Annotated in this window: 36 protein-coding genes and 3 pseudogenes (1 of these 39 running past the window's edge); 7 read left to right on the forward strand and 32 right to left on the reverse strand. The window is 37.7% G+C overall.

What is annotated here, in order from left to right; genetic code table 11:
• From AC3ISE_RS22750 to AC3ISE_RS22770, 5 genes and pseudogenes are all read right to left on the reverse strand, one after another.
• Positions 1-1,091, reverse strand: partial view of an ABC transporter substrate-binding protein gene (locus tag AC3ISE_RS22750; RefSeq protein WP_489224447.1) — the 5' portion only. The gene continues 703 nt to the left of window position 1, outside the view; 1,091 of the gene's 1,794 nt are visible here — the first part of the coding sequence; its start codon is at positions 1,089-1,091; its stop codon lies off the left edge, out of view.
• A gap of 24 nt (positions 1,092-1,115) precedes the next feature.
• Positions 1,116-1,865 (reverse strand): PIG-L deacetylase family protein, encoded by a 750-nt coding sequence (locus AC3ISE_RS22755; RefSeq protein ID WP_489224448.1) that lies wholly within the window; start codon positions 1,863-1,865, stop codon positions 1,116-1,118.
• Positions 1,866-2,263: 398 nt separating this feature from the next.
• Positions 2,264-2,662 (reverse strand): annotated as a pseudogene (locus AC3ISE_RS22760) (RidA family protein).
• Between the two features lie 30 nt (positions 2,663-2,692).
• Positions 2,693-3,985 (reverse strand): dicarboxylate/amino acid:cation symporter, encoded by a 1,293-nt coding sequence (locus AC3ISE_RS22765; protein ID WP_489224449.1) that lies wholly within the window; start codon positions 3,983-3,985, stop codon positions 2,693-2,695.
• A gap of 63 nt (positions 3,986-4,048) precedes the next feature.
• Entirely contained in the window at positions 4,049-5,197 is a 1,149-nt protein-coding gene (locus AC3ISE_RS22770; protein WP_489224450.1) for a threonine synthase, read from the reverse strand.
• Between the two features lie 143 nt (positions 5,198-5,340).
• On the opposite strand from AC3ISE_RS22770, the gene AC3ISE_RS22775 reads away from it, so the two are divergent.
• On the forward strand, positions 5,341-6,210 hold the full coding sequence (locus tag AC3ISE_RS22775; protein WP_489224451.1) for a LysR family transcriptional regulator: 870 nt from the start codon (positions 5,341-5,343) through the stop codon (positions 6,208-6,210).
• 351 nt (positions 6,211-6,561) lie between these two features.
• Here the strand turns inward: AC3ISE_RS22775 and AC3ISE_RS22780 are convergent, their stop codons facing one another.
• The 4 genes from AC3ISE_RS22780 to AC3ISE_RS22795 all read right to left on the reverse strand — a co-directional run bounded on the left by AC3ISE_RS22780 (position 6,562) and on the right by AC3ISE_RS22795 (position 10,607).
• Complete coding sequence (locus tag AC3ISE_RS22780; RefSeq protein ID WP_489224452.1) at positions 6,562-7,188, reverse strand: nitrite reductase; 627 nt, start codon at positions 7,186-7,188, stop codon at positions 6,562-6,564.
• 405 nt (positions 7,189-7,593) lie between these two features.
• Positions 7,594-8,580, reverse strand: coding sequence for a 2,3-diaminopropionate biosynthesis protein SbnA (gene sbnA, locus AC3ISE_RS22785; protein WP_489224453.1), 987 nt, complete (start codon positions 8,578-8,580; stop codon positions 7,594-7,596).
• Between the two features lie 30 nt (positions 8,581-8,610).
• Positions 8,611-9,381 carry a ParB N-terminal domain-containing protein gene (locus AC3ISE_RS22790; RefSeq protein WP_489224454.1) on the reverse strand — a complete coding sequence of 257 codons (771 nt, stop codon included), beginning with the start codon at positions 9,379-9,381 and terminating at the stop codon, positions 8,611-8,613.
• Positions 9,382-9,407: 26 nt separating this feature from the next.
• Positions 9,408-10,607: an MFS transporter gene (locus tag AC3ISE_RS22795; RefSeq protein ID WP_489224455.1), complete on the reverse strand. Its 1,200-nt coding sequence runs from the start codon at positions 10,605-10,607 to the stop codon at positions 9,408-9,410.
• Between the two features lie 673 nt (positions 10,608-11,280).
• Between AC3ISE_RS22795 and AC3ISE_RS22800 the strand changes: the two genes are divergently transcribed.
• Positions 11,281-12,443 (forward strand): IS3 family transposase gene (locus AC3ISE_RS22800; RefSeq protein WP_489224456.1). Its coding sequence is split into 2 segments (ribosomal slippage): positions 11,281-11,557 and positions 11,557-12,443, totalling 1,164 coding nucleotides; the frame shifts between segments, so codons are not numbered across the junction.
• A gap of 721 nt (positions 12,444-13,164) precedes the next feature.
• Here the strand turns inward: AC3ISE_RS22800 and AC3ISE_RS22805 are convergent.
• The gene (locus tag AC3ISE_RS22805; RefSeq protein ID WP_489224457.1) at positions 13,165-13,668 is read right to left on the reverse strand and encodes a hypothetical protein; all 504 of its coding nucleotides are present in this window, start codon (positions 13,666-13,668) and stop codon (positions 13,165-13,167) included.
• Positions 13,669-13,882: 214 nt separating this feature from the next.
• Positions 13,883-14,326, reverse strand: a complete 444-nt coding sequence (locus tag AC3ISE_RS22810; protein WP_489224458.1) for a JAB domain-containing protein — start codon at positions 14,324-14,326, stop codon at positions 13,883-13,885.
• Positions 14,327-15,292: 966 nt separating this feature from the next.
• Here AC3ISE_RS22810 and AC3ISE_RS22815 point away from each other — a divergent pair.
• Positions 15,293-15,625, forward strand: coding sequence for a YolD-like family protein (locus AC3ISE_RS22815; protein WP_489224459.1), 333 nt, complete (start codon positions 15,293-15,295; stop codon positions 15,623-15,625).
• A gap of 223 nt (positions 15,626-15,848) precedes the next feature.
• Here AC3ISE_RS22815 and AC3ISE_RS22820 read toward each other — a convergent pair whose 3' ends face one another.
• Positions 15,849-16,058, reverse strand: a complete 210-nt coding sequence (locus tag AC3ISE_RS22820; protein WP_489224460.1) for a hypothetical protein — start codon at positions 16,056-16,058, stop codon at positions 15,849-15,851.
• Positions 16,059-16,779: 721 nt separating this feature from the next.
• Between AC3ISE_RS22820 and AC3ISE_RS22825 the strand changes: the two genes are divergently transcribed.
• Together AC3ISE_RS22825 and AC3ISE_RS22830 are read left to right on the forward strand one after the other, a co-directional pair.
• On the forward strand, positions 16,780-17,292 hold the full coding sequence (locus AC3ISE_RS22825) for a hypothetical protein (RefSeq protein WP_489224461.1): 513 nt from the start codon (positions 16,780-16,782) through the stop codon (positions 17,290-17,292).
• A 22-nt stretch (positions 17,293-17,314) separates the two neighbouring features.
• Positions 17,315-18,919: an AlwI family type II restriction endonuclease gene (locus AC3ISE_RS22830; protein WP_489224462.1), complete on the forward strand. Its 1,605-nt coding sequence runs from the start codon at positions 17,315-17,317 to the stop codon at positions 18,917-18,919.
• 47 nt (positions 18,920-18,966) lie between these two features.
• On the opposite strand, the gene AC3ISE_RS22835 is transcribed toward AC3ISE_RS22830, so the two are convergent.
• Positions 18,967-19,389: a very short patch repair endonuclease gene (locus AC3ISE_RS22835; protein ID WP_489224463.1), complete on the reverse strand. Its 423-nt coding sequence runs from the start codon at positions 19,387-19,389 to the stop codon at positions 18,967-18,969.
• A gap of 219 nt (positions 19,390-19,608) precedes the next feature.
• Here AC3ISE_RS22835 and AC3ISE_RS22840 point away from each other — a divergent pair, with 219 nt between their 5' ends.
• Complete coding sequence (locus AC3ISE_RS22840; protein WP_489224464.1) at positions 19,609-20,778, forward strand: DNA cytosine methyltransferase; 1,170 nt, start codon at positions 19,609-19,611, stop codon at positions 20,776-20,778.
• 122 nt (positions 20,779-20,900) lie between these two features.
• On the opposite strand, the gene AC3ISE_RS22845 is transcribed toward AC3ISE_RS22840, so the two are convergent.
• The 6 genes from AC3ISE_RS22845 to AC3ISE_RS22870 all read right to left on the reverse strand — a co-directional run bounded on the left by AC3ISE_RS22845 (position 20,901) and on the right by AC3ISE_RS22870 (position 25,137).
• Positions 20,901-21,524, reverse strand: a complete 624-nt coding sequence (locus AC3ISE_RS22845; RefSeq protein WP_489224551.1) for a hypothetical protein — start codon at positions 21,522-21,524, stop codon at positions 20,901-20,903.
• Entirely contained in the window at positions 21,451-22,506 is a 1,056-nt protein-coding gene (locus AC3ISE_RS22850; RefSeq protein ID WP_489224465.1) for a hypothetical protein, read from the reverse strand. The genes AC3ISE_RS22845 and AC3ISE_RS22850 overlap by 74 nt, the downstream gene beginning before the upstream one ends.
• Positions 22,507-22,772: 266 nt before the next feature.
• A complete protein-coding gene (locus AC3ISE_RS22855; protein ID WP_489224466.1) occupies positions 22,773-23,336 on the reverse strand; it encodes a recombinase family protein in 564 nt (187 codons plus the stop codon).
• Between the two features lie 505 nt (positions 23,337-23,841).
• A complete protein-coding gene (locus AC3ISE_RS22860) occupies positions 23,842-24,450 on the reverse strand; it encodes a type II toxin-antitoxin system PemK/MazF family toxin (RefSeq protein ID WP_489224467.1) in 609 nt (202 codons plus the stop codon).
• A gap of 77 nt (positions 24,451-24,527) precedes the next feature.
• Positions 24,528-24,761, reverse strand: coding sequence for a YjcQ family protein (locus tag AC3ISE_RS22865; RefSeq protein WP_489224468.1), 234 nt, complete (start codon positions 24,759-24,761; stop codon positions 24,528-24,530).
• Between the two features lie 16 nt (positions 24,762-24,777).
• On the reverse strand, positions 24,778-25,137 hold the full coding sequence (locus AC3ISE_RS22870; RefSeq protein WP_489224469.1) for a DUF2513 domain-containing protein: 360 nt from the start codon (positions 25,135-25,137) through the stop codon (positions 24,778-24,780).
• 469 nt (positions 25,138-25,606) lie between these two features.
• On the opposite strand from AC3ISE_RS22870, the gene AC3ISE_RS22875 reads away from it, so the two are divergent.
• On the forward strand, positions 25,607-26,383 hold the full coding sequence (locus AC3ISE_RS22875; protein WP_489224470.1) for a hypothetical protein: 777 nt from the start codon (positions 25,607-25,609) through the stop codon (positions 26,381-26,383).
• Between the two features lie 259 nt (positions 26,384-26,642).
• Here AC3ISE_RS22875 and AC3ISE_RS22880 read toward each other — a convergent pair whose 3' ends face one another.
• The 13 genes and pseudogenes from AC3ISE_RS22880 to AC3ISE_RS22940 all read right to left on the reverse strand — a co-directional run bounded on the left by AC3ISE_RS22880 (position 26,643) and on the right by AC3ISE_RS22940 (position 39,344).
• The gene (locus AC3ISE_RS22880; protein ID WP_489224471.1) at positions 26,643-27,095 is read right to left on the reverse strand and encodes a Rok-like winged helix domain-containing protein; all 453 of its coding nucleotides are present in this window, start codon (positions 27,093-27,095) and stop codon (positions 26,643-26,645) included.
• A gap of 99 nt (positions 27,096-27,194) precedes the next feature.
• Positions 27,195-27,489: pseudogene (locus AC3ISE_RS22885) on the reverse strand (GIY-YIG nuclease family protein).
• Positions 27,490-27,571: 82 nt separating this feature from the next.
• Positions 27,572-28,246 (reverse strand): hypothetical protein, encoded by a 675-nt coding sequence (locus tag AC3ISE_RS22890; protein ID WP_489224472.1) that lies wholly within the window; start codon positions 28,244-28,246, stop codon positions 27,572-27,574.
• 55 nt (positions 28,247-28,301) lie between these two features.
• On the reverse strand, positions 28,302-28,838 hold the full coding sequence (locus tag AC3ISE_RS22895; protein WP_489224473.1) for a hypothetical protein: 537 nt from the start codon (positions 28,836-28,838) through the stop codon (positions 28,302-28,304).
• 13 nt (positions 28,839-28,851) lie between these two features.
• The gene (locus AC3ISE_RS22900) at positions 28,852-29,889 is read right to left on the reverse strand and encodes a bifunctional lytic transglycosylase/C40 family peptidase (RefSeq protein WP_489224474.1); all 1,038 of its coding nucleotides are present in this window, start codon (positions 29,887-29,889) and stop codon (positions 28,852-28,854) included.
• Positions 29,890-29,982: 93 nt separating this feature from the next.
• Complete coding sequence (locus AC3ISE_RS22905) at positions 29,983-32,013, reverse strand: CD3337/EF1877 family mobilome membrane protein (protein WP_489224475.1); 2,031 nt, start codon at positions 32,011-32,013, stop codon at positions 29,983-29,985.
• An 11-nt stretch (positions 32,014-32,024) separates the two neighbouring features.
• Complete coding sequence (locus AC3ISE_RS22910; RefSeq protein ID WP_489224476.1) at positions 32,025-32,456, reverse strand: hypothetical protein; 432 nt, start codon at positions 32,454-32,456, stop codon at positions 32,025-32,027.
• Positions 32,456-34,906 (reverse strand): annotated as a pseudogene (locus AC3ISE_RS22915) (ATP-binding protein). The gene AC3ISE_RS22910 and the pseudogene AC3ISE_RS22915 overlap by 1 nt, the downstream one beginning before the upstream one ends.
• Before the next feature lie 12 nt (positions 34,907-34,918).
• Positions 34,919-35,308, reverse strand: a complete 390-nt coding sequence (locus AC3ISE_RS22920; RefSeq protein WP_489224477.1) for a TcpE family conjugal transfer membrane protein — start codon at positions 35,306-35,308, stop codon at positions 34,919-34,921.
• On the reverse strand, positions 35,305-35,535 hold the full coding sequence (locus AC3ISE_RS22925) for a TcpD family membrane protein (protein ID WP_489224478.1): 231 nt from the start codon (positions 35,533-35,535) through the stop codon (positions 35,305-35,307). Before AC3ISE_RS22925 ends, AC3ISE_RS22920 begins: the two co-directional genes overlap by 4 nt.
• A 5-nt stretch (positions 35,536-35,540) precedes the next feature.
• Positions 35,541-36,620 (reverse strand): conjugal transfer protein, encoded by a 1,080-nt coding sequence (locus AC3ISE_RS22930; protein ID WP_489224479.1) that lies wholly within the window; start codon positions 36,618-36,620, stop codon positions 35,541-35,543.
• Positions 36,617-38,587 (reverse strand): type IV secretion system DNA-binding domain-containing protein, encoded by a 1,971-nt coding sequence (locus AC3ISE_RS22935; RefSeq protein ID WP_489224550.1) that lies wholly within the window; start codon positions 38,585-38,587, stop codon positions 36,617-36,619. The genes AC3ISE_RS22930 and AC3ISE_RS22935 overlap by 4 nt, the downstream gene beginning before the upstream one ends.
• Complete coding sequence (locus AC3ISE_RS22940; RefSeq protein ID WP_489224480.1) at positions 38,553-39,344, reverse strand: hypothetical protein; 792 nt, start codon at positions 39,342-39,344, stop codon at positions 38,553-38,555. Before AC3ISE_RS22940 ends, AC3ISE_RS22935 begins: the two co-directional genes overlap by 35 nt.
• Positions 39,345-40,764 lie beyond the last annotated feature (1,420 nt).

The raw sequence follows: 40,764 nt of genomic DNA on the forward strand, positions 1-40,764 counted from the left end.
AAATCTATCTTTTTCCCTTGCTGATCTTCTCTAAATCCATCTCCATCCAAATCGATAAAACCTGCTTCTTCTAAAAGCTGATTTGATTTTTCTTGATCATAAACCGGTTTAAGATCAGCGTTATAAAAAGAAGAAGAAGGATGAATAAACCCAGGGCTGCCAACTTTGGCAAATCCAAGTAACACTGTCTTCACGATGTTTTCTTTATCAATTGCATAATCAATGGCCTGGCGGAAAGATGTTTCTGTCATAGGGTATTTCTCTGAATTTAATTGGAAAAGGCTGGTACTATATCCTGGGCCCCTAGCTACCTTTAATGCTGAATTACTTTCAAATTGTTTAACAAGTTCAGGGGAGATGCTCGATGAAATTACATCTAGTTCTCCTGACTGAAGGGCATTATACATAGCAGTTGTATCTTCAATAATTGGAAAAATCAATTCATTAATCGGCGGAGCACCTTTAAAGTAATCATCGTTGGATTTCATTTTGTAGTATTGTCCTGATTTATGTTCTTCTAGAATATAAGGTCCGCTCCCAAGAGCATTGGTTTCTTCGTCTGGGTTCGCTACGTCAGACCATATATGTTGAGGTAGGATTGGCAAATCTGCGAGAGGCTGGATCATGAAGTTTGGATCTGCTTGAGATAAAACTATCTTTATGCTTGTTGCACTTAGAACTTCAATCGAGCTGATAATTTTTAACGGGCTGGTAAATCTTGATTTTTCATATTTAATAAAATAGTCCATTGTAAATTTTACATCCTCTGCAGTTAGAGGCTTTCCGTCATGCCAATTAACATTTTCATGCAAGTTTAGTTCATAAGTGAGCCCATCTTCACTTACTTTATAATCTTTTACAAGCCAAGGCTGAGGCTCGTTATTTTCATCCAAGTTAAAGAGAGTATCATAGAGTAAGTTAACTAAATCTAATCCGGGATAACCGGTTATATACGTATAAGGGTTTAATCCATTTTCATCTTGTGTTATGCCTACTTTTAACGATTGGACCGCCTCTTTGGCATGCACTGTTTGATAGTTCGAGATTATTAGTAAAAGTATTAATCCGAGGCTAAGAAACGACTTTTTCATCCTGATTCCCCCTTTGCTTGGGCTTTATTTTATTAACTCCTGCAAATGAAAGTTGCCTTCTCTTCTATAAGCTTCTGCAAGAGCAAAATGTCCGTGAGTTGCAAGGCCGTGGTATACATGGACCGCTTTGTCCAGAACGTTGTGGATTGCTCTTCCTTTTTCATGATAGTTTGAGAGTTTTGAATATCCAGGAGATAAAATTTCAACGGCTTCTGAACTAAGGATTTCATCAAAATGCATACCACTAAATTCCATTTGGCTCTCAAGCATATCCATAGCCTTTTCTTTTTTAACCCAAACATCCGTTATATCTACAACAGTGTTTGGATGATGAGGGGTCATATAGTAGATAGTCGGAATTGGATGAGGCGCTAGTTCTGGCAGCGCTTCTAAGCCAAAATCGCGGCTTGCCAGAGCAATAGATTCCAGCAGAAGTGTCATCGCCGGACGGCGGTCTGGGTCTAAATCATGAAAAGAATGCTCTGGATCCTGTGTAATGATGATATCTGGCTTCACTTCTCTAATGACTTTAATCAGCTTCAGTTTGGATTCGACGCTTAAATCTACAGTACCGTATTGAAAGTTAAGGAAGGATACCTCTACCCCTAATACCTCCGCAGCTTTCTTTACCTGTGGCTGACTGGTCTCACGGCACAGCATAATCGTCGCAAACGATTCTCCGCCACTTTTCACATTTTTAGCCAGTGCACCTCCGCATTCAACCACTTCCATACCATAAACTCCTAAAAATAAAACTCTTTGTCCTTTTGCCATCTTGTTAACCTCCTTTAGTAAAGTACAGTACCCCTCTATCGTATATAGGGGGATAATTAAGACTAATACTATTACGTTTTTAATTGTTTGTAAATATATAATCTTTAGAATATTTTGATCTTTAAGTCTCTTTTAATATTAATAATCAGTAGAATATGACATAGGTTCAGGGAACTTCTTTATTTCTTCAACCAAGGTTTTGGCTAACCAGAGTCGCCCCTGCAGATGCAAAAAACCATAACCAAAAGAGCAGCAAAAGTGTTTGTACTAAATTGGTATATAAAAATCCTTTAAATAAACCTTTCATAACCGTTTAGATGCCCTCTTATTTCACTAAAAAACAAAAAAGCTCCGTCATGAATTTCCTTCAAGACAGAGCTTTTTTCTTCTGGGACTGTTTAAATTGAAAAAACTTTTATTTCTTCTATAAAGGCAATGGCTTCAATTTCCACTTCAACATCTTTAGGCAGCCGAGAAACTTCTACACAAGAACGTGCAGGACGATGATTGCCAAAATAAGAAGCATACACTTCATTTATGTTTGCAAAGTCATTTAGATTGGTAATAAAAATAGTTACTTTTACGACATCGTTTAAACTTGCTCCTCCAGCTTCTAACACTGCCTGAAGATTGTTGAAAACCTGGTGTGATTGCTTTATTACATCATCTGCTATTATTTCCCCTTCTGATGTTAACGGAATTTGTCCGGATGTAAATTATAAGGGACCAATTTTGTAGGCCTGAGAATAGGGTCCAATAGCTTTGGGAGCTTGATCTGTATGAATTTCTTTCCTCATATTTGATCACCTTCTTATCTTTTATAGAACTTATGAGACTATATTCTCATTCTCTTTTTTTACTACTTGATGCATCCGATTTAAGCGTTTATCAATAACACTAGCACAAACAGCATCACCTAATACATTTACTGAGGTTAATGGCATATCGACCAATCTCCATAATCCTAAAATAATTGCAATTCCTACGCCATCAATCGGTAGTCCTACAGCCAGAAATATCATAGAAAGTGACACGATCCCGCCACCGGGGATTGCCGGAGCTCCAACCGAAGCTAATAGAGAAATCAAGATAATCGTAATGTATTGCATGAAACCAAGATCAATTCCGTTTAGCTGAGCTACGAACACAGCAGCAATACCATGACTGAGAGATGCTCCATTCATATTCATTGTCATCCCGAGAGGAAGAACGAAGGAGCTTACATCCTTAGATAATTTTAATCCTTCTTCGCAGCAGCTTTTAGTGATTGGAAGTGAAGCTGCGCTGCTGCAAGTAGCAAATGCTGTACCCATCGCTGGAATCATTTGACGGAAAAAGTGGATAGGTCGTAAACTGGACATGAAAGATACCATAGAACCGTAGGTGATAACTATATAAACTGTTAAACCAATCACGATTGCCGCAACATATTTAACCATAGAACCAACCAAATCCAATCCGGCAGTGCCCATCGCTGTGGCAACAAGGGCAAAGGCAGCGTATGGAATGACTTTCATAAATATGAGAACAAGTTTCATCATCACTTCATTTAACTGTGTGATCAATAGTCTCATGGTTTGGCCTTTTTCCCCAATAAGGGCCAAAGCGATACCAAAAAACAAGGAAAATGTAAGGACTTGTAGCATATTTCCTGATGCCATAGCTTCAATCGGATTACTTGGAATAATATCTAATAAGGTTTCTTTTATTGTTGGCAAATCGTCGGATCCGGATGTTGAACCTCCGTGATCGCCGGTTTCTTCTTGTCCTAGAGAAGCACTTTCCGGTATGTTTACGTTTTTCCCGGGACCTACTGCAATAGCGGTTAAAATACCAATTGTGCAGGCAATAACGGTGGTAACAACAAATAAAGTAATCGTTGTTAAGCCCATTTGTCCGAGTCTCTTCGGACTCCCCGCTGAGGCAAAACTGGCAACTATCGCAGAAAAGACTAATGGGACAACTACCATTTTTATCGCCTTAATGAACAATTCACCGACGGGTGCGAAAATGTAGTTATTTAAAATTTCATAAATCCCCGGAGTAAAAATACTCAATCCCAATCCAGTAATAATACCCAGTAAAATAGCAATAAGTGTTCTTGTGGCTAATTTCATCATTTATCCCCCTTTCATAATAAGCCCAATCTATATTAATTAATTTGGTTTTAGCCCGGTGTTATGTTAAATCCCTTTATAACCGTGTGAAGTAAGCATGAGAAGAACCCGGTCGCTCTCATCAATCTCACCAGATTTAATCAGCTTTGACACTGCCGGCCATGTAACGGCTGCAGAACCTTCAACAAAGAATCCTTTTTTCGCCAAGTGACCTTGAGCTTTTTCTACTTCAATATTGTCGACAATGACAGCCCGCCCTCCCGAAGATTTAAGGGCATGAATTGCTTGATAGGTAACCGTTTCGCCTCCAATTGAAGGCATAAGCCTCGAATCTCCTTCAAATTTTTCTCTATAATCTCTTCCTTCCAGAACATGTGAGATTCGAGCAAATGGTTCTACAGCATATAAACGGGGAATCGAGTGAATCCACCCCATACGCCTTGCTTCTACAAACCCTTCCCAAACTCCCCAGAGTAAATCACCTCTTGTACAGGGTATGATAACGGCAGTCGGAAGCTTATCGCTCATTTGCTCAATAATTTCAAATGCGATCGTAACGTATCCTTGAACGCCAAACAGGTTGCTACCTACTGGAGGGGAGCTGTAGTTAGTGGCAGGATAAGCCCCTTCTTCCTCTACCATCTGTCTTACAATCTCCCATCTTTCCAGGGAATTTGAAACCTTGATAATCTCTGCTCCCGAAAGGCGAATTGCTTTTTCCCATGTTCCACTAAGTTGTGGAGTGGTAACAATTTTACAATTCAGCCCGCCTGCCGCAGCGTAAGCAGCCAAAGATGCCCCCGCGTTTCCACTTGAAGCAGCGATCACTGTGTAACGATTTAGAGAAGCCGCCCTTGCCACGATAAGTGCACTCATCCTATCTTTGTGCGATCCAGTTGGATTTTGTCCTTCATTTTTTATCCAAAGCTCAGGAATTCCAAGTTCGTTTTCAAGACCCTTAATGTTATTAACCGATGTTCCACCTTCACCAAGAGTAGGAAATAAGCGGTAAGGTAAACGATCGGCATAACGAAACATTCCCCTTGCTGATTGATCTATTTTCCATGAATTGTTTTGGTCAAACAATATCCTAAGGCTTGCAGGGAAACTTTCTTGTAGACAACGGGAACAACCTGTTGGGTAATCATCCGGTTCAAACTGCTGCTTACATCGTATACATTCGAAAAGTTTTACTAAATCATTCCAAACGTTCACTTTCTTCCTCCTTTGAAAGTACTATTTTAAATATTTAGAATTTTTAAAATTAATGTTAATCTTAAGGAAGAAGTCCTAATTTGTAAAACGAATATTTTGAATAACTATTATTCGAGTTTTCGATAAGAGGAGGAGGGTTTCATTTGGATATCGATCAGCTGAGAGCTTTTGTTCTCGTTGCCAATACGAAAAGTTTTACTCGAACAGCAGAACAATTAAACATTGTTCAGTCCACTGTAACTACTAGAATACAAATGCTTGAGAGGCAAATAGGAAAGGAGTTATTTAAAAGAGATAAACGAAACATTGCGCTAACCGATGCAGGTATCGTTTTTCTGCCTTATGCAGAAAGAATATTAGAGCTTTCTGATGAAGGGGTAAAGTCGGTACAATTAGATAAAGGGTATAGGGATCATATTGTTATTGGCACAACGCACGCTTTATGGGATTATGTTTTATTCGAGGCAATCGATACTTTCCAAACATTACAGCCGGAAACTTCACTCGTAATGATTACAGAGCATTCAGATATAATAATTAGGAAAATGATGGATGGAATAATTGATATTGGAATAGTTTTCTATCCTGTAAAGCATGCAAAAATAACTATGGAGCTGATGATTGAGGATTCTTATGTTTTGGTGGCAGATCCGCAATTTAACATTGGGGAAACCTTTTTAATTCCAAGAGATTTACGCAATCTATATATACATTTAAATTGGGGAGGGTCTTTTTCAGAGTGGTATCGGCAGATCACATCTAATCAGTTTTTTTATCATCTAGAAGTAGATCATGTTTCACTTCTACTAAAATTTTTAAAAACCAGAAAAGGTGTGGGGTTTCTTCCAAACTCGGTCGCAAAGAGCTTAATTTTACAAGGCCAAGTAATCAATGTACCGTTTGTGACTGACATCCCTGTTCCAAACAGATCAATCTATATGTTAAAAAGGAATCAAACCAATCAAATAAATAACTTAGAATTACTAATGGGATATATAAAGCAAATATTTTAACATCGTTTTCTTCATGTATAATTAGAAGAAGAGCAGACTGATAGTTGCCCTTCAAAAAAATTATTTACCAATATTAATTCTGTATTAAGGTACAGAGTCAATAAAAGTTTCGAAAATGTCTTTCCTATAAAAAAATCCTTGGTCGAAGTTTATAATTCCCTATGGACTTTAACTGCATTCTTTTATTCTTTTCAGAAAAACGCCCCTAAGGGGTTCAGCCGAAGCATGACCCCTAAGAGTTTCTTTTAAATGAAAAACAAACACATTGTTTATTTCTAAGATATCAATAAAGAAAACATATAATCTTAAAGCCAGATAAATATTCAACCCCATCTCTGGAAATCTAAAATATCAGCTGATACTTTCAACAAGTTCATCTTTTCCATATCTTTTTACAAACTTATGAAAAGATTCACGTTTTTTCCCTTGCTCACTGTATAAGTTTATAATTCGGTCAACCTTTAAATACAATTCATCCGGAGACAAGTTTTCCAGAATCAATATTCCCGCCTCTGCGTCCTTTCCTTTTGATTTACCCCCTACATAAAGGCAGTAGGAATCTCTTATTTTCATAACCCCAATATCGTTCACCATCGGCTCACCGCACCCTACCGGACAGCCCGTGTAAGCAGGCTTTACCGTAAAGGGGACAGGCTTACCTGCGATTCTTTTATTAAGTTCAATCGCTACCGGCATCCCTTCTTCTTCTGAACCTTTACAAAAATTGCATGTTCGTAAACTTTTTACATAATTACCTACCGGATAGCAGCTCAGGCCAGCTTGTTCAAACTCAGCAATCATCTCTCCTTTTCTTTCTTCCGGAATGTCAATGTATAGCTGTTGAAAAGTGGTTAACTCAAGTTCCTCTCCTTCTTCAAGATATTTGGCGATTACCAAAAGCTGCTTGGCAGTCAGCTTTGCACCAAAATTAATTCCTCCATTAACCGCAATTTTAATTTTCTTTTCAGCATTTTCCATGCTTTGTTCCCCTTTCATAATATACTCTCGGCATATCCCTTGAACGCTGATTCTTTAAACGACATACTTAAGTTTAAATATGTCAACAATTTTTATTTCTTTTCAGTTTTACGGTACCCCTCTATAGTATACTTTTTTGTTTGATATTCTGTAAATAGTTGATGTATGCAAATCAAATTCCTCATGTTCATTGTCCTTCAAGAACTAGTCGCTGGAAAGATTAAAATCCCTGATATCTTTATATCGGGGATTTTAATCTTAGATTGTCCTATTAATGCTCTGCAGAGTACTTTCTGATTCCTGCAATAAAGGAATATCGTGACGTTTATGAAATCTCTAAATGGGGTCAAATTTAAGTTCAGAAGAAAGGAAAATACATCTCCCTAATAAAAAGTGAACATTTATTCACTGCATTTTTTTGACTTTATTAAACCATTGATCATCATAAACTAAGTCTAAATAACGCTCTCCACGGTCTGGAAAGATTGTAACTATATTAGTTTTGTTTGTCAGTCTGGGAACTAATTTCTTAATAGCTCCGACAACAGACCCTGAAGATCCGCCTGCAAATATCCCTTCTTTATCTAAAATTTCTCGACAAGCTATTGCCGACTCATAATCGTTTACATGGATAACTTGATCAATTTCATCCCTATTTAATAATTCAGGGACACGGCTAGCGCCAATCCCAGGTAACTCTCTTGGTGCTGAAGGAGAATTGAAAATTATTGACCCTACTGCATCTACCGCAATTACAGTCAGGTTTGGGTAGGTTTCTCTTAATCGCCTGCTTATCCCCATAATACTTCCTGAAGTACTAACTGGTGCAATTAAGATATCTAAAGGTTCTCCATTCAACTGCTCAGCCATCTCTCTGCCTGTTCCATAATAATGCGCTCTCCAATTATTTTCATTTGCATATTGATTAATCCAGTATGCATTAGGAGTAGTAGATAATAACTCATTTACTTTTTTTATTCTTGTTTGCAAATAACCTCCATGCTCATCAGGTTCATTCACCATACTAATATTTGCACCAAGGGCCTTAATCATTTTTAGATTTGTTTGTGAGATTTTTGGATCGACAACACAAGTAAAAGATAAATTATGGAATTTTGCTAGTAGAGCTAATGCTATTCCTAAATTACCTGAAGAACTCTCTAAAAGATGGGTCTTACTATGTATCTTTCCTTCTTCCATCCCTTTTCTTATTAAAAACTCTGCTGGTCTATCTTTCATACTTCCACCGATATTAAGCATTTCTAATTTAGCATAAACATTAATATTGGAGTCTGGAAACAAGTTATTTAATTGGAATAAAGGTGTATTCCCAATACAATCCTTAATAGAGTTTATAGTGTTAGATTTAAGTGATTTAACTAGACTTGTCATAATGGATTTTCTCTCCTTTATTAATTGAAATTATGCTTCACAAAGATAAATACTCTCAGAATACAAACGAATCTTATTTTGTAATCGTTCTAGAAGTTGATGCCATTCTGTCTCATTTAGCTTTTCCGAGATAAGAAGATCCAGAGGAATGGATAGATTTAATAAGCGGCCATTTATTAGAAAACGTGTAACACCAGCAGGAAATGTCTTTCCATTCAGTACCCTCCTCTTAAGTTCATTTAAAGTTAAAGCAGGGTATCGGAGTAAAACAAAGCCTTCTTCTGGATATAAACATTCTCCATTCGGAAGTCTATTTACCGAATACCGTTGGCTGTAAGATTCAACCATCTTGCACCAAGTATCTATTTTCTCTTCTTCACTATTAATTAAATCTATAGAAGCGTAACTAACAGTTCCTGTGTAATTAACAATGGCTGCAATCAAAGAGTTATCTAGAGGCTCTTGTGAAGACCACTTTAAAGCCGGCATCTTATATAGATGTTGGAGCCAATCACCTAATGGAACAATATGTTCCCATGCAAAAAGTTGAAACTGCTTCGGTTTTACTATTTGAACAGGTACTCGTTTGCAGCCAAGTTGTTTTAAAGCTGATGTCCTGTGAGCTCCATCAAGAATTAAATATTTATTATCCTCCATTGGAGTGCCCATCAATGGATTTCGTATAACGCCTTCTTTGTCTAGAAGTGTAGCGACTTTGTTTAAGCGTATTTGTTCTGTGGGCTCATGGAGATATAAAGATTCAATGTTTATTAATTTTAAATTAGTAAGTACACTATTCATATAAACACTCCTCTATCTTCATATATTTAAGAAATACGCTCCTTTTTGGATATACTTTTGGAACTTATATGTTTTAGTCTATTAATACCTATTATAGGTAGAATACAAATTATGCTTAAGAGAACCCAAAACCATTGAGGCTTTGATATCTCTATAAATAAATCATATAAAACACCTCCTAACAGGTTACCTAATGATCCCCCTACAGCCATAGCCATATTAGAAAAACCAAAATATGCAGCTAAGGACTCCTTAGGAGCTATGTTGGCCACATAATCTTGAAAAAAAGGGAGTAGCACCATAGAACCGAATGCAATACTAAAGAGAACTATTATTAGAGGCAATATTTGTTCTGAATATCCTAAAATCATAAAAGACAACCCGATAAATATGTAAGGTAAAACAAATATAGCTTTCATACTGCGATCTCTAAACCATTGTAAAACAGGCAATTGAAGTAAAATGATGTTGACTGTAACAAATGAGAAAATCCAGCTTGAAGACCCCGTCAATTTTTCGGAAATAATAGGAAACGTTAGATACAATTGTTGATAAACAAAGTGAAATGGCATTAAGGTGAAAACCAAAAGTATAAAGTTCCTGTGACGAATAATTTTCAGGCTTTCCTCAATCCAAGAAGAATGCCGTTTTAATAGAGGTGGTTTTGGAAGAAATAAAACGATAAATCCAATAACCAAAAATAGAGAACCAGAAATAAGACATAATAAGAAGAAATCTTCAACTTTAAAGAATAAACCTGCTAAAGGCCCCATAACAGTACCTGCATTTTCAACGACATTCATCATAGAAAAGGCTTCTTTGCTTTTTTCTGGAGGTGTGAACATAGTCAATGTAGCCTTTAGGGCTGGGATAAACATGGCACCCCCAAGTCCACTTAAGATAATCGCAATAATAATGAGGAGAGGTTGGTCTGTTAAACCTAACCCTATAAACCCTACTCCACGACAAATTAATCCTGCTATCGCTAATTGCTTATAACCAAATCGATCAGCTAAAAAGCCTCCAAACACCATTAAGCCCTGTTGGCTAAGGATTCTAAGTGAGAGCACAGTTCCTACAAAAGCCAATGAAAAGTCTAGTTGATTTACAAAATATGTAGAGATGAAAGGTACAAACATAAAAAAGGTAAAGAAGGCAATAAACTGAATAAATATAATCAGCCACGTTCCTATCCCAAAGTTAGAAATTAATCTTTTATAAAACAACACGTCCCTCCTTTACTAATTTGTCTTTCCAACCAAATACTACTGATTACTTATGGAGTTTCTACGGAGATTTGATTAACAGTATGTATCATTATTTCTCAATAATATTAAGATTGTTTCGATAGTATTAAGACAAGAGCAAATTTACTCTTTGACTGTATTTATACATTAAATTTCTTAAGTAATGGTCATTTTGACATTTATCTAAACTATGAAAATCAGAAATATTTTAAAGTATTCTATTTGATATCTTAACTAGGTAAACAATGTATTTAACGTATACAAAGTAGCGATGTCTTGACTATGAGAAGACATCGAATAGTGTAGGAGATGCTTTTTGGATTATCTCCAAAAGGCACAAGCAGTGATAAAATGATTTAATGGTTAAATAATCGTCTTTTCCAAACGGATAAAACTGTATGATGAAATTGCTTTACAAAAAACCTATGTTTTAGGTGATTTTCATCTTTAGAGTACAAAATCTTTGCTGTACTACTACGTAGGTCTTCTCACCTTAACCAATATGGGGTATTCATAGCTTTTCTCCTTACTTTCAAGTTGAAAACCGAAAAAAAAAGACATCTTGGATAGACTAACCTAAATTAATGAGACACAATAAAACACCTTCGAAATGGTACACTTAAACAAAGTACTAATTCGGAGGTGTTTTTGCATGGGCAAAAACGTATATTCAAAAGAAGTTAAATGGGCAGTAGTTAAAGATAAAATGAGTGGTCAGTTGACAAACCAAGAAATCATGGAGAAGTATGGGATTAAAAATGTTTCTCAAATCAAAACGTGGATGAAATGGTATCGTGAAAATCAAGTCCATCGATTTGACCAACCGATTGGAAAACAATATTCGTATGGACATGGGCCTGATAGTTCAAGTGAAGAAGAGAAAAAAGAACATCAAATGAATCACTTAAGACAGGAGAATGAAATCTTAAAAAAGTATTTGGAGATCGAAAAGGAGCTGAAAAAGAAATCGTCCTCCAACTAGTACAGACATTACGAAAAAAATATACAGTATCAGCTATTTTAGCTGCTTTAAATGTACCCAGATCTACTTATTATCGCTGGGCATCTTTACAACCAATAGAGTTGTCTAGGGAAGAACAATCCATTATCCTCCTCTGTAAAAAAACAAAGTACCGATATGGCCACCGTAAAATCAAAGAGCTGTTAAAGCGTAAATATCATATCAAATTAAACCGTAATACTGTTCAACGGATTATGCAGAAATATCATCTTCAATGTAGAGTAAAGGCAAAGAGAAAGTGGAAGTCTCAAGGGGAATCCGTTATTGTCGCTCCTAACTTATTAATGAGGGATTTTACTGCGAGCCAACCTAACCAAAAATGGGTGACGGATATTACCTACATCCAATATGGTCCAGACACCTTATATTTATCAACTATCATGGATTTATTTAATAATGAAATCGTTGCTTACAAGCTTTATACTCACCAACAAGTCCCTTTAGTCATTGATACCTTGAGTGAAGGGCTCGAAAAACGAGGAAACCCTAAAGGAGTGATCATCCACTCGGATCAAGGCAGCGTGTATTCTTCTTATGCATATCAAAATCGGATAAAAGAAAAGAATCTAGTCAGTAGTATGTCACGCAGGGGTAATTGTTGGGATAACGCGGTCATTGAATCTTTTCATTCTAACCTGAAATCAGAGGAGTTTCAGTATGTTAAATTCAATTCTCTATCCCAAGAAGAAGTAAGGGAACGTGTAGATCAATTCATGAAGTATTATAATGAAGAGCGTATACAAGAAAAATTAGGCTACCACACACCAATAGAGTTTGGTGGCATGGCAGCCTAAGAAGGTGTTTTATTACTGTCTCATACGACTAGGGCAGTCTAGGAAGAAGTCTTTTTTCTCTTGATTTTTGTCTATTTTAGTATCAAATTAAAAAGCCCTGTTATGTACCCGCAGGATAAATCGCTCCAACAGGCTGCTGAAAGGTTAGCTCGGATTTCGTACTTGTACGATTCAGAGCGCAAAAGGGTGGAAAAACACAAAATAAAAAGCAGCCGATTGGCTGCTCTCATGTTTGGCTTTATTCTTTTGTTTTTCTGATTGTGATCTTCAGAGTCGTTCACTCGTGAAGAAAGGCAATGGAACAAACAGCCTGTTGAATGATGGCCATCATTCTTACAGACTGTTGTTCGCTTGGATTTTAGAGGGAAGCGAGATGCCATAGAGGGTTAGGATGCGTTTTTTGCAGCCTTACCCTCTATGAGCAGACCCTTTAGGGCTCCCCAAATTGTACGGCCTTATCGTAATTGATGTAATCTCCTTGGTCTAAGTCCTTACCCTCTTTATTTCTGCAGTAAAAAAGCCAGCTTCTCGTGAGTCCTGGTTAATATGCCACATCAATAAGAACACGGCATAACTACCTTTTGCCATGATCTTTCTACGGTTCAGAAACAGGCATTCCTTTTAGGTGCCTTTTCAAGACACTCAACCCACTTCCTGAATCTTCTCACGGTTCCATCGTAGTCAATTAACTTCCCTTTCCTCAAAATCCTTTTCCTTACAATCAATCCGTTTTCAAACGGCTTTTTTCTTGTTCACAAAATTTCTCAACCGAGGCCCTTCTCCAATAGACGGTTCCAGCTAGTTCCAAATCAGGTTCTGGTATCTTGCCCCGGTGATAGTACACATTCAATTTCCGTTTATCATAATTCAATCCATTCTCTTTTAAATAATCGGCAAATTGTTTTTGTGAAAAAAAGCCCTTGCTGCCTTTCCGAACAAATGAAAGAGCTGGCTTTTTAATCAAAAAGGTATCTTCTCTGAAAAAGAGAGCCATTAATTCTAATGCCAGTTCCAGCCAGTCATCGTCTAAATGGTGATACAACGATCCAATGGTAAAGTCTTGGTGTTCAGGATCTTCAAAAAACCAAGCTAATCTCAAAAAAGTGCCTTCTACAGGATTTAACCCTTCCATTGCTTCTTCTGCTGATAAAACGTTCTTATAAGCATTCATTTTCCCTTTAAATACAGGGAACGTCTCAAGAATACGCCCAGTTGATTGTTTCATGCCACTACCTCCCGTTGACTTAGTCAACACCATTATATGATTCGCCATTGACTTATTCAACAAACTAAGTCTTTCAGTTATCAGCCTCTTTTTTTTATGCTGCAGCAACGTGAAGCGTTGCATGCAGCTCGACTTAAAGGGAGCTCGATGCCCCTTTAAGTCGACATATACAAAAATAAAAAAGAAAGAAGAGGAGTAACCTCCTCTTCCAGTCTTAGACGTATCCTTTTTCTTTCATGCTGTAGTAATCTGCACTCGCATTGACGATGATGTGATCCAGTACCTCTATTCCGAGAATCTTCCCGCATTCCACCAACCGTTTTGTGACATCCATATCTTCTCTTGACGGGTGTATGTCCTGTGAGGGGTGCTGGTGACTGACAATGATGGACGCGGTATTGTTCAGGATGGCTGACTTGAACACTTCCCTCGGCATCACAAGACTGGCATTCAACCCTCCGACATGACAGCGATGGACCGCTACAACTCTGTTTTTCGTATTCAGGCACATGACGAAGAATACCTCGCGATCTTCATCTCCAATAAATGTTGATGCGATATTCGCCCCGTCTTGAGGAGAACGTACGATATACGTCTCTCCACCTTCCACCTCTTGAATGACTTGTTTAATGCGTTGAATTTCGTAAACTGTTTTCATGTCTAACACTTCCTTTCTTTGTTTGAGGAGGAAGCAAGGAGGGGCGCAAACCGTGTGAAGGGTTCGCGTACGTTAGACGCGAACGTGCCAGCCGGGCATAGGCAACGGGTCTGCTTTTGCCCGTTGTCGTTCAAAATCGAGTGAAGCCCAATGACTTAGGGGCAGTTAGGAAGGATTCCTTACTGCTCCTTAGCCGACTTGGCTTTGCCGATTTTGTTTGCCTGGCGCCAGCCCTTCACTCGGTCATAAGCCCACTCGTTACAATTGAGAGAACAAAGAAGGCCCCCTATGGCCTGTGCGTGGCGTTTCATCAGATCGAAGATCTGATAACGCCTAATCGCGAAGGGCTCGATGACCGGTAGCGATTAACCTCACAAACGGTAAGAGAAAAAATAGCTCTTGGATCTTTTAGATTCGTCAAGAATTGAAAAGGACAATAAGAGCGTGTGATGTCATACGCTCCGCGTAGATATCACCGGATTGATGGGGTTCGATGCCCTAACCAATCCGAACCTTTAATAAATTAGGAGGAAAGCGAAGCGAACGACCCGATTCTTGGCTTCAGACAAGAATTACCCATTTCTACTTCGAACAGCTCAAACGTTTTCTTCTTTTCACTTAAAAGATAGCTTAATCGTGAGGAAAGGGAAAATCAGCAAAATATGTTTTTCCAGAAGATTTATCGATCAATAACCAGGATATCCTCTAGAGATATGCCCCTTTTCCGAGATGAAAATGATCAGAAAAAGCCCTTTTTATCGTTTTAAATGGTTTTTTGTGATTTTTATTACTAAGGAAACAAAGAGGGGGACCATTCATAATGATTACACCTGTCTACTATTTAAATTTTGAAGAAGAAAAATCAGCCTAAAGGCTGTACATATATAAGGCGCGCTCCCTTAAAGCACCTTGATTATCAGAACGTATGTTTGTATAATGGTTAAATTGAAAGGTGGAGATGATCCTATGTTAAGAGACCGAGGTAAAAACAAAAAGTGGCAAGGTTTCTTTATGACGGAGCATGTAAAGATGCTCTGGGATATGGATGAGGATTATCATCGAACGGCTAGACCACAATTAGACGAGGGACAGATAGAAGACTTAGAACGACTTCTATCGGATAGCTTACAAAATAAGATTTTACTAGAAATCATCACATGGAAAAAAGGGTACTTCACTTCGAGGATTGGAACGGTTACAAAGATTGATCGGTATGCAAAGAAAGTGATGATTCAAGATGAGTTAGATGCTGAGATAAGGCTGAACTTCTTTGATATTGTGGATGTCAAATTGAAATAGTTTTATTTAATAAAAATGATTTGCAAGAATCGTTTGATCCATTAATTTCTTTGGTGTTCTTGTCTTAGAATTTTAAGGGTTTAAAGCACTTAGAGCAGGCTCGATGCATGCTTTCATAAATAAAAAACTTCAGTTTTTTTACCATTCGTATACTGAACAGCTATTTTTCCAGCTGTTCAGCTTTTCAAAGATGAGAAGTAATCATTTTTCATTTCTTAGCTTTTCAGTCTGCACTATATTCAAGTTCCTCTTTAGCTTCTTTTAGTGTTTTAGCTACATATGGCACTTCGTAAGCACTAATGTCTTGTACATCCTCATGAAGCAGAACAAATCGTTCCGTTAACTCATCTTTTCCGTCATAATGTTCTGGGGGAACAAGTTCTTTCTTTTCATAGAACCAATTGTGGATTAAATACATTTTTTTAATAATCATTGAAATCTCTCCTCTATTAATGATTTTATTTGAAACGGTTTATGGATTTTTTCCCTTTTGACTTTCGAGCGATTACTTCCCCTAAAGGGGATGATTTTTCCCTTTTTGCAAGTAGAACGGACAATAAACATAGGCAGGTGGTCAAGGGATTAGCACAAAAAAGTTTTTGGATGTGCGTAGCGTTACACCAAAAAGTTTTTTTGCCCCTTGAACAGATGACTATCCGACTTTGCTTGCAGGCGGAAAGGGTAGGGTGTCCTGCCGGCTGGAAGTTTAGTCGGATTGTTTAATTGTACGCTTCGCAAGGCAAAAGGGAAACTATCATAATGGCAACCGCTAGGATGCCTACCTTATAGCTCTAGTGGTTTATAATTTTAGAGTCGTTTACTCGTTAAGACATCCAATGGAACAAACAGGATGTGGCTTCGTCGCACGGTTTTGGCGATGAGGGCTTACATAGTGTTGTTCGCTTGGATTTTAGAGGAAAGCGAGATGCCATAGAGCATTAGCCAGCGTTTTTTGCTGGGTTAGGCCCTATGAGCAGACCCTTGCGGCGCCACAAATAGCATTTTAAACATTGTGCTGGCTAATAATAAATTGATTTTAATTGAACCGATCAACTGGATATATTCTCACTTTAGATTTTGTTAAAAATCTTATTTCTGTCAGTATATTTTAAAAAATATTATAAAACCACCAAATCACCTTTAAAGATGATTTGGTGGTTCGTGTTTTATTTTATACTGAATACAGGTCAAATTTACCAGAAAGGATGATCTCCATCGAAATTTCTTCACTTCAAAGATTATTGCGTAAAGCTCTTCTTTACCAGCTCATGATTAATATTAATGAAATAATTTCCACAACGGGACTTTCGCATCAAGAAATCAGTTCTCAAACAGGCAGGACAGGAAACTGGCTTAATGACGCATACAACAACAATGAAGATATAAAGTTGTCTTCATTGTCAAAAGTCCTTGCAGTTATCAGTAAAGAAGCTAGCCTTGCACAATATCAACTTACTGATCTTTTTGACGAAAAAGTTATAAAAATTACCCGTATCTTAAATAGTCTTGCAGATGAAGAAAACGCTTCGCTTACCTGCTTTGTTTTATCAGAAAAAGAACTTTTCAGTGACCTAATGGCAGACTGGGGTTCCCTGAATGAGAAAAAAAAGCTGTCTGATGAAGAAAAACTGCAATATATTGAGCTTCAAGCCTTGCTTTCCAAATAATCCATGTGGGGGAACTATAAAAATGCCTGAAAGAAAAGTATGGTTTATTACACGTCCTGAACGGGACCCGAGATTTCATGTTGATGCACTTCGCGCTCTTCAAATATCAACTAATAATTTTGCTGAAACCTGGTCAAGAAACAGAATAGCGCACAAGCGCTATGAAGAAGTTTTGGCTGCTGAAGAACTCAAAAGGGACAGTATCAGTGCGGACGGTTCAGGTGGAAGAACCTGGGCAGCGATGCTTCGGACGTTTGGATATGTATATACGACATCTTCCGGTAAGCTATCTCTTACAAAAGTTGGCTCTTCCTTATTGGCAGGGAAAAAAATCCGTGAAAATACATCAAAACAAATCCTTACGCTTCAGATCCCAAATGCGTACTTCTTAGAAAGTGGTTTCCGTCCAAAGTTTGAAGAAGGCTTTCAAATACGCCCTGCTCGCTTTCTAATAAAACTCGTCAACCAGAAGGAGCTCAATTATTTTATAACTAAGGAAGAAATCACTTTTTTTGCCCTGACAGCGCAAAGAGATACTGAATTAAGTGCAGTCACAGAAAGAATTGTATCGTACAGGAATGCATCTGACGATCAAAAAACTGAAATGAAGAAGGATATTGCAACGCTTTTCGATCATCGGGAACGGTCGGATAATGGGGCACGAGATTTTTCATCTGCACACGGAGATGTTGCCCATACCTTCATGATGCTCTGTGATTATACAGGACTTGCAGAATATGTTAGAGGGCATTTTCTAAGAGTACCGTCTGAAAAGCACCAGTCGACAACTAGTGAATTATCTGAATTGGAAGCACGCTATCCCTTTAACAAACGCTATTTGATTTCACTTGAGCGTTTTTCAGAAAATGCAGGGCTTGATGTGGACAGCTACAAAGCAAGTGCCTTTGGAGCAATAGGTCCCGCATCCAATCAGAAGAAAGTCATAAAGAAGGTCCACGGCCTCTTAGCTTCCTATCCATCACTTCAAGAACTCTCTACAGAACAGATAATAGGAATATTGCAACAAGAACTTTCACAAAGTGACGCTGAAAAGTTTGCATCAGCACTTAAAGAATATCGCTACACCTCACTAAATGAAGATTTTGTTGAATCTTACTTGTTTGAAGAGAATGATTTAATATTTGAAGAAAAAACCGCAAAAATTTTAGAGGCCATTGGATTTGAAGTCGACTTGAGACCAAAACCTTTAATAAAAGATGTTCGCACGGAGATTGAGATTTTGTTGCATGTCGATGATGAAACAATCTGTATTATAGATGCTAAAAACTATAGAAAAAAGTTCGCATTATCTGCGAATCTCGCCTCTCATATGGGATCGGAGTACATTCCAAACTACAATGGATATAGTGGGAAATCCGTTGGCTACTATGGATACGTTACAGCAAGCGACTGGGGCGGTGAACGAAATTTAGACAAGATTAACACAAAAGCCAATTCCATAATTTCTGGATTAAACCCAAAGGGAGCCATTATTTCAGCTAACGCCTTATTAGGATTTCTCGATTATTGTTTGGATAACGAGTTAACACTGGATCAGAGAAAACAGGCATTTATCTCCTGTTTTACGAACAAAGGCTACAGCAACGTATCCGAAATGGTTCAATAATCATTCTTATTCTGGATTCTAATCGGAATTCCAAGGAGACATCTGCATCAGCTGTCTCCTTTTTTAGCAGCATCAATAAAATTAATCAGTTCATGGATAACCTCGTTAAAATCCTCTTTTATTTCATGTTCCCAAACTCTTTTGATATGCCAATTCGCTCTTATGTAATACTCATTAACCTCTTGATCCCGGCTTTTATTTCTCGCCAGCTTTTGGTCCCAGTAATCCTGATTGCTTTTTGGCCTGTTTCCATGAATATTGCAGGCATGCCAGAAACAAGAATCTATAAAAATAACTGTCTTATATTTTTTTATTGATATATCTGGCTTGCCAAGCAAGGATTTATCGTTTTTTCTAAACCTCAGACCTCTTCTCCAAAGCTCTCTCGAAACGTGATTCTCAAGCTTTGACTGAGAACGAATAGCCTGCATATTCCTTTTACGCTGCTCTTTCGTTATTTTCTCTCCCACAGAACCCCCTCCCTTTCTTCACCTTTTCCCTTTCAATGAGGACTTGCAGCGTCCTTTTAACCAATAATCTTCCTTAATTTTATTGCACAGTCTATAAAGTTATTTTTATTGAGCAAATGGGCTGCTTTTTTCTGAATAAAAGTGTACAATTAGTTGCATAGCAGTATGCCAGAACATACTTTCGATTTAATAAAATACTGCAAAGGAGAGATGTTCAGTATGATTTTTAAAAAAGGGGAACTTTTTAACGGACCGGGCGGTTTAAGCTTAGCCGCAAAAAGTGCAAAATTCATTCATCCCGATACTGGTGAAGAATGGGGCATCGAGCACCTCTGGTCAAATGATTACGATTCTACGGCATGCGCCACATATAGACTAAACATCTGCGGAAATCCTGATGACCCGTCCGTACACTGCGGGCCGGTAGAAGACTTGCCAATTGGGGATAAATCCATTCTTGGAGAGATAGACTGTTTCGCTTTTGGCTTCCCCTGCAACGATTACAGTCAGGTGGGAGAAAAGCACGGATTAGACGGTAAATATGGACCTCTGTATTCATATGGTGTGAAAGTGCTAAAAGACTATCAGCCAAAATTCTTCGTAGCAGAAAATGTAGGCGGTCTTCAAAGTGCAAACGAAGGACAAGCTTTCATTCAGATTTTGACTGAACTAGAAGAATGCGGATATAAATTAACCCCTCATTTGTACAAATTTCAAGAATACGGAGTGCCGCAAGCGCGACATCGTATTATTATTGTAGGGATTAGAAACGATCTCTCCGAACAGGGTATTGAATTTAGAGTACCGGCACCAACAACATTTGCTTCTACTGAATATAAAACGTCACGTGAAGCAATCACAACTCCGCCGATTCCCGAAGATGCACCAAACAACGAACTTCCAAGACACACGGCAAAGGTTAAGGAAATGCTCAGCTATATTCCGCCAGGCAGCAATGCATGGTACCCAGGAATTCCAGAGCATCTTCAGCTAAAAGTCAAAGGTGCAAGAATGAGCTCTATCTACAAACGTTTGGATCCGTCAAAGCCAGCATACACGGTAACAGGCAGTGGCGGCGGCGGTACTCATATGTATCACTGGGATGAACTAAGAGCTTTGACTAATCGTGAACGGGCACGCCTCCAAACATTCCCGGATCATTTTGAGTTTGTTGGAAGCAAAGAAGCTGTACGGCGACAAATTGGAATGGCTGTCCCTCCACTGGGAGCTCAAATTGTATTTGAAGCCATTCTTAAGTCATTTGCAGGAATCGCATACGAATATGTTATGCCGGCACCTAAACTTCAGCTGGAAAACCTAAGAGGTAAGCAAAAAATTACATTTGAAGAGATTTCACCTGCAGAGAAACAAGCCGCATTTAATTTATAAATTTCCCAAAAGAGAGTTTTCTAAGCTCTCTTTTTTGTATTTAATCTGTTTTAGGCCATTAATAAAATTAGGCTTTAAACATTAAATCAAAGGGGTTAGATAAGCACCCATTTAATTGGATGCTATTTACTACTTTTGGTGGAAACTAATATAAATTTATAAATTAACATAACGTTTCTAAGGAATACAGTGAATGTGTGTAATATTAGTGATAACAGAACAATGAAAAACGCAAAGAAAATAATTTCTTTTATTAAATGATACATATTATTCAAGTATTTAAAATTTAGTATTCCCTCTAGCACAATATTGTAAATGACACCAAACATTAGTATACCGGTCTGAATAAAAACACAGTATACAAACGAAGATATCAATTGTTTTAAAACAAAGTCCTTTTCATTCTCTGGCACCTTTGTAAAAATACTTTTGTCTTTATTAAAATTTGCAATTAAGGTTAAACAGGTCATATTAAAACCGGTTTGAATAGCTACCATTGGAGCAATTTGTGTATTAATTTCTTTAATTTTTATTAATCCATCAGTTATCGATAAATTAGAAAGCCAAATTATAAAGATTGCAACTATGGATATTGATAATGGCATTAATATCTCATTGAGTAATCTATGTTTATTAAAGCCACTTAAATAAAATTGCCACACAAGAAGTGAATTACGAGGTTCTTTGTTCTCCTGTTTTATCCTTGTTGGTTTCTGATACTTTCTTTTGAATGGCATTCTGAACATCACTATTCTCACCTACCGAGATGGATTTGGGTGTAGGTTTTTTCCCAGCTAGGGGATTATTTTTAGATATAATCTTTTCCATTTCGTTAAAAATCCCTTGCATTGATGGTTCACCATTACTATTATGATCAACAGAAATATAAAAATCCCTTGTAATAGTGTCAGGACTAATCTTCTTTTGTTTACCGTTTTCCAAAACACCTTCAATTGAATACGAATCATACTTTTGTTGCTCAATAATTGATTCAAAATATTTCTCGAATATTCTCACCATTGATTTTCCTGTTTTATTTTTAATTTTTATCTCCATATCATATTCATCTATCCCATTATCCTCTAATTCTTGGTCTAACCTTTTACTAACATCAATTTTGCCTTTTTCAGTCGTACTATCCAATGTAAGCGTAGCTGATTTAATCTTTTGAAATTCCTTTAATTTTTCTAGAAAATTTATTGGTTTTAAATTTATTAAGCGATAGCAAGACCTTTTATGTATTACCAAGGGCTGTGCTTTGTTTAATTTATTGTACTCCTCAATATATGGATAGATTAAATCCTTATGGTAGTATAAGAACGTATGAAGTAATTTTCTTGAAAATACCTTGTTGAAATCTTCTTGAACTAACAAAAGCCCTGTTCTACGATCAATCATAAAAAAGACTACATTTTCTACACCATGGTGTTTTTCAATTACTCCAACTTCATCCTGGGTATTAATATCAATTTGCGTCTGCCTTTTACCATGTCTAGCTGTAATAAAATAGCCTTCTACTATGTTTGCATCGTTTGATTGTTTAAATTCACCTAGATTAATACTGACAGTGTCATTATTATATTTTCTTTTTGATTTATCCAATTTAATAATAGTATTAAATAGTGTATCGATAAGTTCGAAATCATAAACATGCTCGAACTGTTTATCCCCAGCAAACTTTGGTGTGCTAAATTCAAATCCTTTAATTGTTATACTTTTAAATGTCATTATTCCCACTCCTTTTGCCTTGTAAAATTCGACAAAAAGTGATTTTCTCCTTCAAAAGTATCATTTTAATAAAATCCTCTTATTATTGTTATTTGCCTTTCGATTCATGGACATCTCTAAATGTTTTCATACCAAGGGTACTAATATCTTCGGATATATTGTAATCTGACCCAACTATTGAAAAACAAAGAGGAGCAATACCTATCAGGTAAAATCTAATACGACATTGCTTCACCCATTTAAGCAACTAATTCTTCTATGGACATCTAAACTAGTTTAGTTTTATCATTATTAATAGCTCTATATAAGGTAGATCCTGAAACACCAGTAGCCTCCTCAATTTCCCGAATGGACATGGATTTAGATTTATAAAGGGCTAAAGCATGATTTAACTTCTTCTCATTAACTTTTGGTCTCCCTCCCTTTCGGCCCCTAGCTCTTGCTGATTGTAATCCAGCCATCGTTCTTTCACGAATAATATCTCTTTCAAATTCAGCTAGTACAGACAGCATTCCGAACATAGCCTTCCCAGCTGCTGTTCCAGTGTCCAGATTATCTTGGATACTGATAAATTCAACTTTCTTTTCTTTAAGGAGATCGGAAATATCAATCAATCGTTTAGTAGATCTGGCCAAGCGATCCAATTTATAGACTACAAGTGTATCTCCTGCTCTTAAATTTCGAAGCGCTAGTTCAAGTTCCTTTCGGTCATCTTTTTCTCCTGACTGTTTTTCTTGAAAAATCTCTTCACAGCCAAACTCCTTCAATGCATCCAGCTGCAGGTCCAATGACTGATCTGCAGTACTAACACGTGCATAACCTATTTTCATAAATAATCCACCCCTCAATAAAAAGCTTTGCTTTAATTTTATCAAAAAAGTACGTATTTAGGATTTAGATTTTGAAATAAGTTTTGACATTGATAAAGATAAAAAAAAGGCCAATTTCAGGCCTCGTTCCGACACCTCCAAAAACCATCGTTATTGATAACAATAGCAAATAAGTGGTACGAAAATCTAATTCACCTCAAAAACACACTTTTTCAACATTAAAATAGTTTTACTCCATAAACACGACCTATAATGCAAATAACTGCTATACAATACTTAGCTTATGTAATTCACGAGACAACGTAAAAAGCCACCCCGAAGAGTGACTTTTCCTTTTAACCATGATGTCATGGTAAGTTGCAAATTTTTTGTGGCCGCATATTAAGCATCTCTGCTTAAAAGGGCATTATTATTATTGTCTCTTATAACAATATTATACGAAGTTGCCGATGAATATGATTGTATTATAAGCTGATTTAAAAAGCAAGAACAAAATCTTACTGGATTAAGTATTTTGTTGATCTATTTTAATATTGGTATACATTTTCATTACTCTTTCATCAATAATGTCCATTTGTTCATCGGTTAATTTGAACGCTGGTTCGCTGGCTTTCTTAGGATTGAAGATTCTTATCTTACTTATAGGCCTCATTTGATTAGTTATAGCAAACGATTCTTTGTCATTTAAACCAGGGATTTTTCCTAAATATAGCTCTTCGGAATGTAAATCGCTTTCTGTTTGTCCCTCTTTTAAAGATGAAAGAGGAATTACATTTATCATTGGATTACTTTTGCCGTCTTTCTTCACAACGACAGCGTAATGTAAGCCTCCGTATTCAGCACCTACATTAAATCCAAAGTGCGCGAAAACAATATCACCACGTTTGTATTTCTTTAACCTTGTCGAATCAAACTTGGTTTCCCACAAAAGATATTGATTTTGCGTCTGCAGCCAATCTAAGAATATTGACCCTCTCTTTTCGTCCATTTGTTCTACTATGAGACGTAGATCATTTAAGACAGTCTGTGTTCTCTTTTTTAATCCAGGATCTTGTCCGACTTTCTTCGGTGCTGAAACTGGTGGTGTTTTAACCTGATTTTTATTTTCGCTCATATTTCCTCCCCTATCGACCCTTATTCATTTTACAACTTTTGTAACAGGAGAGGAAGATACAAACTTTAGAAAACAGCCTATTTTCCTAAAAGATACTTTTCGCCTTTTTCCGTTAGGACCGGTCCTGTCTTGAGGATATGTGGTCGATCATCAGCATAGAGAATCCCTTTTAAGAAGTTTTCCCTTGTTAAAAACCTAACGGCATCATCAAATTCCTCTGGAGTAACCATAGGAAAGTCATTGTCAGTTAATGGTGTATTACCATTAGATATTTTCTGAAGAATTGTGTATCTTAGTTTTTCTTTATTCATTTACCAACACTCCTTTTCAACCTAAAAACATTTTTGATGTTATTTGTACGGCAAGATCCTTTAAAACTTCAAACGGTATACCTGATCCCTTTTCTTTAACAACTGTTTTTACTTCACCCCATACGTTATCATCTCTGACTGAATCTAAAAATTCATGCCCCTTCCAAGTGAGCCTTCTCACAAGAAATTCGGCGCCATCAAACGAACTCACATCTATAGCATCAATTAACCCTGCTTCAACAAGTAGTTTTAAGTGATATACGATTGTTTGATGTTCTTGACCTTCGATTTCAATATCAATTGTCCCTAATACATCCGTTGATTTAGCTTCAATCTGAATAAGTATTTCTCTTATCAAATCCATATTTCTAACCATCAGCAAATCCCCTTTCATCTCTACACTTCAACAAAATAAGAAATTTCCCTCTTTTTTACAAACTCAATACATAATGTTCATTATGTAAAAAGAATCAGCTAATTTTCAGGGAAACTGAAAAAGTCCTTTTAAAATATTAATTCAAAATGGCTAAATGGGTTTTATCAAAGGCGTTTTAGTTGCCTTCAAGAGATGAACTGATTGTAGCATTTAATGATGCGAGGACTATTGTCAAGACTAATACGTTGCGCTAGAGAGCCAAATAAACACCCCTGTCAACGACTAATTCATCTACTTTCCTGACTATGCCTGTACTTTTCATAAGATTCACCTTCATTTTCATGGTTTTTGTTTCAATTTCTAATACTGCTAAGTATCATTATTCATAAAATTCCCAAAACAAAAATAAAAAGCTTAAACATTCTTATGCTATAATGTGGTAAAAAATTTAATATTATGAGAGGGAAATATGAGATACAAAATTGATTTCGGCCTAGCTTTTGCAATATGTATATTAATCATGATATTAGGTCAGGTTTGGACTTATCTTGGGGAACTTCCGGAAGCATTTACTTATGGAAGTATTGTTTATAAAGTGGTTGCCACACTATTTTTCATTTTAACAAACCTATCCATCGGTACAGCAGCAGCTATCGTATTTTATTTCATGCAACAGTTTATCGAAAAAAAGAAAACCTTTGAAATTTATGCGGACCTTCGAGCTGATTCATATCGATTACTTTACATTAATATGATGATCCTTAGAGATATACACGGGTTTGAGGAATTGAAAACAGATGAACGAAGATATGCAGATTTTTTCTATACATTAGACGTACCTCTACTTTTCGAAAGTTATAGAAACGTTCAAGAGGAAGAGTTTAAAAATAATCTTAAAGAATATTTTTTAAATACACCGAAAGAAAGATTACAAAAAATTATGGTGGGGTTTGAAAAGACAATTCAATCCTTAGAGACTAAGAAGGATAAAAGATACTTTAAGGGTAGTAAAGACTTAATTGAATCTGTAACTGCAAGTTTTCAAGATGATGGAGAATTTGCGATAAGTTTTGAGTGGATTATAAATGAAAAAAGTGATAAAAAGAAAGAAAATTATGTAGAAGCAACGGTTAATGATTATTTGGATGTTTTACAATCAAGTATTGAACTTTATAAAGAAGTACAAGAATTTATTAATTGTATAGAAAAGAAGAAAATAATCAAATTTATGCGAATGCTTGATTAAAATAAGATTGCCCCTCCAGTTAATAATCTAGAGTTTTTTTTTTGTTTCAGAAAGGTACAGTCTATTGAGACATATTCAAAGTACCTCTAAGGTAGGATTTATAATGTCTCATAAGACTTGTATCAAAATGCTTATCGTTGTAAATCCGCAGTTCCTGGCCATACCCCTTATTAACAAAAAAACAGTTATTGTGCAGCTAGACCTTCGTTAAGAACAAAATCGATTCCATCATCCTTTAAATCAAATCTAAATAAAAAAATCATGTTAACGTTTGTGGTACTGAATTATTTTCATTAGATGGTAAAGATTGTCCTTCATAAATATACTGACCCCTATATGGTTTTTTCACATTGGAATCAATCGTCATGACCCGATTCATAAATTGAGTAACATTCCCAACGCTTTTACCTGTTTTCTGCTCAACAGTGGTCGCTATTTCCTTCCCACTAATCGCAGCAGAATGATCTTTTAATACCTTGATCGCTTCTTTCGTAAGGGTAGAATGTCCGCGTTTATTTTCCCCTTTTTTAGAAGTGTTTTTGTAGATTGCTTCTGATTTTATTGTTTCTGGGGTGGTGTCTGTCTCCTCGTCCAACTCTCTTATTCTATTCAAAATTTGACTTCTTTCCTTTTGGAATTCCTGAATAATCCTTATTTCCAAATCTTGAATCTGTTCTAATCTCATTTTTATTGCTGCTCTTTCATCAAACATAAATTTCCCCCATTAAAGTTGTTTTTTACTAATTTCTATAAAAGAATATAGACTCCTGTAAAATATTCAAATATGATCGTCACTAAAAATAGCTTTTTCTTATCTGATATTGCTGATTTTTAATTTTGGGAATTGATTATATCCAACAAAGGGATCATTTGAATTGTACTCCCTAATAAACTCTATCTCTTTGGCATTAACCTCTTAAACTGTAGCACTTTCACTTTCCCAGAGTATTTCCTTTCGAATGGTGAAATCTCTTCGTTCTTCTCTTGTGAAATAATTGACCAATCAACTTATCACTTGCACTTCCGAAATAATTGATACTGTCTGTTAAATCTTTACCTATATATATTTTTCCATTTGGATAAGTAATTTTATAAATAACTTTGATAATTTCCAAACCCCTTCATAAGTATGTAACGCATTTTATTTTATTTATTGCATATTTGTTAAACTCAGCTATAAGTACAAAATTAATATCCTAGTTTCAAAGATTTAAATTTCTTTATTGACTCTTCTGCTTTTACGTAATTTAAGATCTGAGGAATTTCTAGTTTTGACGTATATTGAAGCGTTTTTGTTCGGGTAGTTTGTATATGATTTTGAACCTTCTTTTCTCCTACGTTCAATTGTTCAAAAAGAAAATGACTTATATGACTTAATACATCTGCTGTTCCATGGATCCTAAGACGTGGACGGGTATATTTTTTAGCAGTACTGTAGGATGTATCTAATGAATGATGCAACTTAATGTACATTTTAACGAACACTTCTTCATCAAAACTCCCTTTTGGATATGGTTTATCTTCATTGTTACTCCCTACCCATCCCATACTTTTAATTTTTAGAACAAAAGGATGTAAATGATGCATACCACATACCCACTGTGTATAAGGTTTTGCTTTATCCTTGCATTCATAAGGGTGTAAAGGTCGTGTTTTTCTTACTAGCTGAGAAAACCGTTCTACCACAATACGATCCGCATTACGAATGACAAACGAATCAGTCAAATGAGAGCCAAACCCCCATACAATAGCTAAAGCTTCTGCAAAATCTTTTGATTGAAAAAAGTCATCAAACCACTCGATATCCACTTCATTCAAATTGAATTTTCGGGGATTATTTGTAGGAGTAAAAGGAAGCTCCATAGTTACACCTCATTTGAATTATTTTAAAAGAATATCTTCATATCACCCAAAAGCGTTAGATAGATCTTCCTGTTAGTTCACCAACAAACTCCACATCATCAATCTTCCATCCCTGCCCTTTCACATAGATCAAGGACGTTTTGACTATCACCGTTTCCGTGCTGGACACATTATTATACTTTGTCGAGAGCTTAAACTCATTAAAGAACTCAGCTTCCGTTTTCGATAACTGATACTCAAAGGGTTTCAACCCTACCATAGACGACTTTACCGACTCTTCTGAATCCGGTGGTTTCGTTCCTGAAGGATGGGTTGCTTTAAATCCTTGATCGGTCATGAGGGGTTCTATTTTTTTATAGCGTTCAGCTGTGGTTTCGTAGGTGAAAAAGGCTTCAAGGAACTCACGGTTTGTATTTAGAGCTTCGGTTTGTTGAACAGAGGATAACGATTGTATCTGTGCTTCATAATTACTCTGATTTCCTCTTACTTCCTGCAGCTGTGATCGCAAGCTAAAGACATACATGATGATAATTACCGCTGCAATAAATCCGCCCATTAAGAGGATGTAATTTTTCTTTTGGTTTGGTTCCATGATTTCACCTCCATTACTGAACCCTTCTAAATCCTAAGAATGGATATAAGCTTTTCCATTCTTGAACGGACGAGTAAGACGTGCCGTTGCTGCCATTCGCATTGATAAATTGACCGTCCCCCACATACATACCAACATGTGAAGCTCCTGGCTTGTAGGTAGAGAAAAAGACTAGATCTCCTGGTTTAATTTGATCTTCAGGAACAGGAACGGTTTTGTCATATTGAGATTGAGCTGTTCCGTACATGTCGACCCCAACTTGTGCAAAGGCGTACTCAAGCAACCCTGAACAATCAAAGCCTCCTGCAGCTGGTGTTCTGCCACCCCATACATATGGGCGGCCAAGAAAAGGTTTCATGATGTTGTGAACTTCTTCCACATCAAATGTTTGAGATCCATCTCGTGCGACGACCTTACCGCCATCTCCTCCCTCATAGTAACGAAGAACATGTTCAACATAATCCGTGTCACCGTATCGGGACCAACCCATTTTAGATGCCATCATAGAGCTAAACTGAATCGCTACTTCTTTCGAATAGCCTCCACGCTCTAATGCGAATCCAATAAATCCATTGCCAAAGTTATATGACTGCAAAGCTAAGTTAACATCACCTTTAGCTTGTTTCATCACGTCCGCAAAGTATTTCACACCAATTTGAATGGAGTATTCAGGGTCCGTAATCGCCCCAGGTGAAAGTCCGATTGATTCAGAAGATTGCATAACGTCTAAATGCCTCCCACCTGATTCTTGTTGAATAAGAGCCATAATAAGCCCCACGTATTCACCGATCCCGTTTTCCTCTGCATATTTGTGTATGAGGGGCTCATACCTGAGGACTTCAGCAGACACTTTCGCTGTGCCTCCGGCTCCTTCTCCTGATAGTCCAGATTCAAATTGATTCTCACCACCCAAGCTGATAGAAACAAATAATGCGATTCCGAATATAGATGTGAGAAGAAGAAGGATACCTGCAATGATCCATGTAAGAGGGTTTTTAAGAACGGCAATGGTGCCAGCAACTTTTGCACCTTTCTTCAACACGCCTTGCATAAAATCTCCTTTCCAAAAGCCGTTCGGACGCAACAACCAAGGGATTGTTCACTAAACCAATATAAAATTGCGTCAGAATGCTTTTCTCCAACATCATTTTCTTCGTTTGGATTCCTTTGCTTTTGGTTGCCTGCTTTCTGATCTCTTGACCGTTTCAGGAGATGGATTTGCATTTCTTTTTTTGATCTGCTGGTCAGCTTCCCATTGAGTAATGTGTTTGTCTGATTCTCTTGAAGCTGCTGCCTCATGGTGACTTTCCATTCGCACTGACGGTTTCCGATGCTGGGAAGGTTGATGAGGACTTGTTCCTGATGTTCGTTGAGTAGAAGGTTTGACCTCTTCTTTTTTTTGACCTTGTGACTGTTTCGTTGAACCAGGGTTGCGCGCTTCCGAAACAGGTCCGTTCGAATGAGTATTTCGAGCAGCTTTGCTTGCTGGGTTCCCTTTTCCAGTCCCTTCACCTTTACCACTTTTGTAATCATCAAGGTTCACCACAGCTGATCGCGCGTCTCGTGAAGCTGATCGGGTGATGGCTGTTCCTGCTGAGAGTGCTGCAGCTGAGTTTTTTGGACCGTTTCCATTTGCTTGTTGTTCTTGATTGGTTCTTGCTCCCTGCTTTTGAGGATTATCTCCGACTGCTTTTCGGTGTTGGGATCGTTCACCACTAGCTACCGCACCATTTGTAGACGTTTTTCGTCTTGCTCCGCCTTCACCTGACTGAAATTCTTCTTGACGCTTTTTATTTTTGTGGCTTCTGTAGGCTTGACCAACCATTCGTTTAGCACCTTTAAACCCTTTTTCACCTGCGTCACTCATTCTGTCAAATGAGGTTGTTGTCGCTCTCTCAACCACTTGCTGACCTTGAATCATACCTGCTGACGCAACCTCAAATATTTCCGAACGATATTTGAACAAGCCCCATATGGTGATACAGATCAGGAAAACCACAAAGGCATACCCTTCTACGCCATTCGTAACTTTAACGGATTCATAAAGAAGAGTGACCAGTCCTGTAATAACCGCAATTAAGAGGACAAGGCCTGCTTTCATCAGCAGCACGCCCACAAGCTTTTTCCCATGATTCAATGCGCTTTCGCTGTAAGCTGGGATAAGAGAAAGGACAAGTGGAATGGCTGTGAAAATGACTAATGCCAAAAACCATACTTGAAGCAAGAACTTAAAGATTCCTAATAACAAAACAGGAATGGATAGAGCAATCGTTGAAATGATTGTGATGATGAGATAGCCAAACCGTTCTCCACTAAACTCCGGTGACATTTGTTTATTATCAAAGTTAGATACTTCATCATTTACAATCCTTTTTCTTTGTTCCTTTCCCTCTTCTGAATAGGGTTTAATGTTTAATAAATTATCTACTCTATTTGGATCATCTTTTACAATCTCTGATTCTTTTGTTGATCCATAATTTAAAAGTAAATACGGCCGTTTGACCATTAAGTTAAACAATTGATTTTCTAAAACGGCAATACCTTCATTTGGGTCATACGCTGCGTTGCTGTCAAATTCGTCAGAGCTAACCAGAACATTGGCCGAGCTGGCAATACCTTCGAGTTCCGCCCCTCGGTCATTAAGCCATTTGATGTTTCCTGTCGCATCAGAATAGAACCAAAAGGTGAGAACCATGATCGCCAATGCGCCAATGATGGCTTTGACCGCATGTCCGACCTGCTGATTGACAAAATAACGCCATGCAGCTGCTCCGCCCACAAAGATGATAAACAAAGACAGGAATGTACCAGACATAATTTCATAGATTCGTTCACTCATGATACCGGCTTCACTGGCTATGCTGCTGATTAAATCAAAGGACATAAGTTGATTGGTCGAATAAAGGGTGAAGCTGGCAAGCGTTTTATTAAATCCCCACATCCCCTGATTAATGGCATGTAAGGCACTATCTGCCGCATCTTTTAATCCATCTCCAATACTCGCTTCCATTTTGTAATGATCAAGAGGATATTCTTTGCTTTCAAGTGTCACACGGCCAACGGTTTCCTCTTTTTTCTGAACAGTCGGGGAAGAATCTTCGGCCATTGTCGCTGCTGGCATTAGAAGAAACATCAACGTGATACATAAACTGATGCCCCGTTTTAGGAAGTTCATCCAATCCCTCCTTATTCGCAATGAATACAAGCTTCCTGTTCAAACTTCTCTTTGACATTCTCCCGGTCGATATCCAAACTTTTACTCGTATCTACTTTCCACATATCTGCTTTTTGACGAAGAACTATATTATCTTTAACAGAATTATCACCATTAGGGTTCTTAAAATCAGCGAAAACATAATAGTATTTCGATTCTTTGTCATAGTAAATTTCAAAACGAATATCCTCATACTTCAAACCTGAATCAATTTTCTTAGCTGTTTTATGAATTTCATAAGATCCCTTATCAAAAATAAATTCTTGCTCTTTCTCATAATCCCGATCAAAGTTTGCCTTTTCCCATCCATATGCAATTTTTGCAATGTCTTCAGATGAAGCTCCTTGATTGCACCCGGCTAAAAGTGCAATCAAAGCAATAAATGAGAATAATACTTTTTTCATCAAATGAACGCCTCCTCGGTTTCTGCTCTTCCACGATCGTTTTCTTTTGTGTTGAAGGCTTGGATCCATTCATCAAATAACACATCCGTTTGAATCTTGGCGGTACGACCGTACATATCTTCCACGATACACTGACCTTCTGTCAGGTTCTTCAGCATATCTCGGTTCGCTTTGTTGTCCTCCATGCCAAGAAATTCAATGATGTTCCCTGCTTCTTCCGTTGTCTTTGCTTTGAAGGCAAACTTCGTGCCGATATTCTCTTTAATCTGCGGCTTGTTATATTCATAAGTGGACTGTGTGATGATATAAACGGCTGAACGTAAGGAACGGCCTGTACGAAGCAATTCATTGATCAGACGATCACCAGCACCCGTATTCATCAGCATCCATGCTTCTTCAAAGATGGTCATCTTGACCACCGAATCATCCCGAGCGAATTTGGTGGCGAATTTCGCCAACGGCTGCATCAAAGCAACCGCAATATGCTCATCTCGTGTAGAAGCTTTTTCGCCTTCATCTGGAAGGTTCAAGTTTTGAATCTGCAGGATATTGACTTGTTCATGTAGGCTGATCCCTTCCACGTTCCCATCTGAAAACATCAGCTTCGCAACCCCATTGGTCCCAATCTCATAAAGTAGGTCTCCAACATTTCGGACGTCCTGATCATCAGACTCTTGCAAATAGCGAACAACTTTTAAAAGACCTGGCTTCTTTTCCTGCCCAATCACATGCCGGACACCTTTATAAATGGCCGTTTTGACATTCCGTTCATTCGACTGAAGCTCTGATAAATACTCTAAAACACCGACGGCTGCGTCTTGTCCCTCTTCCCCCTCAAGAAACGTGAGAGGATCGAGCTTACCTGCGTCCTTCTTTTCACTCGATAGAGTGATATAGTTAAAGCTTTCAATTAAATCTTTGAAGAATGGAGCTGTACGCTCCATTTAAGGCGTAAGCGCTTGTTTGAATTTCTTCTCTACTTCATTTTTCGGATCCGTCATCAGGACCTTGGCGCCGAAAAAGACGCCATTCAGTAAGATGTCTTTTAATAAATACGATTTCCCCATGCCTGTTGGTCCTGAAATCGTGACATGCGGGGAAGAATACCTGGAACCTTTCAAGCCCAAATGAGCGAGAAAGGGGTGATAGAAAACAAGAGATTGGGAGCTTTCAACGCTTTCCCCTGCGTGTGATATGTTTTTGCCAAGATAGAAACCGACCGTATTGCCAATTTTCCGGGTGAGAGAGAAAAGGGATTCCCCAAAGGATTCAGGAGTCAGGATTTGTTCCCAATCCTCAGCGACAATTTTGGCTGCTGGCAGCGATTGATGGAATAAAAGGAGTTGGTCGGCTAATGGCTGCACAAGTTCTATTTGCTGATCCTTAAAGTCGATTTTGAGCCTTCTGGCTCTTTTTCGGACTTCTTCTTTTGTTTGGCCGTAGACAACGAAGTTGATGTGAGTTCTAAGGAGTGGTTTGCCTTGATTTTTGATTTGATTTTCTAAATCATGCAGGAGCTCTCGTCCTGTATTAATTAAGCTGTCGTCATCTTCGTTTGCTTCGACTAATTGAGCGTCTTGGTCACGAAAACGCTTTTTAATGGTATTGGTATGGTTTTCATCATCCTTTTTCGTCTTATAGATTGTCCTCATGTTTACTTCTACTGGAAACTGGTAGGACTGAAAGAAATAGGCCCATTCCTTATAACTTAAATCAATGGGAAACTCTGAAACTGGAAGAAACGCACACCAGGATTCATCATCTAATTGTTTAATGTGCACATAACCAGCTTTCCCTGGATCGAGGATCCCTTCTGTCAGATGATAAACACTTCCCTCACCAATAGGTTGATTCTGCCCTCTAACAAACTGATGACGGATGAGATAGCGCAGTTCTTTCTCTTTCACACGGTAAGCACCTAAATGATTTGTAAGTGTCGCATAGGCATCTTCTTCTGATTCTTCAAAGAGCCTAACGGTTAAATCATCCACTTCATGCCCTCCGAAACCCGCAAGCTTTTGCAAATAACGGTTCATGCTTTTAAAAGATGAAGAAAACGTGCGCAAGATCGTTTCATCAAGCTCACGGCGCTTCAATTTCACGCCAACAAAGAATTTGTATTCAACGATATGTTTTGCTTCTTCCCTCAAAATCTCTTTTGCACGTTCAGCATAATAACGACCCGTTTCAGCATATTTGCCTTCATACTGAGCTTGAAGGCTATCCATCCGCTTATTGATATCTACAGGAATCGGCACAATTTTATAATCAATTTCTTCAAAGGCTGCGAGTTGCCACGCCAGCCTTTGAAGCCGGTTCACGAGATGATTTTCGGCTTCTTGTTCATTTACGCCTACGGTGTTTTCATGTAAGCGATAGTATGACCAAGCTTCCATTTCATGCGTGTAGATGACATTGTCTTTAAACGATTGAATCGGAAATTGGATCATGGTAACACCACCTTATTGGAATCGCTCATACGACTGCGCTTTCTTCATTTGTGGCTGGTAAACTGGTTTATGGCTGCTGTAGGAATAGCGTTTTGTGAATAGATACCGGAAGTAGCCTAAAAAGAATCGGTCCAATCGCTTCCCATCCAGCCGGCTCTTGCAGATGGCTCCGGCAATTAGCCACGGCAGCACGGCATAAAAGGCCAGTTGCAGTGTGGTAGGGAGAATATGATTGATGCTTTCTCTAAACAGCAAGAGAAATCCAAAAATCAAGATGGCGACAAGTATTTGCCTGATTTCAATCCCTTTGGAAAAGACAAGAGATTTCTCGCCTTTCCCAAGCTTCCAAATCTTTAAAGGATACTTAAAAAATTTGCGATAGCTGTATGCTTCTGACCTCAATTCAAACCACCACTTTTAACTTGGCTCCAAAGAGCATTTGCCAAGCTTTCAAATTCACCTGGATTTGACACAATCACATAGCATACGACCGCAAAAATGAAGCTTGAGAAAAACATGCCCCAGCGCTGTGAAATGAACGCTCGAACCACCATCACAATCATGACAATGAACAAAACCGCTGCGACTTGGGATGAGAAATACTCCGTTAGACCTGTAATATCCGGCATGTGAATCATCCTCCTAAAGTGTGTTTGAATTCTTGAACATAAAATTTATTGTTCTCTTTGCTCACAACAAGGGTAAACGGGTGTTTGGTTTGCAGTCCCGTATTCGCCTCCTGTAAGAGCACAAGGGTCTTCACAATGTACTGCCCTTCCTTCTCTCCGTCGTAAACCACAAAGTCTTCAAGTCCCTTATACTCATAAAGGTCTTTTAATGATTCGGGATTTTCCATGAGATAGGACATTTCCTCAACGGAGTTCGTCGTATACGAGGTGAAGAATTGAGTAGCAAATTGCTTCATCTCATCTTCCACTTTTACATTTTTATTGGATGAATCTGTTTGATCTTGGATGGCTGCTATTCGCGTATTGCTCGGAAGAGCCTGATAGTAAGGCTGTTCAACGACGTTGAATGAATTCCCGTCCGTCCCCAGCCGTACGACAATCATTTGCTTTTTTGTTCCTAATGATTCATCGACCATGTTGGCTTTTTCCTCTTTCACAACCTCTTCTTTTCCATCTTTGGTCTTGCTTTTCACTTCCACTTGTTCTTTTTTCTCTACGACGCTGAAAAGCTCATATTCGATTGCGTAGACATAACTGGCCGCATCTTCGCTCACATTCTTCACATCATATAAACTAGCATTCTTCAAAACTCGTTTCCCTTGAAATTCTGTAAGGTTCTCTAGTTCCCCAACCTTTAATCCTTCAGCCAAGTAGCCTTGAAGGAGTTCAGCTCGTTCTTCCCGTTCTTTTTCATCATTGGATACATTGATATACGTATCAATGAAGGTCCCGGCATACGTTTCACCAGCTGGGGAATTCGCAAAACCCACTTCGTTTAGGCTGGCGATTTGTGCGGATGCTTGATCTTGATAGCCGTTTACTTTCTCATTCAAAAACCCTGTTCGTGCCCATGATTGAAAAGAGAAAAAGATGACCGCAACCAATACTCCCCAAAACACGACGGTAAAGGCCAGTCGGCCATTAAATCGAGAAGACTTCAAGCGCCTTTGATCTTTTAAGACTTTTTTTCTGCCTTGATCTGCATTCTTTAAGAGACCGCCCTTCAGCTTGCCGAAAAAGCTCATTTAATCCCTCCTAAGTCTAGTGCGTTTCGCACATACACACGACTAAAATACGTATCACTGCCTTCTACCTCAACCATCTTTCGATTGATAAAAATTTCACCTATCTGCAGATTTTTAATGTCACTTGGATTCGCTTTAAACCGTTCCACATCTCGAACGGTTCCCATATCAGCTTCATAACGGATATGAGGGTATTTCTTTTGTATTTGCTGCGTGATTTCCCGATCAGAGTAGGTTCCGAAAACTTGAGCGATTCTCTCCGCATCCTTTGAGGAATTCACACGGCCAGTCGCGATAATGTTGCAGTTCGAGATGATTTGCTCGGTCATAATCGGATCAACAGCATCAATATCAGAGAGCGTTTGAGTTGAAATAATACACTCAAATCCTGCTGAACGGGATTTATTAACGATATCCACGATTCTGCGATCTCCATAAGCAGAAAATTCGTCATATACTCCAAAAATAGATTTGCGTCCCTTTGTCTGTCTGTAAGCTACCAGACTATTAACATCCAGGATTATCATTTTCCCAATTTTGCGAATATAATCGGCATAGCGACTTCCTGAAATACTGAATATCACCACATCATTGTGTTCCGTAATTATTTGGAGGTCAATGCCATTCTCGCTTTCTGCAAACAGATGGCCTAAGTCGGATTCCATCAGCTCACCCAGCTGCATTTTCAGACGGGTAAGGCATCCTTCAACAAGATCTTCAGGAAATTCCTCGTCTAAAATAGTCTTTATGCGCTGCATGCCTTCTTGAAGCTTTGTTATGGAGCGTTTCCGCTTCGCTAAGACTGTTTTCTTGACCGTTTCAGTCTTAGGCTCTGTTGAAGCAATAAAATGGCTTAAATCGTCATCCTGGCAAGCTGAAGACTGTCTGGCAACGACCTCTTCCTCAATCTCGACTTCGATCTCTTCTTCAATTTCTTCCTGTATGCTGTGTTCCTTAAAAAACTCATTCATATATTTCACATTGGTCAATTTTGCGATTGTTTGGATGTCTCGCGGAACTCTGGCTTCATCAATTAGTTTGACTGCCAGCTGTAAGAAACGAGATGCGATATCGGTGTAATAAGCGCCGTCTCCTTCTGTTGAAAAGGAAAAGAGCGACATCAGTTTATCTCTTGTTTCAGTTGGAGTTCCATTCTTGATGGGGTTATAAGTGAGGTGATCCATTTCAGAAAATAGGTAAACGCGCTTGCCGTATGCTTCGCATAAGGCTTTAAATTCAAGCATCGACTTTCGTTCACCTTTTCCGTCAACAAAGATAATCGGTTTATCTTGCTGCAGTGCGGATTCCATTAATGAGGCGATTAAGGTGGTTTTTCCTGTACCCGTACCACCTGTTGCAAGCATGTGATAATTTAACTCTCTGGATTCAAGTGCGACACGCTCTTTATAATCGGTATATCCGACAAAAACTTCTTTTGAAGGTTTTTCTCTATATTTCTGCTGCTTTTTTGAAAGATATTTCACCCTGTTTTTGCGAAACGATTTATATCTCTGCTCGGCCTTTTCTTTTTGCACCTTATCAGATTTGGTGGTCACTCTTTTTTTCCAAAAAAACTTGGCAAAGATATAGAATCCAAATGAAAAGAGTAATGCTAATCCTCCCAGAACGGCATAAGAAGAACTGGTTACCGGAATCGCCTCTCCTTCATTCAAGAAACGATCAGCGCCCGTTGATAGATACGGCATATTCATTTCTGAGATTAATCCAAAATAAGTAAGGAGATTTCCTGATTGAAATTGCCATATAAGAATCAAAAATCCTATTCCGAATGCCAAATAAGAAATCCAATCCCTTTTAAACAGATGGAAAATCGCAAAAATCAGCATTCCGAGTAATGCCGGAAGAAAGAAGATAATCCCAATCATTCCTATCAAACCATAAATAACAAGGTCGCCAATCATCCGGTCCGTTTCAGTCTGTTGCGTTTGCTCCTGGCGTTTCGCCATTGGATCCACTCGGCATCACCTCTTCCCAGCGTTCTTCTAGAATCACCGAAGGTATTTTCCGTACTGAAATTTTACTGGCATTAATTAATCGCTGCTTAGCATCATTGATGACATTATGAATTTTTACATCATCCGCAAAATAGATAACCTGATCGTAGGAATAAGGTTGATCTTCCAGCCGTTCTTTTGAAAGAAATTCTTCAAACAGCTTAAACTTTTCATCATAACGTTTTCTTTCTTTTTTATTCAGCTCAAGCTCTACCCAAGTTGTTGTCACTTTCCCCTCAGCGTTTTTGAAAAAGAAAACAGCATCAGGTATTCGGTCTCGTTTTGCGTTGTAGATTTTTAATTTGCTTTTATTGTCACCCTCACCAATCATGGAATGCCGAATTTCTCTTTCTGTCCGATACTTAAATTCAACACCCTGTTTTTCTGCCTGAAACTCGTAAAAAAGAACCAAATCGTTTAAAAGAAGATCATGCTGCATCGTATAAATGGACGCTTTTGTTGGAACTGTCACTTGAACGTTTGTTAATTTCCTGGCATCAGTCGTACCTAGGTAAACACCCACTTTATGAGCAATTTGTTCATGCCTCACAAAATTTTTTCCCTCTAATTTTCTAAGTCGCCGATAAACCCGGTGAATATTAGGTTCTCTGAATTTCAGCAGAATCTGCTTGGCTGTAACCATTCCATTTCTCAAAATAAATGTAAGATACTCCAAATCTTTTTCTTTTAACGAAGTATACTTCAACATTGAATCCATCATCCTTTTCTAGCAAATATAGGAACCACTCTCCCTTTTAGCAGTTTACCAAAAAAGAAACTTATTGCATAAACTAATAGCATCGTTAATAAATACAGACCGAATTGTAAGATTTTTACCGTTAGCCATAAAACGACAGCATAAACTAAAACCAGAACTCTAACATAAGAAGTTAACCATTTATTTACCAGAACACTGATCACCTCCTTTTGTATCTTTAATGATTCGACATAAAAATAAATATACGAAAATACTTAATTAATACTCTCCTAAAACATATTTGAATTTACTCTTTCCTCTTACTTTCTTGAACTCTTTTTCTTTGCTCTTTTTTTCACTTGAACTTTCTCAGATCTTGAACTCTTTTTTCCTAGAACCTATCTATTTATCCTGACCTTTATCCCGTAAACTACCTCATATACTTTCTCTCTAACTCCATACTGCCTCTCGACTAATCCCACTCATACATTAGATTGGCTCCGACTTTATCTTGTAGCAGAAGACCTCGGCTATGTTTACGTAGTATGGGCGAGGTCTTCTGCTAATGTAGCAAGTAAGAGGAGCCAAAAACCCTTTAACAGTGGGGTTAACGCTAATTATAAACCGCAAATGAAAGGTAAATTGATCTCCTTTATATTTGCGTATTCAAATCTATCTGATTAGCAGAATAATAAATTTATTCCAGTTTACTATACGTACATCTGTTTGGCAATGTAATCCAAGGGAAATAAACCCAATTCCCTATAAAGGGTCGTTTTTAAAATTATGTATCTAAACTGTTAGTCCAGCTCACTTTATAGCATAAATTATCTTTTTAAATGGGATTTTTGATTCATATCTTTAAAATTATGAATATATTTATAACAAACAAATACTTCTTCTTGTTTACTTGTTTTAATACTTGTTTTATATTTTGTTTTTAATGTTTTAATGTTTTAGTGTTTTCAGTGTTGAAAAACGTAAATATATCAATGGTTTTGGCGCATTATGTATCACTAATTTTGCGCTAACAATCACTAATTTTGCGTGTAGTATCACTAATTTTGCGTTATCCATCACTAATTTTGCGAATAACAATCACTAATTTTGCTAGGAAGTATCACTAATTTTGCACGAACTATCACCTTTTTTGCTAATGATGAAGTTTAAGCCTTAAATATCACTAATTTTGCTAATGATTGAAATCTAAGTCATTAAGTATCACTAATTTTGCGTTAGAATAATAAAAATCCTTCTCTTTTCTTCTTTTCTGTATCTACAAACACCAATTTTGCGTCATATACTTCTGTAACTATCACTAATTTTGCTAGTTTTTTTTAAGAATAAGTAAATAATGGACTTTATTCTATTATTTACTTACTATCACCTCTGTGTTAAATTAGTGATAGTTAGGCGGTTTAGGAGGTAATTT

The organism is Metabacillus sp. KH_069 (assembly GCF_057838075.1).

Bases quoted from the DNA above. Each gene is read 5' to 3' on its own strand.
- AC3ISE_RS22755 (WP_489224448.1), bottom strand. From the start codon at position 1,865: ATGGCAAAAGGACAAAGAGTTTTATTTTTAGGAGTTTATGGTATGGAA.
- AC3ISE_RS22765 (WP_489224449.1), bottom strand. From the start codon at position 3,985: ATGATGAAATTAGCCACAAGAACACTTATTGCTATTTTACTGGGTATT.
- AC3ISE_RS22780 (WP_489224452.1), bottom strand. From the start codon at position 7,188: ATGGAAAATGCTGAAAAGAAAATTAAAATTGCGGTTAATGGAGGAATT.
- sbnA (WP_489224453.1), bottom strand. From the start codon at position 8,580: ATGACAAGTCTAGTTAAATCACTTAAATCTAACACTATAAACTCTATT.
- AC3ISE_RS22790 (WP_489224454.1), bottom strand. From the start codon at position 9,381: ATGAATAGTGTACTTACTAATTTAAAATTAATAAACATTGAATCTTTA.
- AC3ISE_RS22805 (WP_489224457.1), bottom strand. From the start codon at position 13,668: ATGAAACAATCAACTGGGCGTATTCTTGAGACGTTCCCTGTATTTAAA.
- AC3ISE_RS22810 (WP_489224458.1), bottom strand. From the start codon at position 14,326: ATGAAAACAGTTTACGAAATTCAACGCATTAAACAAGTCATTCAAGAG.
- AC3ISE_RS22815 (WP_489224459.1), top strand. From the start codon at position 15,293: ATGTTAAGAGACCGAGGTAAAAACAAAAAGTGGCAAGGTTTCTTTATG.
- AC3ISE_RS22820 (WP_489224460.1), bottom strand. From the start codon at position 16,058: ATGATTATTAAAAAAATGTATTTAATCCACAATTGGTTCTATGAAAAG.
- AC3ISE_RS22830 (WP_489224462.1), top strand. From the start codon at position 17,315: ATGCCTGAAAGAAAAGTATGGTTTATTACACGTCCTGAACGGGACCCG.
- AC3ISE_RS22840 (WP_489224464.1), top strand. From the start codon at position 19,609: ATGATTTTTAAAAAAGGGGAACTTTTTAACGGACCGGGCGGTTTAAGC.
- AC3ISE_RS22845 (WP_489224551.1), bottom strand. From the start codon at position 21,524: ATGTTCAGAATGCCATTCAAAAGAAAGTATCAGAAACCAACAAGGATA.
- AC3ISE_RS22850 (WP_489224465.1), bottom strand. From the start codon at position 22,506: ATGACATTTAAAAGTATAACAATTAAAGGATTTGAATTTAGCACACCA.
- AC3ISE_RS22855 (WP_489224466.1), bottom strand. From the start codon at position 23,336: ATGAAAATAGGTTATGCACGTGTTAGTACTGCAGATCAGTCATTGGAC.
- AC3ISE_RS22860 (WP_489224467.1), bottom strand. From the start codon at position 24,450: ATGAGCGAAAATAAAAATCAGGTTAAAACACCACCAGTTTCAGCACCG.
- AC3ISE_RS22865 (WP_489224468.1), bottom strand. From the start codon at position 24,761: ATGAATAAAGAAAAACTAAGATACACAATTCTTCAGAAAATATCTAAT.
- AC3ISE_RS22870 (WP_489224469.1), bottom strand. From the start codon at position 25,137: ATGGTTAGAAATATGGATTTGATAAGAGAAATACTTATTCAGATTGAA.
- AC3ISE_RS22875 (WP_489224470.1), top strand. From the start codon at position 25,607: ATGAGATACAAAATTGATTTCGGCCTAGCTTTTGCAATATGTATATTA.
- AC3ISE_RS22880 (WP_489224471.1), bottom strand. From the start codon at position 27,095: ATGTTTGATGAAAGAGCAGCAATAAAAATGAGATTAGAACAGATTCAA.
- AC3ISE_RS22890 (WP_489224472.1), bottom strand. From the start codon at position 28,246: ATGGAGCTTCCTTTTACTCCTACAAATAATCCCCGAAAATTCAATTTG.
- AC3ISE_RS22895 (WP_489224473.1), bottom strand. From the start codon at position 28,838: ATGGAACCAAACCAAAAGAAAAATTACATCCTCTTAATGGGCGGATTT.
- AC3ISE_RS22900 (WP_489224474.1), bottom strand. From the start codon at position 29,889: ATGCAAGGCGTGTTGAAGAAAGGTGCAAAAGTTGCTGGCACCATTGCC.
- AC3ISE_RS22905 (WP_489224475.1), bottom strand. From the start codon at position 32,013: ATGAACTTCCTAAAACGGGGCATCAGTTTATGTATCACGTTGATGTTT.
- AC3ISE_RS22910 (WP_489224476.1), bottom strand. From the start codon at position 32,456: ATGAAAAAAGTATTATTCTCATTTATTGCTTTGATTGCACTTTTAGCC.
- AC3ISE_RS22925 (WP_489224478.1), bottom strand. From the start codon at position 35,535: ATGCCGGATATTACAGGTCTAACGGAGTATTTCTCATCCCAAGTCGCA.
- AC3ISE_RS22930 (WP_489224479.1), bottom strand. From the start codon at position 36,620: ATGAGCTTTTTCGGCAAGCTGAAGGGCGGTCTCTTAAAGAATGCAGAT.
- AC3ISE_RS22935 (WP_489224550.1), bottom strand. From the start codon at position 38,587: ATGGCGAAACGCCAGGAGCAAACGCAACAGACTGAAACGGACCGGATG.
- AC3ISE_RS22940 (WP_489224480.1), bottom strand. From the start codon at position 39,344: ATGTTGAAGTATACTTCGTTAAAAGAAAAAGATTTGGAGTATCTTACA.